This is a genomic window from Serratia sp. BIGb0234 (assembly GCF_024809915.1).
Classification (GTDB): domain Bacteria; phylum Pseudomonadota; class Gammaproteobacteria; order Enterobacterales; family Enterobacteriaceae; genus Serratia; species Serratia liquefaciens.
Genome location: NZ_JANUEI010000004.1, coordinates 230,686 through 288,118, shown reverse-complemented (window position 1 = coordinate 288,118; position 57,433 = coordinate 230,686). Strand labels below are relative to the sequence as shown.

The 57,433-nt window shown below is 56.0% G+C and carries 53 protein-coding genes; 25 read left to right on the top strand and 28 right to left on the bottom strand.

The window, feature by feature from the left end; all coding sequences use genetic code 11:
• Window positions 1–62: 62 nt before the first annotated feature.
• On the top strand, window positions 63–1,049 hold the full coding sequence (locus M2407_RS17525; RefSeq protein WP_259218739.1) for a zinc-binding dehydrogenase: 987 nt from the start codon (window positions 63–65) through the stop codon (window positions 1,047–1,049).
• A gap of 65 nt (window positions 1,050–1,114) precedes the next feature.
• Here the strand turns inward: M2407_RS17525 and M2407_RS17520 are convergent, their stop codons facing one another.
• Window positions 1,115–2,017, bottom strand: a complete 903-nt coding sequence (locus M2407_RS17520; RefSeq protein ID WP_048758948.1) for an endonuclease/exonuclease/phosphatase family protein — start codon at window positions 2,015–2,017, stop codon at window positions 1,115–1,117.
• A gap of 132 nt (window positions 2,018–2,149) precedes the next feature.
• Entirely contained in the window at window positions 2,150–3,070 is a 921-nt protein-coding gene (locus M2407_RS17515) for a LysR family transcriptional regulator (RefSeq protein ID WP_187962887.1), read from the bottom strand.
• 325 nt (window positions 3,071–3,395) lie between these two features.
• Between M2407_RS17515 and M2407_RS17510 the strand changes: the two genes are divergently transcribed.
• A complete protein-coding gene (locus M2407_RS17510) occupies window positions 3,396–4,283 on the top strand; it encodes a LysR family transcriptional regulator (protein ID WP_129940603.1) in 888 nt (295 codons plus the stop codon).
• 156 nt (window positions 4,284–4,439) lie between these two features.
• Here M2407_RS17510 and M2407_RS17505 read toward each other — a convergent pair whose 3' ends face one another.
• From M2407_RS17505 to M2407_RS17485, 5 genes are all read right to left on the bottom strand, one after another.
• Complete coding sequence (locus M2407_RS17505; RefSeq protein ID WP_259218736.1) at window positions 4,440–5,912, bottom strand: aspartate aminotransferase family protein; 1,473 nt, start codon at window positions 5,910–5,912, stop codon at window positions 4,440–4,442.
• A 5-nt stretch (window positions 5,913–5,917) separates the two neighbouring features.
• On the bottom strand, window positions 5,918–7,309 hold the full coding sequence (locus M2407_RS17500) for a diaminobutyrate--2-oxoglutarate transaminase (protein ID WP_020826882.1): 1,392 nt from the start codon (window positions 7,307–7,309) through the stop codon (window positions 5,918–5,920).
• 400 nt (window positions 7,310–7,709) lie between these two features.
• Entirely contained in the window at window positions 7,710–8,423 is a 714-nt protein-coding gene (locus M2407_RS17495) for an SDR family NAD(P)-dependent oxidoreductase (RefSeq protein ID WP_046373559.1), read from the bottom strand.
• 2 nt (window positions 8,424–8,425) lie between these two features.
• Window positions 8,426–10,072, bottom strand: coding sequence for a GMC family oxidoreductase (locus M2407_RS17490; RefSeq protein WP_259218734.1), 1,647 nt, complete (start codon window positions 10,070–10,072; stop codon window positions 8,426–8,428).
• Window positions 10,073–10,106: 34 nt separating this feature from the next.
• Entirely contained in the window at window positions 10,107–11,624 is a 1,518-nt protein-coding gene (locus M2407_RS17485; protein WP_187962892.1) for an aldehyde dehydrogenase family protein, read from the bottom strand.
• A 174-nt stretch (window positions 11,625–11,798) separates the two neighbouring features.
• On the opposite strand from M2407_RS17485, the gene M2407_RS17480 reads away from it, so the two are divergent.
• Complete coding sequence (locus M2407_RS17480; RefSeq protein ID WP_020826887.1) at window positions 11,799–12,725, top strand: LysR family transcriptional regulator; 927 nt, start codon at window positions 11,799–11,801, stop codon at window positions 12,723–12,725.
• 8 nt (window positions 12,726–12,733) lie between these two features.
• Here the strand turns inward: M2407_RS17480 and M2407_RS17475 are convergent, their stop codons facing one another.
• The 4 genes from M2407_RS17475 to M2407_RS17460 are packed head-to-tail and all read right to left on the bottom strand — an operon-like array spanning window position 12,734 to window position 16,929.
• The gene (locus M2407_RS17475; protein WP_020826888.1) at window positions 12,734–12,931 is read right to left on the bottom strand and encodes a hypothetical protein; all 198 of its coding nucleotides are present in this window, start codon (window positions 12,929–12,931) and stop codon (window positions 12,734–12,736) included.
• Window positions 12,921–14,633 (bottom strand): FAD-dependent monooxygenase, encoded by a 1,713-nt coding sequence (locus tag M2407_RS17470; RefSeq protein ID WP_259218733.1) that lies wholly within the window; start codon window positions 14,631–14,633, stop codon window positions 12,921–12,923. Before M2407_RS17470 ends, M2407_RS17475 begins: the two co-directional genes overlap by 11 nt.
• Window positions 14,634–14,657: 24 nt before the next feature.
• A complete protein-coding gene (locus M2407_RS17465; protein ID WP_020826890.1) occupies window positions 14,658–15,314 on the bottom strand; it encodes a polysaccharide deacetylase family protein in 657 nt (218 codons plus the stop codon).
• On the bottom strand, window positions 15,307–16,929 hold the full coding sequence (locus M2407_RS17460) for a GMC family oxidoreductase (protein ID WP_217331249.1): 1,623 nt from the start codon (window positions 16,927–16,929) through the stop codon (window positions 15,307–15,309). The genes M2407_RS17465 and M2407_RS17460 overlap by 8 nt, the downstream gene beginning before the upstream one ends.
• Window positions 16,930–17,098: 169 nt before the next feature.
• Here M2407_RS17460 and M2407_RS17455 point away from each other — a divergent pair, with 169 nt between their 5' ends.
• Genes M2407_RS17455 through M2407_RS17435 form a run of 5 tightly spaced genes read left to right on the top strand, consistent with a single transcriptional unit; the run spans window position 17,099 to window position 22,055 of the window.
• Entirely contained in the window at window positions 17,099–17,878 is a 780-nt protein-coding gene (locus tag M2407_RS17455) for an SDR family oxidoreductase (RefSeq protein WP_020826892.1), read from the top strand.
• Window positions 17,879–17,902: 24 nt separating this feature from the next.
• Window positions 17,903–18,643 carry a GntR family transcriptional regulator gene (locus M2407_RS17450; RefSeq protein WP_048758932.1) on the top strand — a complete coding sequence of 247 codons (741 nt, stop codon included), beginning with the start codon at window positions 17,903–17,905 and terminating at the stop codon, window positions 18,641–18,643.
• Window positions 18,640–19,494 (top strand): fumarylacetoacetate hydrolase family protein, encoded by an 855-nt coding sequence (locus tag M2407_RS17445; protein ID WP_259218727.1) that lies wholly within the window; start codon window positions 18,640–18,642, stop codon window positions 19,492–19,494. Before M2407_RS17450 ends, M2407_RS17445 begins: the two co-directional genes overlap by 4 nt.
• Window positions 19,495–19,527: 33 nt before the next feature.
• The gene (locus M2407_RS17440) at window positions 19,528–21,015 is read left to right on the top strand and encodes an aldehyde dehydrogenase family protein (RefSeq protein ID WP_259218726.1); all 1,488 of its coding nucleotides are present in this window, start codon (window positions 19,528–19,530) and stop codon (window positions 21,013–21,015) included.
• Window positions 21,016–21,056: 41 nt separating this feature from the next.
• Window positions 21,057–22,055, top strand: a complete 999-nt coding sequence (locus M2407_RS17435) for a VOC family protein (RefSeq protein WP_142815206.1) — start codon at window positions 21,057–21,059, stop codon at window positions 22,053–22,055.
• Between the two features lie 207 nt (window positions 22,056–22,262).
• Here M2407_RS17435 and M2407_RS17430 read toward each other — a convergent pair whose 3' ends face one another.
• From M2407_RS17430 to hycA, 13 genes are all read right to left on the bottom strand, one after another.
• Window positions 22,263–23,294: a HoxN/HupN/NixA family nickel/cobalt transporter gene (locus M2407_RS17430; protein WP_259218725.1), complete on the bottom strand. Its 1,032-nt coding sequence runs from the start codon at window positions 23,292–23,294 to the stop codon at window positions 22,263–22,265.
• The gene (gene hypF / locus M2407_RS17425) at window positions 23,288–25,600 is read right to left on the bottom strand and encodes a carbamoyltransferase HypF (RefSeq protein WP_259218724.1); all 2,313 of its coding nucleotides are present in this window, start codon (window positions 25,598–25,600) and stop codon (window positions 23,288–23,290) included. The genes M2407_RS17430 and hypF overlap by 7 nt, the downstream gene beginning before the upstream one ends.
• Before the next feature lie 203 nt (window positions 25,601–25,803).
• On the bottom strand, window positions 25,804–27,960 hold the full coding sequence (gene fdhF, locus M2407_RS17420; RefSeq protein ID WP_128864891.1) for a formate dehydrogenase subunit alpha: 2,157 nt from the start codon (window positions 27,958–27,960) through the stop codon (window positions 25,804–25,806).
• Window positions 27,961–27,971: 11 nt separating this feature from the next.
• Complete coding sequence (hydN, locus tag M2407_RS17415) at window positions 27,972–28,514, bottom strand: electron transport protein HydN (protein WP_174574226.1); 543 nt, start codon at window positions 28,512–28,514, stop codon at window positions 27,972–27,974.
• Between the two features lie 161 nt (window positions 28,515–28,675).
• The gene (gene hycI, locus M2407_RS17410; RefSeq protein ID WP_217331255.1) at window positions 28,676–29,146 is read right to left on the bottom strand and encodes a hydrogenase maturation peptidase HycI; all 471 of its coding nucleotides are present in this window, start codon (window positions 29,144–29,146) and stop codon (window positions 28,676–28,678) included.
• A complete protein-coding gene (locus M2407_RS17405; protein ID WP_129982846.1) occupies window positions 29,139–29,555 on the bottom strand; it encodes a formate hydrogenlyase maturation HycH family protein in 417 nt (138 codons plus the stop codon). Before M2407_RS17405 ends, hycI begins: the two co-directional genes overlap by 8 nt.
• A complete protein-coding gene (locus M2407_RS17400) occupies window positions 29,552–30,349 on the bottom strand; it encodes an NADH-quinone oxidoreductase subunit B family protein (protein WP_149573269.1) in 798 nt (265 codons plus the stop codon). Before M2407_RS17400 ends, M2407_RS17405 begins: the two co-directional genes overlap by 4 nt.
• A complete protein-coding gene (locus M2407_RS17395; RefSeq protein ID WP_020826905.1) occupies window positions 30,346–30,891 on the bottom strand; it encodes a formate hydrogenlyase complex iron-sulfur subunit in 546 nt (181 codons plus the stop codon). Before M2407_RS17395 ends, M2407_RS17400 begins: the two co-directional genes overlap by 4 nt.
• A gap of 12 nt (window positions 30,892–30,903) precedes the next feature.
• Window positions 30,904–32,607 carry an NADH-quinone oxidoreductase subunit C gene (locus M2407_RS17390; RefSeq protein ID WP_046373544.1) on the bottom strand — a complete coding sequence of 568 codons (1,704 nt, stop codon included), beginning with the start codon at window positions 32,605–32,607 and terminating at the stop codon, window positions 30,904–30,906.
• A gap of 22 nt (window positions 32,608–32,629) precedes the next feature.
• On the bottom strand, window positions 32,630–33,565 hold the full coding sequence (locus M2407_RS17385; protein WP_020826907.1) for a respiratory chain complex I subunit 1 family protein: 936 nt from the start codon (window positions 33,563–33,565) through the stop codon (window positions 32,630–32,632).
• Between the two features lie 10 nt (window positions 33,566–33,575).
• On the bottom strand, window positions 33,576–35,444 hold the full coding sequence (locus tag M2407_RS17380) for a proton-conducting transporter membrane subunit (protein ID WP_259218723.1): 1,869 nt from the start codon (window positions 35,442–35,444) through the stop codon (window positions 33,576–33,578).
• Window positions 35,444–36,058: a 4Fe-4S dicluster domain-containing protein gene (locus tag M2407_RS17375; RefSeq protein WP_259218722.1), complete on the bottom strand. Its 615-nt coding sequence runs from the start codon at window positions 36,056–36,058 to the stop codon at window positions 35,444–35,446. The genes M2407_RS17380 and M2407_RS17375 overlap by 1 nt, the downstream gene beginning before the upstream one ends.
• Window positions 36,059–36,145: 87 nt before the next feature.
• On the bottom strand, window positions 36,146–36,613 hold the full coding sequence (hycA, locus tag M2407_RS17370) for a formate hydrogenlyase regulator HycA (protein ID WP_020826910.1): 468 nt from the start codon (window positions 36,611–36,613) through the stop codon (window positions 36,146–36,148).
• Between the two features lie 260 nt (window positions 36,614–36,873).
• Between hycA and hypA the strand changes: the two genes are divergently transcribed.
• From hypA to hchA, 7 genes are all read left to right on the top strand, one after another.
• Complete coding sequence (gene hypA, locus M2407_RS17365) at window positions 36,874–37,218, top strand: hydrogenase maturation nickel metallochaperone HypA (RefSeq protein ID WP_046373540.1); 345 nt, start codon at window positions 36,874–36,876, stop codon at window positions 37,216–37,218.
• A gap of 17 nt (window positions 37,219–37,235) precedes the next feature.
• A complete protein-coding gene (gene hypB / locus M2407_RS17360; protein WP_115058810.1) occupies window positions 37,236–38,030 on the top strand; it encodes a hydrogenase nickel incorporation protein HypB in 795 nt (264 codons plus the stop codon).
• Complete coding sequence (gene hypC, locus M2407_RS17355) at window positions 38,021–38,317, top strand: HypC/HybG/HupF family hydrogenase formation chaperone (protein ID WP_020826913.1); 297 nt, start codon at window positions 38,021–38,023, stop codon at window positions 38,315–38,317. The genes hypB and hypC overlap by 10 nt, the downstream gene beginning before the upstream one ends.
• Complete coding sequence (gene hypD / locus M2407_RS17350) at window positions 38,301–39,428, top strand: hydrogenase formation protein HypD (RefSeq protein ID WP_128864883.1); 1,128 nt, start codon at window positions 38,301–38,303, stop codon at window positions 39,426–39,428. Before hypC ends, hypD begins: the two co-directional genes overlap by 17 nt.
• On the top strand, window positions 39,425–40,438 hold the full coding sequence (gene hypE, locus M2407_RS17345; protein WP_130015747.1) for a hydrogenase expression/formation protein HypE: 1,014 nt from the start codon (window positions 39,425–39,427) through the stop codon (window positions 40,436–40,438). The genes hypD and hypE overlap by 4 nt, the downstream gene beginning before the upstream one ends.
• A gap of 88 nt (window positions 40,439–40,526) precedes the next feature.
• Window positions 40,527–42,593, top strand: coding sequence for a formate hydrogenlyase transcriptional activator FlhA (gene flhA, locus M2407_RS17340; protein WP_020826916.1), 2,067 nt, complete (start codon window positions 40,527–40,529; stop codon window positions 42,591–42,593).
• Window positions 42,594–42,701: 108 nt separating this feature from the next.
• Entirely contained in the window at window positions 42,702–43,577 is an 876-nt protein-coding gene (hchA, locus tag M2407_RS17335; protein WP_046373535.1) for a glyoxalase III HchA, read from the top strand.
• A 165-nt stretch (window positions 43,578–43,742) separates the two neighbouring features.
• Here the strand turns inward: hchA and M2407_RS17330 are convergent, their stop codons facing one another.
• Window positions 43,743–43,964 (bottom strand): hypothetical protein, encoded by a 222-nt coding sequence (locus M2407_RS17330; protein ID WP_041414564.1) that lies wholly within the window; start codon window positions 43,962–43,964, stop codon window positions 43,743–43,745.
• Between the two features lie 18 nt (window positions 43,965–43,982).
• Window positions 43,983–44,954 (bottom strand): hypothetical protein, encoded by a 972-nt coding sequence (locus M2407_RS17325; RefSeq protein ID WP_020826919.1) that lies wholly within the window; start codon window positions 44,952–44,954, stop codon window positions 43,983–43,985.
• Between the two features lie 235 nt (window positions 44,955–45,189).
• Between M2407_RS17325 and M2407_RS17320 the strand changes: the two genes are divergently transcribed.
• From M2407_RS17320 to M2407_RS17295, 6 genes are all read left to right on the top strand, one after another.
• Entirely contained in the window at window positions 45,190–46,686 is a 1,497-nt protein-coding gene (locus tag M2407_RS17320; protein WP_116690457.1) for a helix-turn-helix transcriptional regulator, read from the top strand.
• A 130-nt stretch (window positions 46,687–46,816) separates the two neighbouring features.
• Window positions 46,817–47,068, top strand: a complete 252-nt coding sequence (locus M2407_RS17315) for a CsbD family protein (RefSeq protein WP_020826921.1) — start codon at window positions 46,817–46,819, stop codon at window positions 47,066–47,068.
• Window positions 47,069–47,417: 349 nt separating this feature from the next.
• Window positions 47,418–47,735, top strand: coding sequence for a hypothetical protein (locus tag M2407_RS17310; RefSeq protein ID WP_020826922.1), 318 nt, complete (start codon window positions 47,418–47,420; stop codon window positions 47,733–47,735).
• 121 nt (window positions 47,736–47,856) lie between these two features.
• Window positions 47,857–48,246 (top strand): nuclear transport factor 2 family protein, encoded by a 390-nt coding sequence (locus M2407_RS17305; protein ID WP_259218719.1) that lies wholly within the window; start codon window positions 47,857–47,859, stop codon window positions 48,244–48,246.
• Between the two features lie 244 nt (window positions 48,247–48,490).
• Window positions 48,491–49,321 (top strand): alpha/beta fold hydrolase, encoded by an 831-nt coding sequence (locus tag M2407_RS17300; protein WP_259218718.1) that lies wholly within the window; start codon window positions 48,491–48,493, stop codon window positions 49,319–49,321.
• 323 nt (window positions 49,322–49,644) lie between these two features.
• Window positions 49,645–50,154, top strand: a complete 510-nt coding sequence (locus tag M2407_RS17295; protein ID WP_128864880.1) for a hypothetical protein — start codon at window positions 49,645–49,647, stop codon at window positions 50,152–50,154.
• Between the two features lie 503 nt (window positions 50,155–50,657).
• Here M2407_RS17295 and M2407_RS17290 read toward each other — a convergent pair.
• A complete protein-coding gene (locus M2407_RS17290) occupies window positions 50,658–51,056 on the bottom strand; it encodes a MerR family transcriptional regulator (protein WP_259218717.1) in 399 nt (132 codons plus the stop codon).
• A gap of 68 nt (window positions 51,057–51,124) precedes the next feature.
• On the opposite strand from M2407_RS17290, the gene M2407_RS17285 reads away from it, so the two are divergent.
• Window positions 51,125–52,144, top strand: coding sequence for an NADH:flavin oxidoreductase/NADH oxidase family protein (locus tag M2407_RS17285; RefSeq protein WP_259218716.1), 1,020 nt, complete (start codon window positions 51,125–51,127; stop codon window positions 52,142–52,144).
• Between the two features lie 2 nt (window positions 52,145–52,146).
• Here the strand turns inward: M2407_RS17285 and dsdX are convergent, their stop codons facing one another.
• A complete protein-coding gene (gene dsdX / locus M2407_RS17280; RefSeq protein WP_259218715.1) occupies window positions 52,147–53,484 on the bottom strand; it encodes a D-serine transporter DsdX in 1,338 nt (445 codons plus the stop codon).
• Window positions 53,485–53,688: 204 nt separating this feature from the next.
• On the opposite strand from dsdX, the gene dsdC reads away from it, so the two are divergent.
• From dsdC to M2407_RS17265, 3 genes are all read left to right on the top strand, one after another.
• Window positions 53,689–54,630, top strand: coding sequence for a DNA-binding transcriptional regulator DsdC (gene dsdC / locus M2407_RS17275; RefSeq protein WP_259218714.1), 942 nt, complete (start codon window positions 53,689–53,691; stop codon window positions 54,628–54,630).
• Window positions 54,631–55,008: 378 nt separating this feature from the next.
• Window positions 55,009–56,610 (top strand): carboxylesterase/lipase family protein, encoded by a 1,602-nt coding sequence (locus M2407_RS17270; RefSeq protein ID WP_259218713.1) that lies wholly within the window; start codon window positions 55,009–55,011, stop codon window positions 56,608–56,610.
• 343 nt (window positions 56,611–56,953) lie between these two features.
• The gene (locus M2407_RS17265; RefSeq protein ID WP_071888913.1) at window positions 56,954–57,406 is read left to right on the top strand and encodes a DUF2946 domain-containing protein; all 453 of its coding nucleotides are present in this window, start codon (window positions 56,954–56,956) and stop codon (window positions 57,404–57,406) included.
• Window positions 57,407–57,433 lie beyond the last annotated feature (27 nt).

The window sequence follows — 57,433 nt, the reverse complement described above, 5'->3', positions numbered from 1 at the left end:
ACAGTTCAACCTATCGGCGAGATAGCTCGTTGATTAACTCACTGTTGAACTGGAGAACGGTTATGAAAGCTTATGTGATTGAACAAGTTGGCGGCCCGGACGTTTTGCAACTGCGCGATATTCCTTCTGTCGCGCCAAAGGCGGATGAAGTTCGCATTCGGGTACGGGCGTTTGGTCTTAACCGCGCCGAAATTTACCGCCGTGCCGGTAAAATGGGCCCGATCGCCGGACAGGTTGTGCCTGGGATTGAAGCCGTAGGCGAAGTGATTGAGGATGCTTCAGGCCTGTTTCGCGTAGGGCAGCATGTGGCCACCGCCATGGGGGGATTGCAGTTCACCCGCAACGGCAGCTACGCCGAGGAGGTCACGGTGTTACGCAGCAACGTCATCGATTTGGACGGCATCAGCCTTTCATGGGAAGAACTTGCCGCATTGCCGGAGAGCTATCTTACCGTATGGGGGGCTCTGGGCCGCTTAATTGACAACGTACCGGGGCAGACGGTGCTGGTGCGCGGCGCGACCTCTTCGGTGGGGCAGGCTGCCGTGGCCTATGCCAAGGCGCGTGGACAGCGGGTTATCGCCACCACCCGCTCGGCCAGTAACGCAGCCCGGCTGACCGCCATTGGCGCAGATGTGGTGGTGATTGATACCGGTGAAATTGCAGAACAAATACGGGGTGTAGCGCCGGAAGGCGTAGATGTGGCCCTTGAGGTGGTTGGCGCCGCCACGGTGCGCGATAGCCTCAATGCGCTCAAACCTTTTGGTACCGCAGTGGTAATAGGCCTGCTGGGCGGGGCACCGGTGTTGGATAATCTGCATCTGATGAACGATCTTCCCAATGCAACACGCTTGACCTTCTTTGGCAGTGGGTTGCTTGGCACCCCAGCGCTGCCTTTGGCCGACTCGCCGCTGAAGTGGATTGCTCAACAGGTAGCGGACCAGACCATGCCGTCGCTGCGGGTGAAAACCTTCGACTTTGACGATGTCGCCAACGCTCACCGCATGATCGAGAATGACCGTGCTCAGGGCAAACTGGTGGTTCGCATCTGAGGCCAGCAAGGACCATGATGGGTAAAAAACAGTGAGGAAGCCTGTGACTGGCTTCCTCATTGGCCTTACTGTTCTGAAAGCTCAAGCTCGGCAATAACCGGCAGGTGATCGCTTGCCGTTGACCAGGTAAATTCAGGCGAATTATGTGGGATATCCAGATTCTTCACGTTCCACTTTTGCCCCTTAAATGTGAAGATATGGTCTATATCAATAGCGGGATTGACCGCTGGCCAACTGCGAGTATCGGCTCCATCTTTCGCAACTTCATTGAAAAAATAGCGTATTTCTTTCAATGGCTGTTCATCTTGAGTCGAGTTGAAATCGCCAGCGAGGATCTTGATCGAGGAAGCCATATCTTTGAAATCAGATGCGGCATCGCCAATACTCAAATCCAAAAGGTAGCGTGCTTGTTCAGTGCGTATTGCCGGATCTTTTTGCCAGTCGAGATGGGTGACCATGATGATTGGCGCTGAATCAAATCCGGGAACCTCAACCTGCGCCAGTAATGTGACGCGCTGTTCGGCATCACCCGAGGGTAATTTCACCACCTGTGAATGTAGAATTTTATATTTGGAAAGCAGTCCTACCCCATACTCGCCGCCATCGAAATCAAGCGCTTTGCCAAAGGCATAATGCATTTTATTGGCATCAGCGATTTTTTTAAGCTGATCGAGTTTTTGACTGCGCTGGGTCTTATTGTCCACTTCCTGGATGGCGATGATATCCGCATCTATTCTTTTAATGGCCGAATTAAGTGCGGTGAAATCGGAGACGGCAGAGGAGGCTTCATTTTTACCGATGTTATAGGTGGCTATCTTCAAATGCGGTTTATCCTGCGTGAAAACCTTGTCTGGCACGCCGCCTTTTTGAACGGCAAGTATTTCATTACCAGCTAGTTTGTCGCTCGCCTGCGCGTTGGCGATAAGGCTGCCCAGCGCCATCATGGTGAATATAACTGTTTTTTTCATGTCACCTAATCTCCCGATAAAATAGATTCCTTATCAAAGAATACAGAAGAAAGGGGGCGGTTATCGTGATACCTGACTCAAACCTCCGACGCGATGAAAATTAAGGCTAGAATATCTGCCGGCACAGTGCTTTCAGGTATTTAGCGTGGCAAAGCGTTGTTGAACCACCTTCAGCACCCATTGCCGCAGCCAACGGTGGGCAGGATCGGCCTCCAAACGCGGGTGCCACATCTGCGAAACGGTGATGCTTTGGGTTTTTACCGGCAGTTCAAACATATAAAGCGCAGTGCCCAGCGGTTGATTGATCAGGAAAGAAGCAGGGACCAATGCCACCAGATCGGACGCCTGAGCCACCGCCAGCGCGGCGGGAAAACTCGGCACCACGGCGGCTATTTTTCGTTCCAACCCCAATTCAGCCAATCCCTGATCTACCGGGCCGGTGACCAGCCCACGGCGTGATGCGACCACATGGCCACAGTCAGCATAAGCCCGCGCGGTGATGTCGGCTTTCTGCTCCAACGGATGGCCCTTTCTGACCACCGCGACAAATCGGTCGCGGAACAGCGCCTGCAAGCGAATTTCCGGCCCCATATCCCCCAAAACGCCGATTTCCAAATCAACCCGTCCCTCACGCAAATGGCGGGAGTTTTTTTCCGGTTTGGGCGCAAAACAGAGTCTCACCAACGGGGCTGCCGTTGCCACGGCGGAGATCAGTGCGGCGCCGAATGCTTCGACAAAGCCCTCGTTGGCGCGCAGGGTAAATGTGCGTTCCAACGTTGATAAACTCAGTTCTGAAACCGAGGGGCGCAGTATCGAACGCGCCTCAAATACGGTGTTTTGCGTACGTTCACGAATCTCTTCGGCATAGGGAGTGAGCACCATATTGCGGCCGGCCCTTACCAGTAACGGATCTCCGGTGACTGCCCGCAAGCGGCCAAGCGTGCGGCTCATGGCCGAAGCGCTGAGGTTTAGGCGGCGTGCAGCTTCGGCCACGCTGCCGAGCGTAAGCAACGCATCGAGCGCAATCAGTAAATTGAGATCGGGTTCTGACATGTCGGGGATCCTGGTTTATTGATAGGAGAGGCGTCCGATGCAGGTGATTAGTACAAATGCTGCGTCTTCCGTAATCTATTTAGCATAGTTATATTTTTTACCGCACATGACAACGGAAACACAGAGGAATACTTTCATGCATGCAAACACCGCCAAAACAGCAACAGACCGTCCTGCTCATTGGCGCATACCGGGGATTGGGTGTTGCGATGACTCACACATCTTGCCGGTAATTGGCTGGATATTTCGGGCTAAAATGATTGCGTAGATCGCGCGTTGTCATTAGTTTTATCTGCCATTACTCAATGCGTTAAGGAAATACCTCATGCTGAAAGAAAACTTCAATGAGCTGCAAATTTTCCTGGTGGTTGCCAGAGAGAAAAGCTTTACCAAAGCGGCGGCTAAGCTGGGGGTTTCTCAGTCGGCATTGAGCCATGCGGTGAAGGCATTAGAACAACGTTTAAATACGCGTCTTCTGACCCGAACCACCCGCAGCGTCGCCCCAACGGAGGTTGGGGAGAAGTTAATCGCCTGTCTCGAGCCACGGCTTGCCGATCTTGAGCATGAACTTGAAATCCTGCTCCAACCAAATGGCACCGCTTCGGGCAACATCAGACTTTCCGCCGGGGAGCATGCAGCGCGGTGCCTGCTGTGGCCGAAGCTAAAACCTTTTCTCCGGGAATACCCTGAAATCAATATCGAACTGGTGGTGGATAATGGGTTCGTTGACATCGTGGAAGGGCGTTTCGATGCAGGTATTCGCCTTGGGGAAAGCGTAGATAAGGACATGATTGCTGTAAAAATCGGACCGGACATGCGAATGGTGGTTGTGGGGGCGCCGAGTTACTTTGCAGAGCACGGGATCCCGCAGACGCCCCACGAGTTGCAGCAACATCGTTGCATCAACATGCGGCTTCCTACCGCCGGCGGTCTATACCACTGGGAGTTTGAGAAAGACGGTAAGCCGTTGCGCGTGAAAGTGGAAGGGCAGCTGACATTTAATCTGTTGGCAGAGAGGATCGACGCTGCGTCGTCAGGGTTTGGTATCGCCTGCGTGCCCGAAGATATGATCCAAAACGAAGTCAAATCAGGGGAGCTTATCCAGATCCTGGATGAATGGTGTCCGACATTTCCCGGTTACTACCTCTATTATCCCAGCAGGAGGCAACATCCCCCGGCGTTTGCCTTGTTGATCGATGCGCTGCGCCATTAATGGGTTTTGGCCGGACACCGTTCGTGTTGAGATGGTGACAGATTGCTGAAGGTGCTTTTCCTGCGGACGATGGTAATGCTGCTTCTGCCAACAAAAAAGCCGATAACAAGCTAATGTTATCGGCTTTTGGCTGCCAGTTAGGGCAGAGCGCGCGGATTAGGCGGCAGGCAACTGCTGCGCGGTTTCTTCCACCAGCGCCAGCAGGACTTTGATATCGTCCAGGCTGACCGTCGGGTTCAACAACGTCATTTTCAGGCAGGTCACGCCGTTAAACTCGGTGACCCCGACGTTGGCGCGGCCAGATTCCAGCAACGCATCGCCGATCCGCTGGTTCAGCAGTGCCACGGCGGCATCGCCGGCGGCGGCTAACTGCTGCGGACGGTAGCGGAACAGCACGCTGGCCAGCTGCGGCTGCATGACCAGTTCCAGCGCCGGCCGATCGCCGATGTAGTGAGCCATCTGTTGCGCCAGCGTTACGCCATGATCGATGATCGCCGCATATTGCTCCTGCCCCAACGCTTCCAGGCCCATCCACAGTTTCAACGCATCAAAACGGCGGGTGGTCTGCAAGGATTTGGACACCAGGTTAGGCACGCCCTGAGCTTCATCGAACTCGGAGTTCAGGTAGGCCGCCTGATAACGCATCAGTTCATAGTGACGGGCTTCTTTCAGCAAGAAAGCACCGCAGCTGATGGTCTGGAAGAATTGTTTGTGGAAGTCCAGCGTGACGGAGTCCACCAATTCAATGCCATCCAGATAGTCGCGGTACTTCTCGGAAAGCAGCAAGGCGCCGCCCCAGGCCGCATCGACATGCACCCAGATCTGATGTTCCGCCGCCAACTGCGCAATGCCGCGCAGCGGGTCGATAGCCCCGGCATCCGTGGTACCTGCGGTGGCGACGATCGCCAGGATCTGCTCGCCATTGGCCTTGGCCTGCGCCAGTTTTTCGGCCAAATCGTTCAGATCCATACGTGCGAATTGATCGGTTTTCACCAGCGTCACGGATTGGTAACCCAGGCCGAGTAAAGCCATGTTCTTTTGCACCGAGAAGTGGGCATTTTCAGAACATAACACTTTAATCTTTCTCAGATTACCAACCAGACCATCCTGCTGCACAGAGTGGCCCTGTTTGGCGAAGAAGGCGTCACGCGCCAACATCAGCCCCATCAGGTTGCTCTGGGTACCGCCACTGGTGAACACCCCGGCGTCGCCAGGCTGGTAACCTACCTGGGTACGCAACCATTCAATCAGCTTCATCTCGATGAGGGTCGCTGACGGGCTTTGATCCCAAGAGTCCATGCTCTGGTTAGTGGCGTTGATCAACACTTCGGCAGCCTGGCTGATCACCAGGCTAGGGCAATGCAAATGTGCGACGCACTGCGGATGATGCACCGACAGGCTGTCTTTTAAAAAATACTCAATGGCGCGTTCGATAGCGACCTGGTTGCCCAGGCCCTGAGGGGTAAAATCAAGCTTGATGCGTTCACGCAGCTCGGCAACGGTTTTCCCCTGATACATCTCGGGTTGTTGCAGCCACTGCACCACGGCCTGACTGCTCTGTTCGATCGCTTGCTGGTACGCCTCTGTGCTTTGCGCAGAAGCGGCCAGAATCGGGTTTAACCGGGACATCGACTTCACTCCACATCCACCGGCTTGATGCCGGCAGCTAACAGGGCCTGTTCAAATTTATCCAGGAAGATAGCCAGTTCGTCGTTAGTGATCAGCAGGGAAGGCAGCAGACGCAGCACGCAGCCGTTACGGCCGCCGCGCTCCAGGATCAGACCGGCTTCGAAGCATTTCTTCTGCAGCAGGGCAGAGAGCTGGCCGTCAGCCGGGTAGCAGCCCATGTGATCCTGCGCTTCGTTCGGTTTCACAATTTCCAAACCGATCATCAGACCCAGACCACGCACGTGACCAATCACCGGATAACGTTTTTGCAGCTCGGCCAGCTTGGCTTTCAGCCATTCGCCTTGCGCGGCAACCTTTTCGGCCACCTGGTTATCTTTGAGGTGTTGCAGGGTGGTCAGGCCGGTAGCCATCGCCAGTTGGTTGCCGCGGAAAGTGCCGGTATGGTGGCCAGGCTCCCAGGCGTCGAACTGTTTCTTGATACCCAATACTGCCAGAGGCAAACCGCCGCCAACCGCTTTGGACATCACGATGATATCCGGCTCAATACCGGCGTGTTCAAAGGCGAACAGTTTGCCGGTACGGGCAAAACCAGCCTGAACTTCGTCGATGATCAGCAAAATGCCGTGTTCCTGCGTGACTTTGCGAATACGCTGCAGCCACTCGACCGGGGCCGGGTTAACGCCGCCTTCGCCCTGAACGGCTTCCAGAATGACCGCCGCAGGTTTGCGCACGCCGCTTTCGACGTCATTGATCAGGTTTTCGAAATAGTAAGTCAGCGCCTTGACCCCGGCTTCGCCACCGATGCCGAGCGGGCAGCGGTATTCGTGCGGGTAAGGCATAAACTGGACTTCCGGCATCATGCCGTTAATGGCTTCTTTCGGCGACAGGTTGCCCGTGACCGCCAGTGCGCCATGGGTCATGCCGTGGTAACCGCCGGAGAAGCTGATCACGCCGGTACGGCCGGTATGCTTTTTCGCCAGTTTCAGTGCGGCTTCTACCGCATCTGCGCCCGAAGGGCCACAGAACTGCAGGCAGTATTCCTGGCCTTGACCTGGTAATAAAGAGAGTAAATAGGCAGAAAACTCATCTTTCAACGGTGTTGTAAGATCGAGGGTATGTAACGGCAAGCCGCTGGTAATGACATTTTGGATGCTTTGGAGGACGTCAGGATGGTTATGACCCAGAGCCAGCGTACCCGCACCAGCCAGGCAATCAAGATATTGATTATTCTCAACATCAGTGATCCAAACGCCTTGGGCTTTCGCAATTGCCAACGGCAATTTACGGGGGTAACTCCTGACATTCGATTCAAATTCAGCTTGTCGCGCCAAATATGTTTCGTTATTTACATTTTCTAAATTCACACCGAAATTATCAATACGGACTTTATCCGTCATCATATCTCTCCTACAACTGGGGGTAACAATGACGCCCTAGTTGAATTATTGAATTGAACAATTAACTACCGTGAGAAAAACGGGCCCAATATATGGCTTTTTACCCCCCGGCTCAATAGTTATTTGGCCGGGGGAGATTTATGGTTTTTTTAATAAAAATCAATAAATTGCTTGTTTTGTGGCCAATAATGGCACGATTTAAGGGCGATTGCGGGCTTGACACGGCACAAAAAACCTCCTCAAGAAAAGTAAGGGTACCGGCCCAATACGTTTATTTTGAAGGTAATTTTCAAACAAAGGTCAGGAACATGCGGAAGGAATTTTGAAACAATGTCTTAATATAAATAAGGCATTGCTTAGACATTAACGGACTTTAGCGGAAAAGGGTGCCATTGGCGCATTACCAGGGAATTTCGCCATAACGATCAAAAAATCCTCCCGTTGGGCCATCGTTTGCGATGGAGGCCAGGGCCACGATCGCATCAGTACCCTCGGTTATCGTCTGGCAACCCAGAGGGTTGAGATCGGTTTGGGTAAAGCCCGGGTTAACGGCGTTAATCTTGATTCTCGGCAATGCCTTGGCGTATTGCGTTACCAGCATGTTGAGCGCCGCTTTTGAAGAGGGATAGGCCAGTTGCAATATTCTGGACTCGAAGGTGCCGCTTTTGCCGGTCATGGTATGAAACGAGCCCAGCGAGCTGGACACCATCACCACTCTGGGGTTGGCGGCGGCTTGCAGCAGGGGGAGAAAGGCCTGCATCATGCGAACTACGCCAAAAACCTGGGTTTGGTAGATTTCCGTCAGGGCTACGGCGCAGGTTTCCCTTGGGTGTCCCCAGGGACCAGAAACGCCGGCGTTATTGATCAGAACATCAAGGCGATCGTGTACCTTGCTGAAATCCGCCGCTGCCTGACGCACTGACTCCTCGGAAATCACATCGATGATCAGCAATTCTGCATGCAGGCCCTGCTGCGCCAGCTCTTGAATGGCCTGTTCGCCGCGCAGGGGATCCCGCGCGCCGAGGACTACGTGCCACCCGCACCCGGCAAGACGCCGGGCGGTTTCATGACCCAGGCCCCTGTTGGCACCCGTAATCAATACGGTGGTTGTCATGGTTATGCCTTACTCGACAAAATCATGTCTGCGGCTTTTTCACCGATCATAATGCTGGGAGCATTGGTGTTGCCGGTAGGAATGACCGGCATCACCGAGGCGTCGATCACGCGCAGACCAGACAGACTGTGCACGCGCAATTGCGGATCAACCACTGCCATGTTGTCGGTCCCTATGCGCGCCGTACCGACCTGATGGTGGTAGGAAGCCGTCATTCGGCGAATGTAATCGCGCATTTTATCGCGGTTATTCACACCCTCCATGCCCATCTCTTTGCCGCGCCACGGTGCCAATGCGGTTTGCTTCATCACTTCGCGCAACAGCAGGGCCTTGTCGGTCATGACCTCAAGATCTTCGTTTTCAGAATAGACTCGCGGATCCATCAGTGGGGCTTGCAGCGGGTCACGTGAGTTGAGCCAGAGACGTCCACGACTTTTCGGTGCGACCAGACCGGGAGTGACAGTGTAACCCTGGGTAACGCCCGGCATGAACGGCATGGTGAACAGCAGGGACTGGGTGTCCGGTGCGGAAAGCTCCGGGGCTGACTTATGGAAAATCTGCGCTTCGATGCCGGAGGCCAGACCGACGGCCACCGGCTGCGGCGAAGACCAAACCATAGGACACACCAGATGATCGTGCAGGTTTTCACCCACGCCTGGCAGGTTGACCAGGGTCTTAATGCCCATTTTCTCCAGCTGCTCGGCCGGGCCGATACCGGAGTGCAGCAGAATGGAAGGGCTCATCAGTGAACCGGCGCACAGCAGCACCTCATGACGGGCCTCGATGCGATAATCGGTGCCACGATGTACAAAGTGCACGCCGGTAATGTGATCGCCCTGGTTAAGCAGCTTCAATACCCGAGCTTCGGTGATCACCGACAGGTTATCCGCTCCGCGGATGGCATCGCCGTAACAGACCCAGGCGCTGGCCCGTTTGCCGTCTGGCGTCATGGTGTACTGCGGGAAACTGACGCCGGTGGAATCCTGGCCGTTGTTGTAATCCTGCACCAGCCGCAATCCGGCCTGTTGTCCGGCCTCGACAAAGGCGTGGGCCAATGGCGTCATGGCGGGACGAGATACCTGCAGCAGCCCTCCGGTAGCATGCAGGTTAGACAAGCCATCGATATTGCAGTTTTCCGCTTTGCGGAAATAAGGCAGCACGTCCTTCCAGCTCCAGCCGGTGGCCCCCATCGCCGCCCAGTTGTCGTAATCGGAGGGCAGGCCACGAACGTACATCATGCCGTTAATAGCGCTGGAACCGCCCAGGGTCTTGCCGCGTGGCCAGTAAATATCCTGTTTGCCGGCGTAAATCTGCGGTTGAGTCGAAAAACCCCAGTCAACGGCGGAATGCCACAGCGCCATGGCCTCCGGCGGATTATGAATGGCCGGCATATCGTCGCGTGGCCCGGCTTCCAACAGCAGGACCTTTAATCCTGCATCAACCAGCCGGCGGGTCACCACCGAGCCGGCCGAACCGGCGCCGATAATAATGTAGTCGTATTTTTTGTCTTCGCTTCCGATCCCGGTGCTGCGAGGGGCCGGCTGGCGGGCATAGCCGGAGAAAGGCAGTGCGGCTGCAGCGCTCATCGCCAGACTGGCGGCAATGAATCGACGGCGGCCGGCGTCGGTCTGTAGTTTATCTTGTTTCATGACGATCCCTTTTTATTGGTTTGGACGCGCGGGCTTAGTGAGCGTCGACGTCTTTCAGAGCAATCCAGGTGGCTTTCATTTCGCCGTATTGCCGCATCGCATGTAACGACAGGTCGCGGCCGATGCCTGACTGTTTGAAACCGCCGAAAGGCGAGAGAATATCGCGGGTCAGGAAGTGATTGACCCAGACGGTTCCTGCCTCCAGTTGGCGGGCAACGCGGTGAACTTTGGCGATATCCGGCGTCCAGAATCCGGCGGTTAAGCCGTATTCGCTGTCATTTGCCAACCGGATGGCGTCTGCTTCGTCTTCAAACGCGATGACCGAAGCGACCGGGCCGAAGATTTCGTTTTGCGACGCGGTCATGGTCGGGGTGGCGTTGTCGATAACCGTTGGCCAGAAGAAATGCCCACCCGGTACGATGCTGTCGTCCGCATGGCCACCACAGACGATGCTGGCGCCTTCATCACGCGCGGAGTCGACATAACGCAGGACATTGGCCTGATGCCTGGCATCAATCATTGGCCCCATCATGGTTGCGGGATCGAGTGGATGCCCTGGCTGCCAGCGGTTCACTTCTTCAATCAGCAGCGCGACAAACTGCTCCTTGATGGATGACTGCACCAGCAGGCGGGTCCCTGAGGCACAGACCGCCCCCTGATTGGCGCAAAAGCCCAAGGCGGCAAAACGTGCTGCGCGTGCCAAATCTGGCGTATCGGCAAAAATGATATGCGCGTTCTTACCGCCGCCTTCGAGGTAGGTGCGTTTCATGTTGGACTGGCCGGCATAAATCAGCAGCTGTTTGGCCACCTGGGTGGAGCCGGTAAAGGCCATCACCCGCACGGTGGGGTGCAGCGCCAGTGCCTGTCCGACCTGAGCCCCGCCGGTCACCACGTTGAATACGCCATCGGGGATACCGGCCTGTTGCGCCAGCTGCGCCAGGCGGATACCGGTTAACGGCGCTTTTTCAGAAGGTTTGAACACCACCGAGTTACCCATCGCCAGCGCCGGCGCAATCTTCCAGCAGGCAATCATCAGCGGGTTGTTCCACGGCGTCATCACCGCTACCACACCCAAGGCCTGGTAGGTGATCATGCCGTGGAAGCTGTCGCTGGTAGGGGCGATTTCGCCGGCAATCTTGTCGATCGCCTCGGCGTAATAACGCAGTGCGATCTGCACGTCCTGCATATCCATATCCAGCGACTCATGGATGGTTTTGCCGGTGTCCAGGCTTTCCAGCAGCGCCAGTTCCTCTTGATGCTGACCGACCAAATCGGCCAGGCGCAGCAGGGCGTTTTTGCGCTGTACCGGCGATTGGTCGCGCCAAATTCCGGATGCAAATGTTCGGGCCGCCGCCGCAACGGCTCGATCCACGGTGGCGGCGTCGCAGTCGGCAACCGCCGCTAGCAGCCGACCGTCGATCGGGCTGATATCGGCAAAAGTGGCACCGTCGGCAGAGTCCTGATACTGACCGTCGATATAGGCACGCCCTTCGATCTGCAGTGCGTTTGCCTGCTGCTGCCATTGTTTAAAGGTTTTCGTCTGGCTACTCATAGGGAGTCCTTGTTTCAGTCTGTGGGGATCCTCTTTCGAGGGATAAAGCTAAACTAGCTGTGGTCAGGCTGAACAACCAGAGGGCTTGCCGTATCACACTGGTGCCGAACAGGCACCAATGGATGACGTATATTGTGCTAATGACGAGCGTGCTGAAAGGACGTGAATGTGGACATGATGAATGCATTACGCATATTCAATGCGGTGGTAAAAGGCGGCAATTTTACGGCGGCTTCAGAGGCGCTTGACCTTTCCCGACCGCGCGTGAGCAAGAGTATTGCCGAGTTGGAACAGCATTTTGGCGTGCGCTTGCTGCACCGTACCACGCGGTCGATGACGCTGACGGAGGCCGGGCGGGAATGTTACGAATACAGCCAGCGCATTGCCGGCGAATGCCAGGCGTTGGAAGCCTATATGGGCAACCAGGGGCAGCCCGCAGGCACCTTGCGTATCAGTGCGCCACACCCCTATTGTCGGGCTGAACTGGCAACCATAGTGGCCGGTTATCAGCGTCGTTATCCGCGGGTGTCGGTGGAGTTCTGCCTCAGCGACCAGTTGATCAACCTGATCGATCAGGGGATTGATGTGGCGATCCGCGTGGCCAATCTGTCGGATTCGTCTCTGGTGGCGCGCAAGCTGTGTGAAATACCCCGAATACTTTGTGCGTCTCCCGATTATTTAAAGCACCACGGGACCCCGGACAACCCACAGGCACTGCGGGAGCACAATTGTCTGGTCTACTCACTGTTGCCCCGTGCGGAACAATGGGAATACCTGGATGAGGAGGGGCGTCTGATCGAGGTGCCGGTATGCGGATCGCTGCGAGCCAACAGTGGCGATGCCTTGTTGGCCAGCGCGCTGGAGGGCAGAGGCATTATTCTTGAGCCGGAGTTCGTGGTGAGAGAGGCGTTGGCCAGCGGCGCGTTGATCAGGTTAATGAGGGATTACACCTGGAGCCATCGATCGCTGTATGTGGTCTATGTTAACCGGCGTTATCTGCCGGTTAACATTCGCAGTTTTGTCGATTTTGTCGCGGAGTATTATCGGCAATCCAGATTACCGCCGGGGCAGAAACTCACGGACACCCCGCCGGCTGCCTGAACGCAGGGCTACTCTGCGTCGAACTTAAAGCGCGCGGCTTCGGCTATCAGTTCCCGCGCCAGCGTTTCATTCGCCAATGCGTCCAGCAACAGCAGGTTAAGGCGAGTCAAAAATAGCGCCAGAGGTTCGCCGGTAAACGGCTCGGCGGCCAGATAAAACTGGCTGTACAGCTCATCGAGCTGCTGTTCGGTCAATTTAGCCTGCATCTTTTGCTCCTTGGTTATCGTTCTGCCAGCCGCTGGCCCGCAAGATGGCCTGTTCGATGACGGCAGAGTCCACATCATCACTCTGCGTCCAGCGCCAGCAGACGTGCCCGTCCGGTCGGATCAGATAGAGTGCGCCGGCGGGCCCGCTGTAGGCCGCGTGCACCTGTCCATCAGGATCTTCCACCCATCCGGCAGCACCGGCCTGCGGTTGTCCAGGCCGCCCCAGAGTGACCACGCGCAGCAACGGATGGTCGCTGATTTCCACAGCGCTGGTAGCGTCCTGCGCCGGGAAGCGCAGCAGGGTGAAGAGTCGCGCATCCAGCAATCGGGTCAGGTGGGTTGGCTCACCATTCAGTAACAGGGGGAACTCCGGCAATACCGCGCCGAGTTTGGGCCCTACAGCCGCGGGGGCCGTCACCGTCGGGGTATTCAAAGGCGAATCCCCGTAACAAATGCTGTGGGTCTGACGGGGATTGATCAGCGCGGAAAACTGCGGGTGGCGAGCCGCCAGCGACAGCACCGCATTACGCAGCGTGCTGCCGGCCGGGGTCGCCGGGCACATAAACTCGGCGCTGCGGCTGGCTTGTCCGGCATTTTCACGCCAGGCCTTCTGACGTTCGCTGGAATAACTGGCCAATAGCGACGGCGGCGCCAACCCTTTCAGCACGTAGGCCAGCTTCCAGCCGAGGTTATAGGCATCGTCCAGCCCGCCGTTAAGCCCACGTACGCCGAAAATTGGCACTACGTGCGCCGCATCGCCGACGAACAGCACCCGGTCGTGATGATAGTTGTCCAGCGACAGGGCTTTGGCGTTGTACATGCTGATCCAAATCGGGCGCCATTTCCCTTTTTCACCGACCATATCGAGAAAACTCTCGACGACCGGCAGCACGTTTTCCGGCTTCAGTCCTTCTTCGTCGCTGACGCCGTCTTCCAGCAGGTAATCAATGCGCCAGATGTTGTCCGGTTGGCGATGCATCCACATTGGGCCAGGGCGCAGGGCGGTTTCGAACCACACGCGCCGTTCTGCCGGGGTCTCGCTTTCCAATTCAATATCTATGATGGCGAAGCGTCCATGATGCACATCCCCCTGCAGATGCAGGCCCATTTGTTCCCGCACCCGGCTGCGGCCACCGTCGCAGGCAATCACCCAGTCGGCTTCTGACTGGTAATCGACCCCAACAGCATTCAGTGACAATGTCACGCCTTCGTCATGATGCACCAGGCTCTGGAGCTCGGTACCCCAACGCAGTTCGATCAAATCCTCATGGCGCAGCACCTCGTCCAGCAAAAATTGCTCGATATAATACTGCTGCAGGTTGATCATCGCCGGAAACTGCTGGTTATCATCCACGAGCATGTCGAACTGCATCACCATCTCGCCCTGATAAAAGCTGCGTCCACGGGTCCAGGCGAGACCCTTGCCGACAAAGGTGTCTGCCAGCCCCAGTTTGTCGAGGATCTCCAGGCTGCGGCGGGAGATGCACGCCGCCCGGCTGCCGGTGCATACCTGGGTATCATTCTCCACTATCAACGAAGCGATGCCTTGTTTCGCCAATGCCAGCGCCAGCGATAAGCCCACCGGTCCACCGCCGACAATCACCACCCGATGCCGACGCTGTTCGCGGTTATCGTGCAGCGACGGTAGCTTGACCGCATATTGTTGATAGCGGAATTCACCAATCACGTTTTCTTGTTGCATAAAGATTCTCCTTGTCGTTGCCGGTTACTCCGCCACAGGGGCGATCAACTCAGAAAAGGGATGCCGGATCTGGCCCGCCTGCATCGGCATTACCCAATCGGGAAGTTGCTGCGTGATTTCCACGTCCATCAACACCGCTTTTTCAATAAAATGCGCCAGATGCTCCATCGCTTCGGGCCGGGCATCGTGCAACACCATCACCGTCCAGGGCTGATTGGCGATATCTTCCAGCGCACGCGCCACCCAGGCGTCGGTCGGCAGTTCCCAATCCCGCGGTACCGAGTTCCACAACACCAGACTGAATCCTTGCTGTTGCAGCACCTCAACCGCCTCTTGATTCAACACGTGCGGTCCGAGGATCCCTTTACCGGCATAGGGGCGAAACAGCGGCGGCGACTCGGCGTATTGACCCAGTCGGGCCTGGCCTTCGGTAATTTCGTGACGGGCAAAACCCGGAGCCCCCAGCCCCAGCGGCAGAGAGTGGGTCAGGGTATGAATGCCGACCCGGTGACCGGCGTCTTTCACCGATTTAACCAGAGCTTCACCGCCAGGCGCGGATATCTTCTCGCCGATAGGGAAGAAGTTGGCCAGAATGCGGAACTCCTGCAGCGTCTTCAGCACCAGCGGGGTTCCCTGGGGATGGGGACCGTTATCAAAGGTCAAAGTGAGTTTTTTATGCATGTTCCTGCTCCTGAGAAGTGGCCAGCATCAAATCAACTGCGCGCTCTGCCACCATGATAGTCGGTGCATTGGTATTGCCTGCCGGGATGCGCGGGAAAATCGACGCATCAGCGATACGCACTCCCGCCAGGCCACGCAGGCGAAGTTCCAGATCCACCACGGAAGTCGCGGGATCTGCCCCCATGCGGCAGGTACCGGTAGGGTGATACTCCGTTTTGCCATGCTCGCGCACGAACGACGCCAACTGTTCATCGCTGTTCAAATTCGGCGCGGGCAACAGAACCTGATCAATCAGTGACGCCAACGCCGGGGCCTGGAACAGCTGCAAGCCAAGACGTACCGCTCTGACCTGCGCAGCGACATCTTCCGCTGTCCCCATATAGTTGAGGCTGATGCGCGGTAATGAACGTGGATTACCGTCGCGCAACCGGACTTCACCCCTGGCCTGTGGCCGCAGGTGCGCCAGCTTGAGGGATAGGGCATGCTGGTTTTGCGCCTGTTTTCCCTTGTCGTCGACGTTATCCGACGCCGCCAGCCCCATCAGCTGCACATCTGGCCGATCGTCGTCGCCGGTGGCGAAAAAACCGCCGCACTCCAGCAGGTTGGAGGCGCAGATACCGCGTTTGAACAGCAGCCATTCCAGACCGTTCGCCAATGCCTTCAGGCCTTTGTCTTGCCCGAGCAGGCTAATCGGCTTTCGCAGGCTGGCAATCAGCGAAAAATGCAGATGATCCTGCAGGCGTTGGCCGACCAGAGGGCTGTCAACCTGGAGTTTGATGCCGACTTCGCGCAGATGCTCTGCTGGACCGATGCCGGACAGCATCAACAGTTTTGGGGTCCCGATGGCGCCGGCGCATAACACCACTTCCCGGCTGGCCAGCGCCTGTTGGCGTTTCCCCTCGGCGTCGGTAAATACCACGCCGGTAGCACGATCCTGCTCCAGCAACAGGCGCTCAACCAGCACGCCGGTCATCACCTGCAGATTCGCGTGTTGGCGCACCGGCGCCAGATAGGCCACCGAGGTGCTGTAACGGTGCCCCTGATAGGTGGTAGTTTGATAGAAGCCTATGCCTTGCTGGCTGGCGCCGTTAAAGTCATTGAGATAGGGATAACCCAGCTCCTGACCGGCTTTGACGATGGCGTAGCTGAGCGGATGGCGATAACCGGAGTCGCTGACTTTCAGGTGGCCGCTATCGCCGTGATAGTCGTCGTGCAGGCTTTGGTTGCATTCCGACCGGATAAAATAGGGCAGCACATCGCGATAGCCCCAGCCGGTACAGCCGTCCTGGGTTTCCCAATCGTCATAATCCCTGGCATTGCCACGCACGTAGAGCTGTCCATTCACCGAGCTGCCACCGCCCAGCACACGGCCCTGCGGTACGCTCATCGACCGATTGTCCATATGGGGTTCGGCATCGCTTTGATAGGGCCAGACCAGCTTGCCGACAATTTCCGGAAATCCGGCCGGCATGCGGATGAAGATCCCTTTGTCTTCTGGCCCGGCCTCCAGCAGCAAAATGCGCGCCGAGGTTCTTTCCGCCAACAAACCGGCAACCACGCAACCGGCAGAACCACCGCCGACCACAATGTAGTCGTACCTTTCATTCTCTTTCATGCTCTCTCCGTGCAGATGAGGGTGGAAAATTTGCGATGGAAGAAAAAATATATTTTTTAATATAAAGAATATTTTTTGTTGATGTCACTATTTTTTGTCGATAGCATGACATTTATGCAACATCGCACGGCTCAGTCATGAGCTGCCTCGCTAGAAGGAGAGAACGGTTATGGATGTGAGACTGGCTGATAAACGCGCCCTGGTATGCGCTTCCAGCAGTGGTTTGGGTTATGCCTGTGCCGCAGCCCTGCTTAGAGAAGGGGTCAGCGTCTGGATTAATGGCCGCGACGAAGAGCGCCTGCTGGCCGCGCAGCAGCGGCTTAAGGCTGAGACCGGCGGGCGCGTTTTTACTGTCGCCGGTGACATAACCACCCTACAAGGGCGCGAAGCCTTACTGGCTGCCTGCCCGGATGCCGATATTCTGGTCAATAATAACGCCGGGCCACCGCCGGGGAATTTCTTTGAGTTTGACGAGCAGACCTGGCTGTCGGCGCTGCAAGGGAATTTGCTGGCACCGCTGATGTTGATCCGCGCCTTGATACCGGGGATGCGCGAGCGGAAGTTTGGCCGCATCATCAATATCACCTCGGCGATGGTCAGTACGCCGCGTGCGCACATGACGCTTTCCGCTGCGTCGCGCGCCGGTCTGACGGCCGCCTGTAAAGGGTTGTCCCGCGAATGCATTGTCGATAACGTCACCATTAACAATTTGCTGCCGGAACGTTTTGATACGCCTCGCCAGCAGCAGATGGCGCAGGTGGCGATGAAACAGAGCGGCATTACCTTCGAACAGGCGCGCCAACGACAGATTGACTCGATCCCCGCCGGTCGCATGGGCCAGCCTGCCGAATTCGGCGCGGCCTGTGTTTACCTGTGCAGCGACCTGAGCGGATTTATTACCGGGCAAAACATGCACCTGGACGGCGGCGCCTATCCAGCGTTGTTATAACCGTACAGCGAGATAAAACAGCGAATGAACAGCAAACAAACAGAAAACCTGCAATTGCAGAACGGGACTTTCAAAAGCCTGAGCGGCGCCGCCGTGGCGCTGATCCGCCGTCGGATTATCAACGGTGAATACTCTCCGGGCAGCAAACTGGTGATCGGCAATATCGCCGGTGAATTGGACATCAGCCCAGGGCTGGTGCGTGAGGCGCTGTCGCGGTTGGTGACGGAAGGGCTGGTGACCGCCCACGAGCAACGCGGTTTTCGTGCCAGTGAGGTATCACTCAGCGAACTGAAAGACATTACCGCCAATCGACAACTGATCGAAACCCATGCTTTACGGTTAGCGATTGCCAACGGTGATGCCGAATGGGAAGCGGGGATTATCGCCGCCTTTCACCGACTGACGCGCTGCCCGCGCATGGATGACGAAGATCACTCGGCAAACTGGAGCCAGCTCCATTACAGCTTTCATCGCAGCCTGCTGATGGCCTGCAATTCACCGTGGATGCTGCGCTTTTCTGACTTGCTGTTCGATCAGTCGGAGCGCTATCGCCGCCTGCGGTTCGGTTATGAGCTGGAAGGGATGGATTCACCACGCGATGTCGACGGTGAGCATCAGGCCATCATGGATGCGGTGCTGGCGCGCGATGCCGACCGCGCCGTCGAGCTGCTTAGCCAGCATTATCAAAGCACCGTGCAGCGAATTATCAACCAGGCCGACAGCACCATATTCAACGGCGCGGCTGCGTCCCCGGAGGCCAAATGAAGATCGTCAGTTTTATTAGCCAGGGGCGTGCAGGTTATGGCCTGCTGCGCGGAGACGACGAGATTGTCGACTGCAGCCAGTCATTGCCCTATCCGGACGTGCGCAGCGCGTTAGCCGCCGGCAGTTTTAACGTGTTCCTGCCGTTTGTGAATGCGCCTGCCACCCTGAAAGCCAGCGAGGTCAGTTGGTTGCCGCCGGTGCCCAACCCGGACAAAATTATTTGCGTGGGGCTGAATTACCGCCCGCACCTGCTGGAAACCGGCCGGGAGGAACCCGATCGGCCAACGCTGTTTTTGCGGCTGCCTTCTTCACAGGTCGGGCATCAGCAGCCGCTGCTGGCACCGCCGGAGTCGTCTCAATTTGACTATGAAGGCGAGCTGGCCGTGGTGATTGGTAAAGGGGGGCGCCGCATTGCCCAGCGCGATGCCATGCAGCATATCGCCGGTTACGCCTGCTACAACGACGGCAGCGTGCGCGACTGGCAGCGGCACAGCTCGCAATTCACTCCCGGTAAAAACTTCCGCCACACCGCGGCCTTTGGTCCCTGGCTGGTCAGTGCCGACGACATTCCCGACCCGCGTGCGCTAACGCTGGAAACCCGTCTGAACGGGCAGGTGATGCAACAGGCCTCTGTCGATGACCTGATTTTCTCGATCCCGGCGCTGATCGAGTATTGCTCGGCATTTACCGATCTGCTGCCCGGCGATGTGCTGGTGACCGGTACGCCCGGTGGCGTTGGCGCATTCCGACAGCCACCGGTCTGGATGAAAGCGGGGGATCGGGTGGAGGTTGAGATTGCCGGTATCGGCACCCTGAGTAACCCAGTGATTGACGACGCCTTAGGGCGTTAAAGGACTCTTTTCCGACAAACGAGGTGGATTACGATGGCTGATATCAAAGTGCTTCCACAGGTTTCCGCCTTTCTGGCGCAGGAACATGGGCAGTTTATCGATGGACAACTGATCCCGGCGGCGGGCGGGCAACGCTTGCCGGTAGTCAATCCGGCCAATGGCCAGACGATCGCCAACGTGGCTGGTGCCACCGCCAACGAAGTGGAGCAGGCGATGCAATCGGCTGACCGGGCGCTGAAGGGCGAATGGGGAAAAAGCCTGCCGGCCCAGCGTCAGCAGATACTGTTACGCTTTGCCGATCTGCTGGAGGCCCACAGAGAGGAGATTGCCCAGTTGGAAACCCTGACCAACGGTAAGCTGATCGGTTCCTCCAGGCTGTTCGAGGTTGACCATACCTGCGTTTTCATCCGGTATTACGCCGGTTGGGCCACCAAACTGCATGGTGAAACCCTTGCGCCGTCAATCCCTTCGTTTAACGGCGAGCGATATACCGCGATGACTTACCGCGAGCCGGTGGGCGTGGTGGCGGCCATTATTCCCTGGAATTTCCCGGTGATGATCGCCATTTGGAAAATTGCAGCCGCCTTGTGCACCGGGTGTTGCATCGTGGTCAAACCCAGTGAGTTTGCACCTTTGACCCTGCTGCGTCTGGCGCAGTTGGCCCATCAGGCCGGGGTGCCTGCGGGCGTATTCAACGTGGTCAATGGCGAACGCCAGGTGGGGCAGTGGCTGATCGAGCATCCACGGGTCAATAAGGTCAGTTTCACCGGTTCGGTTCCGGCCGGTATCGCGATCGGCCAGGCGGCGATAAAAGCCGATTTGACCCGCATCACCCTGGAGTTGGGAGGAAAAAACCCGGCGGCGTTTCTTGCCGACGTCGATACCCAGCGGGCGGTGGACGGCATTATGCTCGCCGGGCTGGTGCATCAGGGGCAGGTTTGTTCCTCTGCCGAGCGGTTTTATATTCATGCGTCGCGCTTCGACGAGATTGTCGAGCAGGTTATCGCCCGGGTCGAGGCGCTGAAAATAGGTTCGCCGATGGACGAAGCCACGCAATACGGTCCGTTGGCTAACCAGGCGCATTTTAACCGCATCAAGGCGATGTTTGATCAGGCGCACAGCCATGACCAGGTACTGAGTGGGGGTACGGTGCTGGACGGAGAGGGGTTCTATGTGACCCCGACGGTGATCCGTGCCACCGGTCAGGACGATCCGCTGATGCGTGAAGAAGCCTTCGCCGGGGTGCTGAGCTTTATGCCGTTTGAGGATGAAGAGCAACTCTTGCATTTGATGAATGATTCGTCCTATGGCCTGTCCGCCAGTATCTGGACCAATGACTTCAGCAAGGCGATGGATTTGATGCGGCGGATTGAGGCCGGGATGGTATGGGTAAATTCGCACACCATTATGGATCCGGCGGTGCCGTTCGGCGGGATGAAAGCCTCCGGTATTGGCCGCGAGTTCGGCAGCGCGTTTATCGAGTCCTATACCGAACTTAAATCCGTCATCATGTGCTACTGAATCCCACGGAAACGGGGCCACGGCCCCGGTAAGGAATCACAATGACCACATTGCCCCTCACCGAATACGATCCGCCATTTTCCATTACCCGCGCCAGCCATCTGGTGCTGACCTCGCGTGATCTGGCCGCCAGTGAGCTGTTTTACACCCAGGTGATCGGCATGGTGCTGACCCATCGGGAAGAGGACCGGCTCTATTTGCGCGGGCTGGAAGAGGCTTGCCACCACAGTCTGGTTATCAAGCTCAGCAAGGCGGAGCCCCAGTGCGAACGCGTTGGCCTGCGTGTTTTTCGTGAAAAAGATCTGGAGTTGGCCAAGCTGTTTTTGGACCAGCAAGGGTTGGAAAATTGTTGGGCCGAAGTGCCGTTTCAGGGGCGTACTCTGCATTTCACCGATCCGACTGGTACGCTGATCGAACTGTGCGCCTCAATGCCCGTGGTGCCGCGCTTGCACCATCAGGTGCATCTGTACCGTGGCGGCAGCGCCCAGCGGCTGGATCACTTCCAGTTGCACACTCCCCACGTACAGCGGGCAGCCGAATTTTACATGACGAAGCTGGGATTCCGTGCGACAGACATCTATTTCAATGAGGGTGGAATGGGGGCCGCATTCTTACAACGCAAAGGCAATACGCAGGATCTGGTGTACTTGCATGGCCCCGGCCCGCGTCTGCATCACTTCGGTTATACCATCCCCGATTCGCAAGAGATCCTGCGCGCCTGCGACACTGCCGGCAATCTGGGCTTTGGCAGCAGCATTGAACGCGGGCCGGGCAGGCACGGCATGGGCCATGTCCTCTATGTTTATCTGCGGGATCCGGACGGGCATCGTATCGAGCTGCACAACACCCCTTATCAGATAATCGACATTGAGCTGGAAACCAATATTCTTGCACCCGATCAGCGCCAGCAGTTACTGCCCTGGGGGCTGCCGCCGCAGCGCAAATGGGTTACCGAAGCCAGTGCCTTTGCCAACACGCCGGTAGAACCGACCACCGAGGGCTATCCGCTGGTGCTGGAAGAGTACTTATCCCGCCAATAGGGCTTGATGCCCGAACCATGCCAGGGCAACCCTTGGATAACCTTGTGCCCGGAAACTCTCCGGGCAATAACATCGGCCTTTACTTCCGTTTTTTTTCAACCAATATTCTCGGTCGACGCACGCTCCACGCTGCCTCGATGCCCCAGGGGGGAGCAACCTGCTCTTAATGCGGCGGCAGCCAGGGATGACCGGGCTGCCGTAAGCGGACTAGACGCTTAACGAGTCATAATTTTTGCGGCGGTAATTGAGCGCGGACAGGATCCACAGCACCACAAACAGCACGATAGCGGCGTAACCGACGCTGCCCAGGTTGTCATTGAGCACCTCAACACCCCGCCACAGCCCGCCCCGTAGCCCCAGCTTATCGGCCAGCAGCCCCAGGCCTTCCAGCCCGCCGATCACCACAGCGATAACCACGCTGGTGGCGGTGATGGTCATGTTGTAATACAGCTTGCGGATCGGTTTATTGAACGCCCAACCGTAAGCGCCGACCATCACAAAATTATCCAGTGAGTCAATCAACGCCATGCCGCTGGCAAACAGCAGCGGGAACACCATGATTGACCAGACCGACATGCCGGATGTAGCACCGGTCGCGGAGATCCCGAGCAGGCCCACTTCGGTAGCCGTATCAAAGCCCAAGCCAAATAAAAAGCCGACTAAATACATATGCCAGCTTTTATTTACCATATTAAAAGCAAAGCGGTATAGCCGCGTCATTACGCCGCCGCTGCCGCTCACCAGCAGGGCTACGTCCTGTTCGACCAGGGTTTCTCCGCGCTTCACCCGACGGAAAATGCGGTAAACGTCGCGGAAGATCAGCCAGTTCAACAACGCCATCACCAGTAAGAACAGCGAGGAGATCAGCGTGCCCAAAGTGGCGCCATACTGATGCAACCAGCCGATGCGATCGCCAAATGCCAATGAGGTGGCGGCAATCGTGATGCAGGCCAGTACCACAATGCTGGAATGCCCCAGGGAGAAGAAGGCCCCGACGGAAACCGGGCGTTGGCCTTGTTGCATCAATTTGCGGGTGACGTTATCGATGGCGGCGATGTGGTCGGCATCCACCGCATGGCGGAGTCCGTAACCGTAAGCCAGCAGCGCGGCGGCAATCAGTGTCGGGTGATGATGAAAGGCAGCAAAGGCCGCACCCCATGCCAGCAGGTTTAGCGCCACTAACGTCAACAACAGCCAAAAGGCGCGGGTATGGGTATGGAAAAACTCGCGGTTTAACATGTTACATCCTGTTGTGTTTTAAAGGGGAGGCGCGCCACGGGGATATGCTGCGCGCAGGCGACCAATGCCTGACCGAATGCCAACCCTCCATCGCCCGCCGGCAGCCGTTGTGGCAGCAGCACGTGCAGCGGGGCCAGATGATGCTGCAGCCGTTGGCGTAACAGGCGGTTGTGCAGTACGCCACCGCTTAACGCCACGTGCCGGAGGTTATGCTCTGCGGCAAAATGTTTGGCCAGGCCGGCAAATCCTTGCGCCAGGGCATCATGAAACGCCCAGGCCCGTTGAGCGGCCGGCGCTTGCCAGGCCAGCCACTGCCGCCACAACACGCCCAAATCGAGCTGTACTGCGCAACGTGGCAACGTCACCGGGTGAGAGCAAGGGCCACTTTGGTGGGCCAGCGCCTCAAAAATACTGGCGGCTTCGCCTTCCCAACTTTGCCGTTCGGGCGCACATCCCAGCGCGGCGGCGGCCGCGTCAAACAGACGGCCACAGGAGGAGGCCAGCGGCGCGTTGATGCCGGCGTTAATGGCTTGGAGCAGGGGGCGCCAGGCGCGCGTCAATAGCCGTTCGGCCTGTGGGCTGTTTTGCCAGTCAGGCACGAAGCGTGCAAAATGCGCCAACTGATTGCGCCAGGGTTGTTGCGCGGCCAGATCGCCGCCGGGCAGTGCCACCGCAGGCAATCCCCCCAGATGACGACAGCGGCGGTAATCGACCCACAGGCATTCGCCGCCCCACAGCGCGCCGTCCTGTCCGTACCCCAGCCCATCCAGCGCCAGGCCGATAACCGCTCCGCCTTCCAGTGGCCAATGGTGTTCGGCCAGGCAGGCGGCCAAATGCGCATGATGGTGCAGCACCGGGGTCACCGGCAGCCTCTGTCGGGCGGCCCATTGGTGGCTGACGTAACCCGGATGAGCGTCGCTGGCTAAGCGCTGTGGCTGGCAATGGTACAACGCCATAAAATGCGCCATGGCCTGCTGCCACTGTTGCTGAATATCTTCCTGTTGCAGGTCGCCAAAATGTGAACTGAGTACGGCTTTATTTCCCTGCAGCAGGCAAAAGGTATTTTTGCGATCCCCTCCCACGGCCAATAGCGGAGGTTGTGAAGGAAATCCCGGAGGCAATGGCAGGGCATCCGGAACAAATCCGCGCGCCCGACGTAACATTTCATGGCCTTCAGGCAGCAGACGCACCAGCGAATCATCGGCGCGCTGCAAGATTTCGCGATCGTGCAGCAACCACAGGTCGGCAATGCCGGCCAAATCAGCCAAAGCCTGGCTATTGGTTAATGCCGGAGCTCGGCCGGTGGCATTGCCGGAGGTCATCACCAGGGGCCGTTGTATCTCCTGCATCAGTAAATGGTGAAGGGGATTGGCGGGTAACATCAGGCCCACTTCGTTCAACTGCGGGGCGATAGCCCCAGACAGCGGCGAATGGGGCGAGTGGGGCACGAGCACGATAGGCGCGGCAGCGGACGCCAGCAAATCCTGTGTGTGCGACAGATCAATGCCACGGGTGCAGCGCGTCAGCCAGTCGATATTCGGCAGCATCACCGCCAGAGGTTTGCCGGGACGCCGTTTGCGAAGCCGCAGGCGTTCTACGGCCTCCGTCTGGGTAGCATCGCAAGCCAGGTGAAAACCGCCCAGCCCTTTGATGGCCACAATCTGCCCGGCAGCTAATGCGGCTACCGCCTGCTGCAGAGCTTCTTCCCCCTGATGCTGCGGTTGTCCCTCAACGGTGAAACTGAACAACCGAGGGCCGCAGTCGCTACAGGCGACCGGTTGGGCATGAAAGCGCCGATCGTGCGCCGAACGGTACTCTAGGGCGCAGGGCGAACAGAGCGGGAACGGTGCCATGCTGGTTGCCGGGCGATCGTAAGGCATGGCACGAATAATGGTGAAGCGTGGGCCGCAGTGCGTGCAGTTAATAAAAGGGTAGCGGTAACGCCGATCCTGCGGATCGTTCATTTCCTGCAGGCATTTTGGGCAGGTCGCGGCATCGGGAACAATCTGGGTCGTCATAGCACCGCGTTGGCTGGCGCGGATGCGAAAATCATCGGGCTTTTTCAGCCAGGTAAAAGGCCGTTGGTGAATGTTGTCGATCTGCGCCAACGGTGGCGCCTGCTGGCACAACAGATGCAGCAACAGCCCAAGGTCGACGGGATTTACCAGCCGAATCTCCACCCCGGCGCTGTCATTCCAGACTTCGCCACGTAGATTGAGCTGGTTGGCCAGTTGCCAGACAAAAGGCCGAAAGCCGACGCCCTGTACTTTGCCGCTGATACGCAGCAGCAGCCCCGGATAGGACATGGTTTATTACCCTCTTTGGGTTTTTATAAATTATCAGGAGGCACAACCCTGCGTAGCCTCCTGTCAATTTATTCCCTGGTATTCCCTAAATAATTGGAGTTGCATCAAGGCGGCAAGAGCGGGGATCCCCAGGAGCTTACTTAAGTAAGTGACTGGGGTGAGCGCTTGCAGCCAACACAGATGCAGCTTCAAGTATGACGGGATTACATCACGTCTTCTGCGGCGCGGCGCAGGCGAGCTTTCATATCGCTGTAGCTTTGCTGCGCATAGTTCTCCGCCCAGTGCTGGTCGGTAATCGCCGCCAGTTTTACCGCACAGTATTTGGTTTCCGGCGTTTTGGAGATCGGATCCAGGTTTTCCTGCGTCAGTTCGTTACAGGCGCCAATCCACCACTGGTAGGTCATATACACCGCACCCAGGTTAATACGCTCGTTATAGTTGGCTCGGCTGATCACTTTGCCGCGGCGAGAGGCAACCCACACCAGTTGCTGGTCGGCAATGCCCAACGCGGCGGCATCCTGAGGGTTGATTTGCACGAAGCCGGGCTCATCCGCCAGCGTTTGCAAGGCGGCACAGTTGCCGGTCATCGAACGGCAGGAGTAATGCCCAACCTCACGCACGGTACAGAGCACCAGTGGGTAATCTGCATCCGGGATCTCGGCCGGCGCACGCCAGGTGGTGGCGAACAGTTGCCCTTTACCGGACGGCGTTGTGAACTGGTTACCCTGATACAGGTACGGCGTCCCCTGGCTTTCCAGCGAAGTGCAAGGCCATTGCACGTGACCGAGCTCGCCCATTTTTTCGTAAGTGGCGCCGTAAAACAGCGGGCAGAGTTCGCGCATTTCGTCCCAGATCTGCTGGTTATCCTCATAGTGCATCGGATAGCCCATTTCGCTGGCCAACAGGCTGATGATTTCCCAGTCGCGCTTGACGTTGTACTGCGGCTCAATGGCTTTTTCGAAACGCTGGAACCCGCGATCGGCGCAGGAAAAGACGCCGCCATGTTCGCCCCAGGAGGTGGCAGGCAAGATCACATCCGCCTGTTCGGCGGTTTTGGTCATAAAGATGTCTTGCACCACCACAAATTCCAGCGCTTCGAACGCGCTGCGCACCAGGCTCAGATCGGCCTCGGTCTGCAAGGGATCTTCCCCCATGATGTAGTAGGCTTTCACTTTGCCTTCATGCACCAGGTGCGGGATTTCGGTGATGCGATAGCCGACGTTGGGATCCATTTTTGTAGCGTCGATTCCCCAGGCTGCGGCGAACTTGGCGCGCACGGCCGCATCGGTAACCGCTTGATAGCCAGGGAATTCATTGGGCAGCACGCCCATATCGCAGGCACCCTGTACGTTGTTCTGCCCGCGTACCGGGCCGACACCCACGTTGGCGCGGCCCAAATTGCCGGTGAGCAGCGCCAAACTGGCGAGGCCTTTGACCACGTCAACCGCCTGGCCGAATTGGGTCACGCCCATGCCCCACATGATGGTGGCCGAAGGGGCGCTGGCATAGGTGCGCATGGCCTGGCGGATTTGCTGTGCGGTCACGCCGGTCAGGTGTTCCACTGCTTCTGGCGCATAATCCGCCAGTTGCTGCCGGTAGGCCTCGAATCCCTCGGTGTATTTGGCCACGTAATCGCGGTCATAAAGATTCTCTTCAATCAGCACGTAGGCGAACGCATTCACCAGCGCCATGTTGCAGCCGTTCTTGATCTGCAGATGCTGGTCGGCAATACGTGCAGTTTCTATCCGGCGCGGGTCGCACACGACGATCTGCGCGCCTTTCTCTTTAGCCTTCAGCACCCGGCGCGCCACGATGGGGTGCGAGTCGGCACAGTTGTAACCGATGATCAGCAGACACTTGGAGTTTTCGATATCGCCAATCGAGTTACTCATGGCACCGTTACCGAGCGTGGCCTGCAAACCCGCGACCGAAGGCCCGTGGCAGACGCGAGCACAGCAGTCGACGTTATTGGTGCCGATCACCGCGCGAGCGAACTTCTGCATCACATAGTTGGTTTCATTGCCGGTCCCGCGAGAGGAACCGGTGTGCATGATGGCGCTGGCACCGTGCTGCTCCTTAATCTGCTGCAGCCGCTGTGCGGTATAGCTGATCGCTTCATCCCAACTGACGGCCTCAAACTTGCCGCCTTTCTGCCGCCTGATCAGCGGCTGGCTCAGGCGCGGGGTCAACAGTTTGGTGTCGTTCAGGAAGTCCCAGCCGTAATAGCCTTTCAGACACAGTTCACCCTGATTGGTCACGCCGTCAGCCGCCTCGGCGCGAATGATTTTGCCGTTATCGACCACCAGTTTCATTTTGCAGCCTGCACCGCAGTAAGGGCAGACGGTTGTGATTTTTTTCATCGGTTCAGTTCCTAAAACAGTGACGACATTGTGTCGAGCGCGGCGCGGCGGCGCTTCTCGGCGTTCATTTCCTGCAGCATGTTGCGATCGACGCAGTGCAACGCATTGGTTGGGCAGGTTTCCATGCAGGCCGGGCCGCTGTCGCGACCGATACACAGGTCACATTTATGGGCTTCGGCTTTCTCGGTGGTGGCGCTCATCATGGCGCCATTCTGGCGGACCACCGGACGGGTGATCACTTCCATGGCGCCGTAGGGACAGGCCACGACGCAGGTTTTGCAGCCGATGCAGCGTTCCTGCATCACCAGGACCATGCCGTTGGTGCGGCTGATGGCACCGTTAGGACAGACGTTGGCGCAGGGGGCGTCCTCGCACTGGCGGCAAAGCACGGCGGTGCTGACGTTGACGCCTTTAATCACATGCAGGCGCGGGGCAAAGCTGGTGGCGTTCAACGCCGAAATATCCTGGCTTTCGCTGTGCGCCATCACGCAGGCAATTTCACAGGTACGGCAGCCGATGCATTTTTTGGGATCGGCGATGATAAACCGGTTCATCAATAACTCCTGGGTTACCCTTCATCCGGGTATGGCAAAAGAGAGGTCGTGGCTCTGGTTAGGCATAAAACATGCCAATATTGAAAATTCTTAAAAAGCAGAGGGTTATCTTTTTATGACCCCGGGGTCGACAGCAGGTCGACAGAAATGACGATGCCGCGTCAGACATTCGTCACCTCCAGCTGCGGATAACCGCCATTGTCTGCCCAGTGAAACAAGCGTTGATGGAGCACCGTCACCGCCTGTTTCACCGCCGCGCTGATCGGGTAATAAAACGCCACCACTTCGGGCTGAATGCCGATAAAGGTAATTTCCGCAATGTCTTCGCGCAGTTGGTCGATCAGAAAGTTAAGCGGCAGGTTATGCGTCGTCATGATGAACATGGCGGCAATGTCTTTTTCGTCGATCACCCGTGTTTCACCCGGCGCGAGCCCCATGTCGGTGGCGTCGACGATCACCAGGCGATCTGGGCGTAGCTCGCGGAGATGTCCGATGTCATTTTCCGGTGCCGCGCCGCCGTCAATCACCTGCCAACCTGCGGGGGGATGACCGGCACAGAGTTCAGCCAGCAGCGGCCCGGCACCGTCATCTCCCATCATGCAGTTGCCCACACACAATAAAACGTCAGTCATCATGCCTCCGGACCATCAGGTAAATGGCGGGTTCGTTTTCAATCGATTGAAGCAGGGCGATCAGCTGTTGGCTCCAGCTTTGCTGTTCAGTGTTCATACGCGGCGCCGCGTGGCTCAACGCCGTGGCCAGCAGGTGGGTATGGCTGTTGTCGATACAGATTTCGCCAAACCGATCGATCCCTTCCAGTTTGCGCCGTGCGGTGCTGCCCGCAGGCAACTGCGCTATCCAGGCGCGAAACCCCGCCAGCGGGCAGCTGAGTTTGGCTTCCAGGCAGTCGATCACCCCCAGATGATGGCCGATCGCCAGGCTGTAATAGATCACCTCCTGGGCCTTCGGCGGGGCCTTTTTCTCCTGCACAAACTTGCGGCTAAGGGAATAAAACACCACCTGTCCTTGGGAATCGGTCATAGCCGCAGCTCCCCACGCAGCACCCGTTGATAAATGCCCTGCAAATTGCCGACAATTTCATTCAGGCGCAGGTCATCTTGCTGGTGCAGATAAGCGGCGATGCGCTGTTCGACCGGTTCGGGTGTCTCTGCTGCCAGCAGTTGCATGAACTGGTCGGCGATTTGGCGACCGTAGCGGTAACCGGCCATACGCCGGGCTTCGCGATCCAGCAGCACTCGCAGCGGCTGGGGCAGTTGCGGGTGCAACAGGCGCGTAGCTTCACCGTGGGTTTCATCATGCTGGTGGCCTTTGATTTTCTGATCCAGCAGGCCCAGCGCCATGGCGAAACCGTAAATGGTCGCCGCCGGCGTCGGCGGGCAGCCGGGAATATAGACATCGACCGGAACGATGCGATCGGTACCGCCCCACACGCAATAAAGATCGTGGAAGATACCGCCGCTGTTGCCACAGGCACCGTAAGAGATGCTGATTTTAGGATCGGGTGAGGCCTGCCAGGCGCGGATCGCCGGAATGCGCATGGCGCGGGTCACTGCACCGGTGAACAACAAAATATCGGCATGTCTGGGGGAAGGAACCACTTTGATGCCGAAACGTTCCGCGTCGAACAGCGGTGAAATGGCAGCGAAAATCTCAATTTCGCAACCATTACAGCCGCCGCAGTCCACCCGATAGACATAGGCCGAGCGGCGAATATCCTGCAGCAGGGTGGTTTTCAGCTTGGCGATGCTGTCATCGAGGGTGATTGGCACCGGCAGGCCATTTTCATCACGTGGTCCAATCAATGGCGAATTCATGAGATGACCTCCCGGGTCAAATGGCGGCCGATATCAATACGATCGGCCTGGGTCAGGTTCTGCTGCTGTTTGCAGGCCGGGCAGGTTTCAAACTGCGCACGGCGGGTTGCCGCCTCCGAGCTGCTCAACCCGAGCAACGCCATCGCATAATCAATTTCCTTTTGCGCCGCATAGGGTTTGCCGCACTGTCGGCAATGGCAAATGGCGAAGTCGGCTTGTTCGTACAGATCCTCTTTACGCCACACTGCCAGTTCGAACTGCTGCGAAAGCCGAATGGCGGCGGTTGGGCACACTTCCTCGCAGCGGGCGCAAAAGATGCAGCGGCCAAGAAACAGCTGCCAGCGCAAGGTGCCGCTGTTGAGATCGGGGGTCATGCTCAACGCGTTGGACGGACAGGCGTTGGCACAGGCACCACAGGCTATGCACTGCTGTGGGCTGTATTCGGGCTTGCCGCGAAAGTTCGGATCAATGGCCAACGGCTGGGCCGGATAGGCGACAGTGGCCGGGCCGGTCTTCAGCACTTTTTTAATCAGTTTCAGCATGATGGGCTCCGGTTAGAACGGCTTGTTTTTCCGCTCGATGCCGTAACGTTCGATCTCTTTGTACGGCACGATGATGGACTGGCGCTTGCGTACGTCGACGATGGTCATGCGATCGGTGCAGGAGTAGCAGGGATCGAGACTGCCGATAATCAGCGGGGCGTCGGATACCGTATTGCCGCGCAGCATGTAACGCAGGGTGGGCCAATTGGCATAGGTGGCAGCACGGCAGCGCCAACGGAACAGTTTCTGGTTGTCGCCGGTCATGCTCCAGTGGATATCATCGCCGCGCGGCGCTTCGGCAAAGCCCAGGGCGAAGCGGTGCGGTATATAGGTGAAGCCGTCCACCGCCAGCGGTCCGCCCGGCAAGCTTTGCAAACCGAACTCGATGATGCCGAGCGAGTTGAACACTTCGTGAATACGCACCTTGAGGCGGGAATAGACGTCGCAGCCGCTTTCCACGCATAACTCCACCGGCAGTTTGGCGTAGCCGGCAAACGGATGGTCGATGCGGGTATCGCGACGGTGGCCGCTGCCGCGGATCATCGGCCCCACGTTGCTGTAATCGCGGGCCACCTGGGGATCGAGACGCCCAACCCCGACGCTGCGTTGTTCGGTGTTGGGCGTACTGAGCAAGATATCGACCAGATCCACCAGTTCGCTGCGCATTTGCGCGGCCAGCTTCAGGGTTTGCAGCATGTCCTCTTTCAAAATATCTCGGCGGATACCGCCAATCAGGTTCAAACCATAGGTTTTGCGCGCGCCGGTCAGTATTTCTGCCATCTTCATCGACTGCTCGCGTACGCGGAAGAACTGCATAAAACCGGAATCGAAGCCGACGAAATGGCAGGCCAGACCAAGATTCAACAGGTGGCTGTGCAGGCGCTCCACCTCAAGCAGGATCGAGCGGATCATCTGGGCGCGTTCCGGCACCTGAATGCCCATCGCATTTTCGACCGAGCTGGTGTAGGCCACGCTGTGGGTAAAGCCGCAAATGCCGCACACCCGGTCCGACAGAAAGGTGACTTCGTTATAGCCCATACGGGTTTCGGCCAGTTTTTCCATCCCGCGGTGCACGTAGAACAAGCGGTAGTCGGCGTCGATGATGTCTTCTCCATCGACAAACAGGCGAAAGTGCCCGGGTTCGTCCGAGGTGATGTGCAACGGGCCAATCGGCACCACATTGGCTTTGGCTCCGGCCAGGCTCTCGAACGGATAGGTTTCCACATCGGTGGTGGGTGCGGGGCGTTGACGATAGTCCATCGCGTCTTTGCGTAGCGGGTAAAGATCGTCCGGCCAGTCGTCAGGCAGCACCAGTCGCCGCTCATCCGGCAATCCCACCGGGCGCAGACCGTACATGTCACGCACTTCGCGTTCGCCCCAAACGGCGGCGGGCACGCGCGGCGTGACGGAAGGGAACTCCAGCGTTTGGGCATCCACTTCGGCGCGCACCGTGATCCAGCATTTGGTGCCTTGCTCCATCGACAGAACGTAATACAGCGCGTAATGGCCGCACAGCGTGCGCTCGTCGTTGCCAAACAGCACCGACAACCAACCGCCTTGCTGGTAATACAGCCATTCCACCACGTCCGGCAGCGAATTGAGCTTAACGGTGACCGTCAGCTGATCGGCGGTTTGCCATTCGGCTGCCAGCATGGCCGCAGGGAATTGTTGCTGCAACGCCGCCAGATAGTGCTGGCCTTGATGTTCGTTAGTCATTATTGATTGCCTTTGTCATTATTCAGCCGACGACCAGCCAGGAAACCAGCGCCAGAAAAGCCAGTCCAAAACCGGCCCAGGTGGTACGGGCCGTTTTCAGGAAGCGCAAACGTGCCACGCTATTTTCGATAATCGCGATCAGCGTCAGCGCGCACAGCAGCTTGAGCAGCGCCAGGACCAGCGCCGCCGACAGGTGAAGGACGGTGAATTGTGCCGCTTGCCCCCAGGGCAGAAACACGCCGAGGAATAGCTGCAGCACCACCAATTGTTTGAGGCTGATGCCCCATTTCAAAATGCCGAGCTCGGCACCGGAATATTCCGTCAGTGGCCCTTCCTGCAGCTCTTGCTCGGCCTCCGCCAGGTCAAAAGGCAGTTTGCCCATCTCGATATAGGTGGCGAACGCACAGGCAAGGGCGGCCAACAGCAGCGGCAACCAAGCGGGGTGTGGCAACGTCAGCAGGCTCTGCACCATGGCGCTCAACTGAGTCGAACCGGCCACCAGGGCGGTCACCCACAGCCCCAACAGCAGGATGGGTTCGACCAGAATGCCCAATACCGCTTCGCGGCTGGCGCCGATGGCAGTAAAGGGACTGCCGGTATCCAGACCGGCAATGGCGAAAACAAAGCGCACCACGGCGAACAGATAGATCAGGGTGATCACATCACCGATGGCAGGCAGCGGTGAGGCGACAGTCAACATGGGCAACGCACAGGCGATGGCCAGCAGGGTGCCGGTCAGCAAGTACGGCATAGCATGAAAGGCCAGACCGGAAGCCGCCGGTGCCACGTTCTGACGCTTCAACAATTTGGCGATATCGCGATATTCCTGCAGCACTCCGGGGCCGCGACGGTTATGCATCCGCGCGCGCAGCACACGGCTGATACCGGCAAACAATGGGGCGACGGCCAGTAACAGCAAGGCCTGCGCCAGACCGAGTAACACATTGGGATAGGTCATTGTCATCTCCTCAGGCAAAAGCCACCACCAACAGCACCGCAAGCTCCACTGCGGCCAGGCCGCGGCAGAAGACAACGAAGGCGTTACAATGTAACGGGTTGATCAAGGATCCCGGCAGCCAGCGGCGCACTTGATAGAGCGGGGCGAACATCACCCGAAGCGGTTGGGCAAAACCGGTGGCGGTGATAACCATCGCCTCCTCATGACCATATCCGCAGGTCCAAGCGCTACCCTGTACCCGGCGAGGTTGACGACGGGTCTGATAACGTGCAGCAATCAATAGCGGCAGCAGCGGCATTGCCAGCAACAAAATGGCGATCAACGGGGTAGAAACCAAAGTGTCGGACACGGAGAGGGATTGTTCGGCCGTCATGCCGATCAGCCGGGCAAACAGCGGGATGATCCAGGGCGCACCCAGGCCGCAAACCAGACACAGCAACGCGGGCAGCGCATGGCTCAGCGTCAGGCACAGGTTAGCCTGCACGGCCTGGGCCGCAGCAGCGCAGCGCGGGGCTCCCAAACAGGCGACGCCAAACACCTTGCTGACGCACATCACTGCCAGCGCACCGGTCAGGGCCAGCGCCACCGCCAGCAACGGCCCGAACAGATGGCCAATAAAGCCAGGGGCCGCACTGAAATGGAACAGTCCCTGATAGATCAGCCATTCACTGGCGAAACCGTTCAATGGCGGAAGTGCGGCCATGGCCACCAGGCCGATCAGCAGAGAAATGGCGGTCCAGGGCATCAGCCGTGCCAGCCCGCCCATTTTCTCCATGTCCTTCAGCCCGGTTTGTTGTTCGATGGTACCCGCCGCCAACAGCAATGCGCTTTTGAACAGGCTGTGATTCAACAAATGGAACAGGCCGCCGATCAGGGCGAACGCCGTCAGTAATGGTTGTTGCAGCGCCATACCGACCATGGCACCGCCAATGCCCAGCAGGATGATGCCGATATTCTCCAGCGTGTGGTAAGCCAGCAAGCGCCGCAGATCGTGCTCCATCAGCGCATACAACCCGCCCAAAAATGCGGTGCCGGCGGCCAGCAGCAGGACCAGCAATCCCCACCACAGCGGGGGCGTACCCAGCAGATCCAGTCCTATCTTCAGGATCCCCAGCAGGCCGACCTTCATCAGTGCGCCGGAAAACAACGTGGCGGCCGAGGCCGGCGCGCTGCTGTGGGACTGAGGCACCCAGGCATGCAGCGGCATCACCCCGGCAAAAATGCCAAACCCGGCCAACGCCAGCAGGAAGACGCCGTTACGCAGTGCATCCGGTAATGGCGTAGCGCGGATCACGCTGAATTGCAGGCTGTGGCTGTGGGTATAAATCAGTGCGAAAGCGATAACCAACAGCAGGGTGCCCAGGCGCATCAGCAAAAACTGGCTGTGCCCGGCCCGCAGACCTTTCGCGTTCGGGGCGTGGACAATCAAGAAATAGCCGCACAGCGCCGCCAGTTCTAACAGCAACAGCAAGGCCAGTGCATTATCGGCGATCGCGGCGGCGCCGAGCGCTGCCAGCATCAGATTGATCAGCCCGCCCAACCGGCCACCTGCACTGGCGTTCAGCTTCGCGACGCTTCCGATGTGATACAGCGCGGCGCAGATCCCACACAAAGCCATCACCAGCAATAACAACGCATTAATGCCGCTGATTTCCACCGCATAACGCAACCAGGGCAAACGGGCGCTGTGCAGCGGTGCGAACAGCAGTTGTCCGGCGGCCAACAAGGTGGCGATGGCACACAGCAAGGTGCCACCACCCAGCAAGGCATTGACACGCGGCCAGGGGGCCAGCAGCCAGCTCAGCAACGCGAACAGGAGATACCCGACGAATGCCAGAGTCAGCAACGACAATGGGTCGGGCGCAATGGGGTAAAACATCAATTCGGCTCCTTGCGGGATTCTGGGGCGGTAGCGAACGGCAGCTCGGCGCTGAGCGCCTGCATGGCGTTGCGCCTTTTCTGTTCGCTGGCGTTACGCACGTCGTGGTTGCTGACCAAGCGAATGGCCTGGGTAGGACAGGTGCGGATACAGGCCGGGCCTAAGGGGGTGAAAGCGCAAAGGTCGCACTTGACCGCCACGGCGCGGACACCGGGCACGCAATCCAGGAAGGCGCCAATCGGCCGCGGCGCTTTGGCGGCAGGCAGGGCCAGCGGTGTGTTGCAGTCTGAGGGGATCGCTAACGGGGTGCTGCCGCCGAAGCCTATGGCGCCGAACGGGCAAGCAATACCGCAGAGTTTGCAACTGACGCACAGGCTTTCGTTCAGGACGATGGCATCATCCTGATGGCGAATGGCGTTTACCGGACAGACCTGCGCGCAGGGCGCATCCTCACATTGATGGCACATCACCGGTGCCGAATCGCGGGCGTTACGAATCACCTGCAAGCGGGGTAATGCCTGCAAACCCCGTTGCCGATGTTCCGCAGAACAACTGGCCATGCAGGTATTGCAGCCAATACACAATTTGGGATCCGCAATAATAAAGCGGTTCATGCACACTCCTTGCTTCGTCATTTATGACGAAATCGTCAGTAAAAAATGACGTTTCGACAGTTTTCTGTCAGTGAGTAACGCCGACAGTCAGACGGACAGGGTTATTTTTTTCAGTGCGTCATGAATGGCGTGGCCGTCATGCAGCGAATCAAACAGGCATTGGTAAATAACGGCGATCTTATCCAGATAATGTTCAAATACCGCCGGCATATCGCGATTGTTTATTACACCGTCAATATTGCCGTCTTCATCCAGCGAGGCATGGGCGAAGGGGGCGAAATTCTCCGCTTCATGCGGCGATGCCAAATTAATGCGATAGCAGATATCACGGCTGTAAAACCCCTCACTTAATTGAATGCTCACCGTGAAGTGGTTGAACAGCACAAAACGCAGATCGTCGTCCTGACCGTAAGTAAACTGATGATTAATCTTCTTTTTAGTGGTGGTAACCGCTTTGATTAAGGTGCTGTGGTAGGTTTGCCACTGCGCCATCAGGCGGTTGCTTTTGTTGGCGATATAATCGGCCTGGCTGGTTACTTCACTGATAGTACTCATTGTCGTCACTCAAAATTGATGGTCATTGTCGAATCGCTTCGGGTGAACGACTTAAAGCATAAAGCGTGCCAGTCTCTGGTGATTTTCATTATTTCCTTTTAATTCAATCATCAGGGTTGGAATTAATCTTTAAATTGGATTGGGGCTGCCAGCTAATTACTGTCGACGTCATGACACTCGACAAATATGCCGAATGGGTTTTGGCACCATATTTGCAACGCAGGGTGACGAAACGTTTTATCACCCTGAGTGGAGGCCGGATGCACGAAATAACCTTGTGCCAACATGCGATGGAAATAATGCAGCAACAGGCTCGTCAACATCGTGCGAAACGTATTACCGCGGTGTGGTTCGAAATTGGCGCCTTTTCCTGCGTGGAGGCGGAATCGCTGCGGTTCTGTTTTGACATGGTATGTCGCGACACCCTGGCCGAAGGCTGTGAGCTGCATCTGACTGAACAACGCGCCTTGTCCTGGTGTTATGACTGCCAGGCTGACGTCGAGCTGTTGATCCCGCAGGTTTTGGTCTGCCCGCACTGCGCCGGAAGAAACCTGCGGGTGCAGGCCGATGATGGATTGCAAATAAAACGTCTGGAAATTGAATAACTGAAAGGAGAAAGAACATGTGCAGCACTTGCGGTTGTGCCCATGGGGAAATGACGATTGAAGGGCAAGCAAAGGTACCGTTTCGCCCGCAGCGGCCTCTGCAGGGGGACCTGCATTATGGACTGGGATTGGCGGGCACCCATGCGCCGGGCATCAGCCAGCGGCGAATGCTGGAAATAGAAACCCGGGTGTTGGATAAAAACGATCGTCTGGCCGAACGCAATCGCCAGTATTTTGCCGAGCAACACATCCTGGCGTTGAATCTGGTTTCCAGCCCCGGTTCTGGCAAAACCACCTTGCTGACCGAAACCCTGCTGCGGCTGCGCGGGATGCGTGAGTGCGCGGTGGTGGAAGGAGACCAGCAAACCACCAACGATGCCGAACGTATCCGCGCCACCGGCGTGCCGGCGATCCAGGTCAATACCGGCAAAGGCTGTCATCTGGATGCGCAAATGGTTCACGAAGCCGCCCAGCGTCTGGAGCTCAAGCCCAGCAGCCTGCTGTTTATCGAAAATGTCGGCAACCTGGTTTGCCCAGCCAGCTTCGATCTGGGGGAGCGGCACAAGGTGGCGGTGCTGTCGGTCACCGAAGGGGAAGACAAGCCCCTCAAGTACCCGCATATGTTCGCCGCCGCACGTCTGATGCTGCTGAACAAGGTCGATCTGCTGCCGTACTTGAAGTTTGATCTGGCCGCCTGTATCGCCAATGCCCGTCAGGTTAATCCCGACATCGAGATAATTACCCTTTCTGCGACTCAGGGGGAAGGGATGGATCAGTGGTTGGCCTGGCTGGAGCGGCAGCTATGTGCATAGGGATCCCCGGGCAGATCGTGGCGTTGGATCAACACCAGCCTCAGCACGCCTGGGCCGACGTCTGCGGCGTGCAGCGCGAAGTGAATATCGCATTGGTTTGCCGGGAGGGTGAACCCAAAGAAGCGATGCTGGGGTGTTGGGTATTGATTCACGTGGGCTTTGCGATGAGCCGCCTCGATCAACAAGAGGCCGAGGATATGCTGGCAGCACTGCAGGCGATGGGGGAAGTGGAACAGGACGTGGCGCTGTTTTTGGCGGGGGAGGATAACCATGGATTACGTAGATGAATTTCGCGATCCGCAGCGGGTAAAGAAACTGCTGCAACATATCTGGCACCGCGCCGCACAGTTGCCGTTTACCGCCGAACGACCGCTGCAAATCATGGAGGTGTGTGGTGGCCATACCCATGCGATATTCCGCTTTGGCCTCGACAAGCTGCTGCCGGCGCAAATCGAATTCATTCATGGCCCCGGCTGCCCGGTTTGCGTTTTACCTATGGGGCGCATCGACGCCTGCTGCGAAATCGCCGAGCACCCCGAAGTGATTTTTTGCACCTTCGGCGATGCGCTACGGGTGCCAGGACAGCAGGGGTCTTTACTGCAGGCGCGCGAGCGCGGGGCCGACGTGCGCGTGGTCTACTCACCGCTGGATGCCCTGATGCTGGCGCGGCAAAATCCGCAACGGCAGGTGGTGTTCTTCGCGCTGGGGTTTGAAACCACCATGCCGGTCACGGCGATTACCCTGCAACAGGCCCGGCAGGAAGGCCTGGGCAACTTCAGCGTATTTTGTCAGCACATCAGCCTGATCCCCACCTTACGCAGCCTGCTGCAACAGCCGGATGTACGCATTGACGGTTTTCTGGCACCCGGCCACGTCAGCATGGTGATAGGCACCGAGCCCTATCATTTTATCAGCAGGCAATACCACAAACCCCTGGTGGTAACCGGCTTTGAGCCACTGGATATTTTGCAAGGGGTGCTGATGCTGGTCGAGCAGTTTCTTGGCCGACAAAGCCAAACCGAAAACCAATACCGGCGGGTGGTACCGGAACAGGGCAACCGGCTGGCACAGCAGGCGATGAGCGAAGTTTTTGTCCTGGGAGGCGGCAGCGAATGGCGCGGGCTGGGCACCATTGCCAACTCAGGCATTGCCCTCACGCCAGGCTACCAGGCTTTTGATGCCGAACGTCGTTTCCGTCCGCAGCGGCGGCAAGTGGCTGACGATCCGCGATCCCGCTGCGGAGACGTGCTCACCGGGCGATGCAAACCGCGCGACTGTCCGCTGTTTGGTCGCGGTTGTACGCCGCAAAACGCGTTTGGCGCGCTGATGGTCTCGTCCGAAGGGGCTTGCGCCGCCTGGTACCAATATCGCCGTGAAACAGAGGAGACGCCGGCATGAATAACGTGATTACTATGGCTCATGGCAGCGGTGGTGCTGCCATGCAGCAATTGCTGGACGATCTTTTCCTGCCGGCCTTTGCCAACCCGCAGTTGGATCAGCGTGAAGATCAGGCACGGTTGGATTTGGCCGAGTTAACGCAGCAGGGTGATCGGCTGGCGTTTACCACCGACAGTTACGTGATTGACCCGATTTTCTTTCCGGGCGGTGACATAGGCAAGTTGGCCATCTGCGGTACGGCCAACGATCTGGCGGTGAGCGGCGCGTTGCCGCGCTATCTTTCCTGCGGCTTTATTCTCGAAGAAGGCTTGCCGCTGCCCGAGTTACAACGCGTGGTCGCCTCGATGGCCGCCACCGCGCAGCAGGCCGGTATTCGCATTGCCACCGGGGATACCAAGGTAGTGCAGCGTGGCGCAGCCGACAAAGTGTTTATCAATACCGCCGGTATCGGGGTGATCCCGTCCGACCTGAACTGGGCGGCGCAAAATATCCGCGTCGGCGATGCCGTGATTGTCAGCGGCACCCTCGGGGATCACGGGGCAACTATTCTCAACCTGCGCGAAAAGTTGGGTATGTCTCTGGACGTGATCAGCGACTGTGCGGTGTTAACGCCGTTAATTGAGCCATTGCGTGCCATTGACGGTGTGCGGGCGATGCGTGATGCGACCCGTGGCGGGGTGAATGCCATTTTGCATGAGTTCTCCCGTGCGGCCGGCGTGGGCATCGAGGTGCAAGAAAGCCTGTTGCCGATCGCCCCGGCAGTGCGTGGTATTTGTGAATTGCTGGGGCTGGACGCCATTAATTTTGCCAACGAGGGAAAACTGGTGGTCGTGGCCGCACCGCAAGCCGCACAGAACGTGCTCTGTGCCTTGCGTGCTCACCCATTGGGCGCGGACGCGGCGCTGATTGGCACAGTGACGGAGGGGCGACAGGTAAGGCTGCAGGGCGCTTATGGCATCAGCCGCCTGTTGGATTTGCCGCATGCCGAGCCTTTGCCGCGGATTTGTTGATCCCGTCGGGGGAGAACGTCGCGGCCCAGCGTTACACTTTGCGATGTGACTCACAAATCTTCATCGCGACTCAGGCAAGTGATAAACAATGTCGAATGCACAATTAGAAAAACAAGAACTACTGGAAATTACCCGCACGCTGCTGAGCCAGCGCAGTTTCACCGATCTGTTGCTGCAACTGCGTCAGATACTGCAACGCCTGCAATTGGCGGATCAGGTCACGCTGGTGCTGTTTGACCCCGACAGCGAACGGGTCAGCTTTTATGGCCTGGATGCGCATCGACAGCCGGTGAGCTATCAGGATGAGACCCTGCTGGCAAATGGCCCGGTAAGTCGGCTGCGACAAAGCCCGCTGCCACAGCGCTGGCAGAGCGATGATCTGCACGCGCGCTATCCGCAAATCGGGGCTCTGGCGCTGTATTTACCCTTTAATCAGTATTGCCTGATGCCGCTGCATGCAGGCGGTACCCTGATTGGCGGTTGTGAAGTGTTACGTTGTCACCCGGCGCCGTTCGCCGACGCCAGCCTGGTACAGTTGCAGACACTGATGGAGTTGGTGGCATTGGCGGCAGAGCAGCTCCAGCTGCGGGAGGAGGCGGAACTCCGTCAACGGCAATTGCGCCATGAACGAGATGATTATCGTATTTTGGTCGACGTGACCAACGCGGTGCTGTCGAAACTCGATTTGGATGATTTGATCGGTGAGATCTCAAAGGAAATTCACCGTTTCTTCAAAATCGACGCGATCAGCATTGTGCTTTGCGTCGATAAAACCGAACAGGTCACCATTTATTCCACCCACTATTTGCAAGAGGACGTGGTTGAGCGTCAGCAGTACAGCGTAGCGCTGGCGGGCACCTTGTCGGAACAGGTGATGCAAAGCGGTGAAATGCTGCTGTTGAATCTGAAGCATTCCGACCGGCTGGCAGCCTATGAGCGCCAGCTGTTCGATCTCTGGCATGAGCAAATTCAAACGCTGTGCGTACTGCCGTTAGTTTTCGGCAACAAAACCCTGGGCGTACTCAAGCTGGCGCAATGTCAGCCGGACAACTTCAACGCTGCCAACCTGCGGGTGTTGCAGCAGATCGCCGAGCGTATCGCGATTGCGGTGGATAACGCGCTGGCCTATCAGGAAATTAACCGGCTCAAAGAGAGCCTGGTGCATGAGAACCTGTATCTGACCGAGCAGATTAACGGCAATAACCCGGACTTCGGCGAGATTGTCGGCCGCAGCGTGGTAATGTCCGCCGTGCTCAAACAGGTGGAAATGGTAGCGAAAAGCGACTGTTCGGTGCTGATCCTCGGCGAAACCGGCACCGGTAAAGAGCTGATAGCCCGTGCCATCCACAACCTCAGCGAACGACGCGATCAGCGCATGGTGAAAATGAACTGCGCAGTCATGCCGGCCGGGTTGCTGGAAAGCGATCTGTTTGGTCATGAAAAAGGGGCATTTACCGGGGCGACCAATCAACGAATGGGGCGTTTTGAACTGGCGGACAAGGGAACGCTGTTTCTGGATGAGGTAGGCGAAATTCCCGTAGAGCTGCAACCGAAACTGCTACGGGTACTGCAGGAGAGGGAGTTCGAGCGCGTTGGCGGTAACAAGGTGATTTCGGTGGACGTGCGCCTGATTGCCGCGACCAACCGGGATCTGCAACAGATGGTGGCCGACCGCGAGTTTCGCAGCGATCTCTTCTATCGGCTTAACGTCTTCCCGATCGTTATTCCGCCATTGCGTGAGAGGCCGGAAGACATCCCGCAGTTAGTGAAGTTTCTGACCTACAAAATTGCGCGCCGTATGAAACGTACCATCGACAGTATCCCGGCGGAAACCTTGCGCCTGCTGAGCCAAATGCCCTGGCCGGGAAACGTGCGCGAGCTTGAGAACGTCATCGAACGTGCGGTACTGCTGACGCGTGGTACGGTGCTGAACCTGCAACTGCCTGAGTTGCAATACCCGGTCCCTTCGATGGCGCTCCCGGTTCCCAAAGCGGAGCCCAGTCAGCCAGGGGAAGATGAGCGCCAGCAGATTATCAGGGTGCTGAAGGAAACCAACGGCGTGGTTGCCGGCCCACGCGGGGCCGCTCAGCGCCTGGGACTGAAACGCACCACGCTGCTTTCACGCATGAAGAAATGGGGGATTTTGGTTAAGTGAAGCGCCGCGTGGGTTAGGGGCAGCTAATGAGGAATATCCCTCATTGCGGCTTTAGGCTGAGTTACCTAAGCTAAAGCTGCAATGCAAATCGCACATAAGGAGATCATCATGACTAACTTACCATCCGAAGATCGTAATCCTGCCCCTGATGCCGCTGAAGAAAATGCGTTCTTTCCGTCACCTTACTCTTTGAGTAAATACACGTCGGCAAAGACGGATTTTGACGGCGCCCACTATCCTGCGCCTTATAAAGGCGGCAAGTGGAAGGTGTTGATGATTGCGTCTCAGGAACGCTATCTGATGATGCAAAACGGAAAATTTTTCTCTACCGGGAACCACCCGGTGGAGATGTTATTGCCCATGCACCACATGGATCTTGCCGGATTCGAAATCGACGTTGCAACGCCATCCGGCGACCCGGTAAAGCTTGAGATGTGGGCATTCCCTGGTGAGGATGCGGCGGTCAAGGCCACCTATGAGAAATATCGCCGTCAGCTCAAGCAACCGAAAAAGCTGACTGAGGTAGTGAAGGACTTGGATGCGGGTAATTATATCGGTGTCTTTATCCCGGGCGGTCATGGGGTACTTAACGACATTCCCTTCAGCGAAGACGTGAAAAAAGCGCTGTTCTGGGCGCATGACAACGACCGTTACGTGATTTCACTGTGCCACGGGCCTGCCGGATTGTTGGCGGCGGGTTTGGGTGAGGACAAGGAAAACTTCTTGTATCGCGGTTACGAGATCTGTGTGTTCCCCGACTCGCTAGATACCGGCGCCAATATCGATATCGGTTATATTCCGGGCCCAATGCCCTGGCTGGTCGGTGAACGCCTTCGCGAACTGGGCGTCAAGATCCTCAACAGCGACATCACCGGGAAAGTCCACAAAGACCGTCGTTTGTTGACCGGCGACAGCCCGTTGGCCTCCAACAATCTGGGTAAGTTGGCCGCAGAGACGTTGCTTGCCGACGTTGCGGCTCGATGAACGGCGTCAGTGACGCGACATAGGTTTAAGAACGGCGTTCTGTTTTGCCCTGGCATCTGCAAGGGTGAAATAAATCTGACGACGAAAAAACGATATTATTCAGAGGGGGAGTGATTAAGGCTCAACCCACGCCAGCAGGCGCGGGTTGAGCGGATTCAACAAGATTTATGACGTTGCGTCACCGATATCCATCGGCTTTTGTTTACGAAGCAGGTGCAGCAGCAATGATACGCGGCGCTCTGTCCGTTCCGGCGTGTCCGGTGGCAAGTTATAGCGCAGAGTGTAACGCTCGTTTTTTTCATTGAAGAAATCGATGACCAGTACGGGGACCGAAGCACCCACCACTTTTCGATAGTTCAATGAGATACCTGACAACCTTCTATTCATTGAAACATCCATTATTCATCACCCTACAGCCAGGGGACGACGGGTTGACATGGCGATGCGGCCGATGCCAAAACTGAGCGCCGCGCCCAACAGCAGGATCAGCAATGAACCCCATGCCGCGCGTGATACCTGTTTCGCCGCCACTTCTGCGGCTTCGCGGGCTTTTTGCTCGGCCTGCGCCTTCAGCTGGTCGACCTTTTGTACCGCCTGCTGATAAGCCTGGGCATAGTTGTCTACGATCTGGGTCGCTTCTGCACGGCTCTTGCCTGTACGGGCTGCGACGATATTCACCAGCGCATCCTTATCTGCCGCATTCAGGGTAGGCTCACCGGATTGCTTGACGCGTTCAAACCATTGCTTGAGCTCTGCAGCCGCCTGGGTTGGGTCAGTGGCTGCATCAGTAGCGGTTTGCTTACCATCCGCAGCGACGCTATCGCTCTTTTGTTCCAACTTGGACGGGTCCAGCTCAGCCTTGCCGCTTTGCTTGAGGGTGGTGGTTAACTGGTTTTCCAAACTGCTCCAGTCCAGGCTGATGCCATTCTTGTCTAACTGCTGTTTGACGTTTTCGCCAATGCCCGGCGCTGCGGCGGCAATACCGTTGCCGGCCAAAGAGAGCCCCTTGCCGACGGCGCTACCGGCCAGACCGACCACGCCGCTCGCCACAGAAATCACCAGCCAGGTCGTCAGTAATGTGGTCACTGCCCAGCTCAACAGACCGTGCAAACCGCCGCGGTTTGGCGAAGTTCTGCCTGCGACAAATGCACCAGCCGCCAGCGAGACCAGGGTAGTGACAAACAACCAGATCCCGGTGCCCGTGCCAAAGCCACTCAGAGGGTTGCCCTCATGCAACGGATCCACGGCCGAAGCGCCGATGGCCGTGCCCAGCACGCTCAGTATCAGATAGGTCACCAACGCCATGGCACTCCCGGCCAATACCGAACCCCATGAAACGTGAAACGCAAAGCGATTGGATTCATAGACAGTGGTCATTGTTATTCCTTATATTGACTAAACAAGTGGTTGTACGCACAGCACAGGGCCGCGCCGACAGAATCAGTCTGCCGCTTGGCACCACTGACCGTCCCGGTTCATTTGCACCGACAAAGCTAGTGCATTCACACCCCGCGAATGCACCTGTTACGCACTATGCTGTTGGGAACAGCGCCACTATTAGGCACTTCGATCGCCGTCAGGCGGCCAAGCCACTTCGTCTTTTGGAGAAAACATGAGTCAGTCCATCCTTGCCAACGAAACTAACCGTAGCCAGCTACAGCAGATCATCTCAGGGTTGTCGGAAGGGGTGATCCTGGCCGAGGTCGACCAGACCATTCTGTGGGCTAACGAGGCAGCGCTGAGCATGCATGGGTTGAGCAAGTTGAGTGAGCTGGGTGCCAATGGCGGTGAATATGCTGAGCGCTTTGCCTTGCGTTATCGCAACAATCACCCTTTGACGCCGGAACAGTATCCGATTAACCGGGCTGCCAACGGCGAGACCTTCAGCGACGTACTGGTCGAAGTTCGGCCCGCCAGCGAATCGGAGTACCTGTGGGTTCACCGTTTACGTAGCCTGGTGATCACCGACAGTAAAGGGCAAGCCGAATTGCTGGTTTTGATCCTGAGTGATGCCACCGAGTGGGCCAGTGCCGAGCAACGTTTTGAAAAGACGTTCAACGCCAACCCGGCACCGGCAGTGATCTGCAGCCTGAGCGACCTGCGCTACATAAAGGTCAACCAGGGGTTCCTCGATATGACGGGCTATACACGCGATCAGGTGATGGGCACTTCGGTGTATGCGCTGGACGTGCTGGAACAGGCGGAACGCAAGGAACAAGCGGTGCAATTGCTGAGCGAAGGGGCGACCATTCCACAGATGCAGGCCGAGCTGAAGCTGCCGGCCGGCGGAACCAAGCTGGTGATCGTCGCCGGCCAGCCGCTGGACATCAATGAAGAAGATTGCATGCTGTTTACCTTTACCGACCTCGAACCTCGTCGCAAGGCGGAGTCGGCGCTGCGCGAGAGTGAAGAGCGGTTTGCCAAGTCCTTTCGTTTAAGTCCGGTGCCCACGCTGGTGTGCACGGCGGACAAGCAACGGGTCCTGGACATCAATGAGGCCTTTATAAAAACCACCGGATACGCCGCCGAGGAGTTAATCGGCAAGACGGTCGAAGAGATCAATGTTATCGATGGGCAAGGGGAATGCCGGCGGTTATTTGCCACGTTGGAAAAAAGCGGTAACGTCGAGAATCAAGACCTTAAAATACGCAAAAAGAGCAATGAAACCATCGACTGCGTGGCTTCAGCGGATGCCGTGAGCATTCAGGATGCCCGTTGTTATCTCCTGGTACTGATGGACATTACCGAACGCAAACGCTCTGAGCTTGATCTGGTGGCTGCCATTGAGGAAGTCATGCAAGACGCTTCTTGGTTTAGCCAGACATTGCTCGAAAAACTGGCCAATGTGAAAAGTATCAATAAGCCTAACCTGGCGGGGTTTTCCTTCACCGATCTTACCGCCCGCGAGCGCGACGTATTGGGGTTGATTTGCGAGGGGCTGCCGGACAAAAAGATCGCCGCACGCCTTAATCTTGCCCCGAATACGGTGCGTAATCATGTGGCGACGGTCTATTCCAAACTCGACGTCCATAGCCGCGCCGAAGCCATCGTCTGGGCCAGAGAGCGGGGGCTGTTTGCCGGTGAACGGTCATCTAAAAATGGAAAGTAGGGTGCAAATGCACTGACCAATCCCCTGCAAATTGACCTTATGAGCGGTTCATCAACGGCTTACTATCGTGAGACAAGGCAGGCATTTGCACTATGCAAACGTCGAAACAAACCTCACTCAGGAGTGCAGAATGAACAGCGATAAAATCAACGGCGTGATGGATAAAGTGGTAGGCAAGGCGCAGGAAGTGGCCGGTGATGTTACCGGCGATGAGCGTTTGCAGGCTGAGGGATCTACCCGCTACGTTGCCGGCGCACTACAAGAAAAATATGGCGATGCTGTTAGCTGCGTCAGCGATCTGGTCAAGAAGAAACCGCTCACTACGGTAGCGATTTTTGCCGGCGTGAGCCTGTTGGCAGGCCTGCTGCTACGTCGCCGCTGAGGCTGTGGATTGACTGATTACCGCAAATAAACCCCAGCCTGACTCGCCCGCATCCTGCGGGCGAATGCTTTCCCCGCGCCGCTGCACATTGTATTTTGTGACAAAAAAGCCTCTTTTACTCCCTTTCGTTTTTTGCGTCTGAGCCATAGGTTCTATATATTTATTAACAGGCTCTGAATAAAGATGCGAATATCAGCCCGCATTGTGCATCAGTGGCCAGTATAATCAGTTTGCAAAGATGTTGACGGAACATGTGCTTTCGGGAGCAGAGTAAAGGTCAGTGAGGAACCTATTGCCTCTTGATGTTGCAACCGAGCAGACAACGACTCACAGGTTACGAGGAACTATCATGCATAAAAGAACACTGGCGTCATTGCACTACGATAAAATGCCTTACGATGGGGTGTATTACCATATTTTGAAACGCGAGGCACATGGGCACACGGCGCTGTTGAAACTTGATGCTGGCAGTCACCAGTCAGCCCGCCTGCATCCGGGCTGGGTCAAACTGATGGTCCTGTCCGGTGAGCTTAAGATCGGCGACCAAACCCTGCAGTCCCATGAAATGTTTATGATCCCGGCCAATACCGCCTATACCGTGGATGCTCTCACAGAGGTTTACTGTCTCGCGATTTCCGAACTGGATGGCGTGGAGTTGGCGCGCTAATTCTTGTTCTGCCAGCCTGCCGAACACTGAGCGCAGGCGATAATCCCACTCTATTTTTCAGACCTGTCTATCACGGGCCAACCTTGTTGGCCTGTCAGGCAGTGCCAATAAGGAGGGCGCTTTGAGCCATTCCACAGCGTTGTTAACCAAAATCCAGTCTCTGGAAACGATGTTGCATCAGCCACTGCTGCGAAACGATTCGGTTACGGTGGAAAAACTGCTGCATGATGATTTTGAAGAGATCGGCCGTTCGGGACAGCGCTACAACAAAGGGCATACCATTGCGGCATTGCAGGAAGAAACTGGCCAGGCGCCTATTTATGCCGAAAATTTCAAGCTGTCCACTATTGCCGAAGGAGTGGTGTTACTAACCTACAGAAGTTTTCAACGCGGTGCCGACGGCAACGTGACCCGCAGTACTTTGCGCTCTTCGATCTGGCTGCGATCGTCGAGCGAGAACGATGACCATTGGCAGATGCGGTTCCATCAGGGAACGCCAACGGCAGAGTGAATCCATGTAGGAGGGCGTGAGAGCCCCGTTGCCTTTGCCAAATCTCCAATCTTCATACCGTTCGAAAACCTCTATTGACCTTAAAGTTAACTTTAAACCTATACTTTCTAAACGGTCAACGTAGGACCGAAGGCAAATTCGCGTTCGGGTGCAAGGTTCCTTGGCATTTTCCAGAACCGGCCTTTCCTGCGCGTGGCCGAGAAAAGCATCACCCTTTGACTAATTGCTGAATGGGAGAATTGATATGGGTTACGTAACCACTAGCGATGGCGTTGACATTTTCTACAAGGACTGGGGACCAAAAGATGGAAAAGTCATCTTTTTCCATCATGGCTGGCCGCTGTCTAGCGATGATTGGGATGCCCAGATGCTGTTCTTCGTAAACCAAGGATTCCGCGTTGTTGCGCACGATCGGCGTGGCCATGGTCGTTCCAGTCAAGTATCGGAAGGGCATGATATGGATCACTATGCGGACGACGTTGCTGCGGTAGTGAAACATTTGAGCGTGCAAGGTGCCATGCATGTGGGTCACTCAACGGGCGGGGGCGAGGTGGTGCGTTACATCACGCGTCATGGTGAGGATAAGGTATCGAAAGCCGTACTGATCAGTGCTGTGCCGCCGTTGATGGTGAAAACCGACAGTAATCCGCAGGGGACACCCAAATCGGTATTTGATGATTTCCAGGCGCAACTGGCCGCCAATCGGGCGCAGTTCTATTACGATGTTCCCGCGGGACCTTTCTACGGCTACAACCGGCCCGGCGCCAAGCCGTTGGATGCGGTCATCTGGAACTGGTGGCGGCAAGGCATGATGGGCGGCGCCAAGGCTCATTATGACGGCGTCGTCGCGTTCTCACAGACTGATTTCACCGACGATCTCAAACGTATTTCCATCCCGGTTTTGGTGATCCACGGCGATGACGATCAAGTGGTTCCATACCAAGATTCAGGCGCGCTCTCGGCCAAGTTGGTCAAAAACGGCAAGCTTATTACCTACAAAGGTGCGCCGCACGGCATACCTACGACCCATGCTGATCGGGTCAACAGCGATCTACTGGCCTTTGTAAATAGCTGATGCGGGAAACACGGTTCTCGTGAAAAAAACAGGCTCCTGCTGGAGGGGCCTGTCGCCCGATATCCCTTTGGCAGCGCCTACGAGTGACAGGGGAAAAAGGTTGGATTGTAGTGACAATGTCACAATTATTGCGTTATGTTAAATAGGGGTTGAGTTCAAATGATTTGTGCTTTAATGCTGCCCAACTCAGGGTGAATATGCAGATATATTGGTCGATCTAATGCCAGTTAAACAGTGCATTTTGGCGAAATCTGCAAGGGAAATGCTGCCAAGCTTTCTCAGATTTCGCGTAGCGCGATCAAAATAAAACAGGGAAAAGGATGATGTTTAAGAAAGGCAGACCGAAAATGCTTTTTCGCAGGGAGAACACTACTGCAAGGGGAGCAATCCGCCATGGTGGTGAGTACCGCTGGCAGCGCCATAAGAAACACGCGATTGATGAGAACTTACCGATGCGAGAAGGCATGCACGGCAGAATGCAACAAGGTATTGATTACACGCCGTTGTTCAAATTTTTGCTGCGTAACGTTGGGCAACCGTGGATTGATGTGCATCGTGAAGCAATAAGTCGACTGGATAAGGAAGAGCCGATTTTTTATTTGGTTGCATTACAGCGTAAAAATTGGAGCAGCTACGTACGTTATGGCGAATCGAGTTACTACAGCGGGCTTTGCATCGATGAGCAAGGATTGCTGCAGAAGGTTAATCCTGAATTCACTGCAGAAGACGTCCCGGTTCGATGCCGTTGTTGTACGTATACCTTTAATGGTGAACGAGTACCTGTAACTGAAAAGAACTGGCTAAAACCTTACGAAAAGGAAAACTGGGAATGATGATGAAAGAACAGGTTCTACAGAAAGAAAACCCTTGGGGGCGGGTAGTCAGGTTAAGGCTCAGCTATCTCAATATGCAATTTAACATAATATACATTATGCGCACCCAAGTAACTCTACGTAGAATCTGAGCTTTTGGGCTTTACCATGGCCTTTTATTCATATCCCGTTTTCCCGATGCTTTACGCTTAATGCCATGCTGATTCAAACACTCAATGTTTCATCCGGAATCTCTCCGCTATGAAAACCAAATTCACACTGAGTTCTTCTCACCGGTTTTGCACTGTGCACTAAAAAGCATTCTCCCTTGTGCCGATGTTTTCCAGAATAGATAACCTTCTTCACGCACAGGATTATGGCAGTTCTCATCTTGCTGATCGTACATCGCAAATTGTGGCCTAATGACATCCATGGCCGGTGCACTAATATGAAACAGGATCAGCGTTTGAACTCATACTGCGTAAACAGCAATTCTGGGATAGAAACATCAACTCGCACCTCACTCATCGTGACATTGTCACCTTAACCAAACCGCTTTTATCTGGGCATATGCCCTGTAATCCCGATTCATTCAGCTTGCGCTTGGTGTCCTGCAGCGTTTCCCGCTGATTACTCAGCGTCGCCATCATGCGATCAATCTCCTCAAGCCGCGCATCAAGCTTCTGCATAAGGCTGTCCTGGTACGCCATTCCTTCCAGCGACAGCACGCCGCGGATCGTATCCAGTGCAAAACCCAGGTTTTGTCCGATCTGGATAAGATGCAAACGCTCCAGCGAGGTCTCGCTATAAACACGATACCCGTTGGCGCTGCGCGATGCCTTAGGCAGTAATCCCTGTTGCTCATAGTAACGTATGGCCGATGCGGCCAGACCCGAACGCTCTGCCAATTCCCCTATTTTCATTTCGCTTGACCTTAAAGTTAACTTTAATCTTAGTATACACGGGTTCTCTTGTTGATTAAGGATCCGCCATGATGTTCACCCCGCTTACCCTGCCTAACGGCAGCGTCCTTCCCAACCGCCTGGCAAAAGCCGCGATGGAAGAAAACATGGCCGACGTCGGCCAAGTGCCTGGCCCGGCATTGTATCGTTTATACCAGAGTTGGGCGCAAGGTGGTGTTGGCCTGATTATTACCGGTAACGTCATGATCGACAGTCGTGCAATGACGGGGCCCGGTGGCGTGGCTCTTGAGGCCAATACCCCACTTGCCCCCTTTACCGCTTGGGCCAAATCCGCACGCCAGAACGGTGCGCAGGTTTGGATGCAGATTAACCATCCTGGCCGCCAGGTCATGGCAAGTATGGGGGGCGAAGCCTGGGCACCGTCGGCCGTTCCCGTGGAAATGGGTAAGCACAGCAAGTTATTCGCACAACCGACGGCCATGAGCCAGGCGCAGATCGATGAGGTGATCGAACGTTTTGCTACCACCGCTTATGCTGCCGAACAGGCTGGATTTACTGGCGTACAAATCCACGCAGCACACGGCTATCTGCTCTCGCAATTTTTGTCTCCCTTGACCAATAGACGTAACGATCAATGGGGTGGCAGCCTCGCTAATCGTGCTCGCTTGCTGTTAGAGGTCGTGCGAGCAGTGCGTGAACGTGTCTCGCCAAGCTTTTGCGTTTCGATCAAGCTAAACTCGGCTGATTTTCAGCGCGGTGGCTTCTCTGAAGAAGATGCGCAACAAGTGATTTTGTTGCTGAATGAATTGCCAGTCGACCTGATTGAACTGTCAGGAGGCAGCTACGAAAGCCCAGCGATGCAGGGTAACGCCGCGGATGGACGCACATTGGCGCGCGAAGCCTATTTTTTGGAGTTTGCCCGCGATCTTGCCGCCGTCGCCCACATGCCGGTGATGACAACGGGAGGTATCGCCCGTAAGTCCGTGGCGCAGCAGGTGTTGGATAGCGGCGTCGCCGTGGCGGGTATAGCAACAGCCATAAGCCATGGAAAGTACTCGCTCACGATTGCCGCAAAAGGATTGGCTTAGATTTAGATAATGTATGAAAGTAAAAAAGTCATCCCTAAAGCCAGCACCGAAGCGATAAAGGTTGCCGTGGTGTAGTACTTGAACGTTTCATTGAGCGTTGCGCCGCAATACTGTTTCACCAGCCAGAACAATGAATCGGTCACTATGGTGCAACCGATAGCGCCAGAGCCTATGGCAATGGTCACGATCTCCGGGCTGACGTCAGGATAGAGCGCTAACATTGGTGCGACAATGGCCGTTGCTCCCATCATGGCAACGGTGGCGGAGCCCACTGCCGCATGAAGAATAAGCGCGACTAACCATGCCAACAAGATCGGATGCATATGCAGGTTGGAAAGCATTAACGCCAGGGTGTCCGCTAAGCCGCTGGTCTTCAATATGCTGTTGAAGGCCCCGCCCGCGCCGATGATCAACAAGATATTGGCTATAGAAGCAAAACCCGTTTCCGTGTGGCCCAACAGCGTACTCATCCCCATATGACGGCGGATGCCCAGAACGTAATAGGCCACAAACACGGCAATGAACATGGCGATAATCGGGTTGCCGATAAACTCCATCAGGCCAAACAGACGCCCTTCTTTAGCCAGGTTCAGCTCCGCTACCGTCTTCACCAACATCAGCACAATCGGCAATAGCACCGTAAACAACGTTGCCCGCAGCGAAGGCAGCTCATGTTCTTCTCGTACGGTCAGATTGGAAAATTCTGGCGGTACCGGCTTAAACGGCAAGCGTTTCCCCAGCATTTTCAAGAACAACGGCCCGCCGACCAGAGACGCCGTTAAACCGACGAGAAGTCCGTAAACAATCACCGTTCCTACGTCTGCACCCAGCTTATTGGTCACAAACAGCGCCGCAGGATGTGGAGGAACGACGCAATGCACAGCCATCAATGCAGTACAAAGCGGTATGGCCAGTTTAAGCAGCGAGGTGCCGGTTTTTCTGGCGATGGAAAAAGCCAATGGAATCAATAACACCACGCCCACTTCGACAAACAGTGTGATGCCGCAAACCAAGCCTACCAATACCATAATGACATCGACGGAAAGCCAGCGGCAACGCTGCAGCGCGATACCAATGCGTTCTGCAGCACCGGAAACCTCCATCATCTTGCCAAGAGTGGTGCCCAGCCCAATCACCGCAGCCAGGAATCCTAGCGTGCTGCCAATGCCATTTTCTATGGCATTGACCATATCAATCGGGCCCATCCCCATCATGCCACCGACAAAAAAGCTCGCTAACAACAACGCTAAAAAAGGATGAAACTTGAACTTTACGATGGTCAAAATGATGAGTGCAATACTGGCGATCAGCGTGCCGGCAACCCAAATGTGTGAATCCATGGCCCATATCCCCTGTCATTGAATTGTCTTTATTGGACAGGAAAACGACGATCGGTGACAAACGATATAAATCTCACCTCACATGAGCAAAACAGAATCAAACGAGTGACTTGCGCCAAGAAATGGTGCAATTTAGCGACATGCATCAACTTTACTCACCAAACTGATGCGTAAAATACAGTTTTTTTACTTTCAGGGGGAAATATGTCGGGGAACCATCTGCTAACGGGTCAGCACCGATCGCTTAATGGCTGGCAGCTATCACGGCTGTTTACATTTGAAGTGGCGGCTCGACACGAGTCTTTCGCCATGGCGGCGGATGAACTGTCGGTGAGCCCCAGTGCGGTAAGCCATACCATTAATCAACTGGAAGCAAATCTCGGCTTAAAGTTGTTTATTCGTTCTCATCGGAAAGTTGAACTCACCGCTGAAGGTGAACGGGTTTTTTGGGCGTTAAAAACATCATTGGGTACCCTGAACCAGGAAATATTGGATATCAAGAACCAGGCGCTGTCAGGCTCCCTGACGGTTTACTCCCGGCCGTCGATCGCCCAGTGTTGGATCGTGCCGGCCCTGGCCGATTTTTCTCGCCGTTATCCCGCCATCAACCTGACTATTCTGACTGGCAATGAAAACGTCAATTTCCAGCGGGCAGGCATTGATCTGGCCGTTTATTTTGATGCGACTCCCTCATCACAGCTTCATTACCAATACCTGATGGATGAGGCAATTATTCCCGTATGCAGCCCGGAATATGCAGCCCAATTTGAGCTGGTCAATTTTCCCGGCAACCTCTCACACTGCACCCTGCTCCACGATCGTCAGGCCTGGAGCTATGATTCTGGTACGGATGAATGGCACAGCTGGGCTCAACATTTCGATGTCAATCTGGATACCTCGCCGGGAATAGGATTCGATCGTTCCGATCTGGCCGTCACTGCGGCAGTGAACCACGTTGGCGTTGCCATGGGCCGTAAGCGACTTATCCGCAAGCAACTCAGTACCGGCGAGCTGGTTGCGCCATTGCCCAAAATGGAGCTGAAATGCGATCAGCACTATTATGTATCAACGCTTTCCGACCGCCAGTGGCCAAAAATTGATGCCTTCATCGTTTGGTTAAAAGAGTTGGTAGACAAATCTGAATAGGTTTCACCACACCCAAGAAATCAGTATCCCGATTGCCGATAATTACCGTTATCGCATCGGGACTGCCTGGTAACAAGCGGCGTTATAATTATATTATCATCAAGTTAATACTATAATATTGCCAAACCAAATACCGTTTCCTGGTTGGATCAGCATACCTCTCAGAAAATTCGAATTAATTAATATAAATAGCACGTTTCCAAAGTTGATAACTGTTATGTGTGCTGCCGGATTCTGCATCGCTAATGACGCTCATAATAAAGCACTATAATCCAACAAGTAATAACTTAGGTCACTATAATTAATGTCATTATGGTTATATATGATAACAGCCTATCTTTACATCCATTTAATTTAACATCAGAAATAAGGGAAATAATGGAACTACAGATACGTAACAAAAGGCGAATTCTAACCCTGGCCGCTTTAGCAGGATTGAGTATCACCACAATGTCTGCTAATGCTTTTGCGCAGGAGTTTTCACCTGTAGTTCAAATGAGCAAGGGGACTATCGAAGGCGTCAAAAATGACGGGTACCTTCAATTCAAAGGCATTCCTTATGCGAAGGCTCCTGTAGGCAGTTTGCGTTGGATGCCGCCGGTTGAAGAAGAAAAATGGTCGGGCACGTTAAAAGCGAACCATTTTGCCAATACATGTGCCACCAAGCTCACTTTGGGTGGGTTTGGGCCAGTAAGCGCTGCTGAAGATTGCCTCTATCTTAATGTTTATACCCCAGCGGTTTTACCAGAAAACAACAGTAAACTGCCGGTCATGGTGTGGATACCCGGTGGTGGATTAGGTTCTGGTTCGGGTAATGAATACGATGCCAGTAAACTTGTCAGTAAGAATGTTATTGTCGTCACCATGAATTACCGCCTGGGTATGTTTGGGTATTTCTCACATCCGGCATTGAACCACGAGGAGCATAAGGCAATTAATTACGGCACCTTAGATCAGCAAGCTGCCCTAAAGTGGGTAAATAAGAACATCCAATCATTTGGTGGCGATAATCATAATGTCACGTTATTTGGTGAGTCTGCCGGCGGACATAGCGTATTGGCACAAATGGCTTCGCCCGGTGCCAAGGGGTTATTTAACCGCGCTATTGTTTCCAGTGGTTCATTTTCCCTAAAGCAGCCAACAGTGGCTGAAGCAACTAAAATCGGTGAACTGGTTGCCAAGAATGTCGGCTGTTCGGAAGGTACGGAAGAAAAAATGGCAGAATGTTTACGGGCAGTACCCACCGAAACCATTCTGGATAAGGGCGTTAACTATATGACCACCGCACAGGTTGTGACCGATGGTGAGGTGATGCCTGAATCATTGGAGGCCGCTTTTAGCTCCGGCCGCTACAACGTTGTTCCGATTATTAATGGCTTTAACACCAATGAGGGCACCTTCTTTGCTGCCATGATGGAGCTGGATTCAGGTAAACCAATAGACAACATCGGTTTTTACGAGGGTCTGAAAGCTTTCTTTGGCGAGAGTGACGCAAACACGCTAATAAAGCGAGCTGCAATCCCTGCCAAGCAGGTCAATCTTGGCCAAGACTACGCAGATTTCTTTGGCCGAGCCAAATTTATCTGTCGCACGCCGATGATGAATAACCTTTTGGCTAAAAACACGCCGGTCTACAGCTATGAGTTTGCGGATAAAACAGCTCCTCAGTTTGCCAAACCTGTGTCGTTCCCGTACGCAGCCGCACACACCAGTGATTTACAGTATATCTTCCGTGATTTCCATGGCACTACCGGCGAGTTGCATAAACTCAATCCTGCACAAGAGAAACTTTCAATCTTGATGGTGGATTACTGGACCAACTTTGCCAAAACCGGCAATCCAAATGCTAAAGGCCTGCCTGTATGGGGTGCCTACCACCCACAAACCGAATCGACCCTTTTTCTACATACCCAAAATACCAAAATGATCGAGGGAATTTCAAAAACCTTCAATTGTGATGAGTTCGCAGGGGTACTCTGAGTCATCTTTAAGGGCCAGTGATAGAATCATTAAGACCGCACCATGAATCCTCGGTGTGGTCTTTTTTTTAAGGCGATTGTCACTGACCACATTCCCCTATCCCTCACCACTGAGCAACAATAGTTTGAGTGTCTATCTCCGTAGCAGGATATATCATCACGCTTAGTGCCTGTATTATTTTTCGACAGGCGTGCGATATATCCAAACAGTTAAAATGGTTGATAACGTGAACCAAACGGCAATTTCTTTTATCAATAACCCAACCATGTAGAAAATGTTTTAACATTTGCAGCATAAAACAGTACAATTCCGTCCGTTAATTTTGCACTGTTTTAGGATATATGTGTCGTTAATTCGGACTGCCACATCGCGAAGCCATCTCCCGGCCTGTCTGGGGATTTTTGCGATCCTGATGTTGTTCATCGCCCCGGTGATCTCTCGATCGCTGGAGCATGCGCGCGTGGGGCAATCTGAAACGGTCGCAATGACAGACTGCGGCATGGATATGTCTGCACATGGCCATCATCCGCCGCCGGAGCCTGGCGCACAAAGCATGACGATGACCATGCAGACCGGCAGCCATAATATGGCGATGATGATGGATGACAGCGCCTGCGGTTACTGTGTATTGCTGATCCATGTCCCCTTGTTAGACTTGGCCAGTTCACCGCTATTCTGGTCTGGTTCGCTGTTGTCGCGCGCCCCTCCGCTGCATTATATCTTCCCGCTATTCGCCCATGTGATCCACTCCGAGTCCCAACCTCGCGCTCCACCAGCATCGCTTCCGCTGATTTAAAAATAAATAGACTGCAGCCAAATTATT

Bases quoted from the DNA above. Each gene is read 5' to 3' on its own strand.
- M2407_RS17295 (WP_128864880.1), top strand. From the start codon at position 49,645: ATGTTTAAGAAAGGCAGACCGAAAATGCTTTTTCGCAGGGAGAACACT.
- M2407_RS17525 (WP_259218739.1), top strand. From the start codon at position 63: ATGAAAGCTTATGTGATTGAACAAGTTGGCGGCCCGGACGTTTTGCAA.
- M2407_RS17375 (WP_259218722.1), bottom strand. From the start codon at position 36,058: ATGAACCGCTTTATTATTGCGGATCCCAAATTGTGTATTGGCTGCAAT.
- M2407_RS17440 (WP_259218726.1), top strand. From the start codon at position 19,528: ATGGCTGATATCAAAGTGCTTCCACAGGTTTCCGCCTTTCTGGCGCAG.
- M2407_RS17480 (WP_020826887.1), top strand. From the start codon at position 11,799: ATGATGAATGCATTACGCATATTCAATGCGGTGGTAAAAGGCGGCAAT.
- M2407_RS17460 (WP_217331249.1), bottom strand. From the start codon at position 16,929: ATGAAAGAGAATGAAAGGTACGACTACATTGTGGTCGGCGGTGGTTCT.
- M2407_RS17380 (WP_259218723.1), bottom strand. From the start codon at position 35,444: ATGTTTTACCCCATTGCGCCCGACCCATTGTCGTTGCTGACTCTGGCA.
- M2407_RS17435 (WP_142815206.1), top strand. From the start codon at position 21,057: ATGACCACATTGCCCCTCACCGAATACGATCCGCCATTTTCCATTACC.
- M2407_RS17270 (WP_259218713.1), top strand. From the start codon at position 55,009: ATGGAACTACAGATACGTAACAAAAGGCGAATTCTAACCCTGGCCGCT.
- M2407_RS17400 (WP_149573269.1), bottom strand. From the start codon at position 30,349: ATGAATTCGCCATTGATTGGACCACGTGATGAAAATGGCCTGCCGGTG.
- M2407_RS17395 (WP_020826905.1), bottom strand. From the start codon at position 30,891: ATGCTGAAACTGATTAAAAAAGTGCTGAAGACCGGCCCGGCCACTGTC.
- M2407_RS17475 (WP_020826888.1), bottom strand. From the start codon at position 12,931: ATGCAGGCTAAATTGACCGAACAGCAGCTCGATGAGCTGTACAGCCAG.
- M2407_RS17290 (WP_259218717.1), bottom strand. From the start codon at position 51,056: ATGAAAATAGGGGAATTGGCAGAGCGTTCGGGTCTGGCCGCATCGGCC.
- dsdX (WP_259218715.1), bottom strand. From the start codon at position 53,484: ATGGATTCACACATTTGGGTTGCCGGCACGCTGATCGCCAGTATTGCA.
- M2407_RS17450 (WP_048758932.1), top strand. From the start codon at position 17,903: ATGAACAGCAAACAAACAGAAAACCTGCAATTGCAGAACGGGACTTTC.
- M2407_RS17430 (WP_259218725.1), bottom strand. From the start codon at position 23,294: ATGTTAAACCGCGAGTTTTTCCATACCCATACCCGCGCCTTTTGGCTG.
- M2407_RS17390 (WP_046373544.1), bottom strand. From the start codon at position 32,607: ATGACTAACGAACATCAAGGCCAGCACTATCTGGCGGCGTTGCAGCAA.
- hypB (WP_115058810.1), top strand. From the start codon at position 37,236: ATGTGCAGCACTTGCGGTTGTGCCCATGGGGAAATGACGATTGAAGGG.
- hchA (WP_046373535.1), top strand. From the start codon at position 42,702: ATGACTAACTTACCATCCGAAGATCGTAATCCTGCCCCTGATGCCGCT.
- hypF (WP_259218724.1), bottom strand. From the start codon at position 25,600: ATGTCCTATCCGGGGCTGCTGCTGCGTATCAGCGGCAAAGTACAGGGC.
- M2407_RS17285 (WP_259218716.1), top strand. From the start codon at position 51,125: ATGATGTTCACCCCGCTTACCCTGCCTAACGGCAGCGTCCTTCCCAAC.
- M2407_RS17490 (WP_259218734.1), bottom strand. From the start codon at position 10,072: ATGAAACAAGATAAACTACAGACCGACGCCGGCCGCCGTCGATTCATT.
- M2407_RS17330 (WP_041414564.1), bottom strand. From the start codon at position 43,964: ATGAATAGAAGGTTGTCAGGTATCTCATTGAACTATCGAAAAGTGGTG.
- M2407_RS17320 (WP_116690457.1), top strand. From the start codon at position 45,190: ATGAGTCAGTCCATCCTTGCCAACGAAACTAACCGTAGCCAGCTACAG.
- hypE (WP_130015747.1), top strand. From the start codon at position 39,425: ATGAATAACGTGATTACTATGGCTCATGGCAGCGGTGGTGCTGCCATG.
- M2407_RS17470 (WP_259218733.1), bottom strand. From the start codon at position 14,633: ATGCAACAAGAAAACGTGATTGGTGAATTCCGCTATCAACAATATGCG.
- hypA (WP_046373540.1), top strand. From the start codon at position 36,874: ATGCACGAAATAACCTTGTGCCAACATGCGATGGAAATAATGCAGCAA.
- M2407_RS17300 (WP_259218718.1), top strand. From the start codon at position 48,491: ATGGGTTACGTAACCACTAGCGATGGCGTTGACATTTTCTACAAGGAC.
- hydN (WP_174574226.1), bottom strand. From the start codon at position 28,514: ATGAACCGGTTTATCATCGCCGATCCCAAAAAATGCATCGGCTGCCGT.
- M2407_RS17495 (WP_046373559.1), bottom strand. From the start codon at position 8,423: ATGACAACCACCGTATTGATTACGGGTGCCAACAGGGGCCTGGGTCAT.
- M2407_RS17520 (WP_048758948.1), bottom strand. From the start codon at position 2,017: ATGAAAAAAACAGTTATATTCACCATGATGGCGCTGGGCAGCCTTATC.
- fdhF (WP_128864891.1), bottom strand. From the start codon at position 27,960: ATGAAAAAAATCACAACCGTCTGCCCTTACTGCGGTGCAGGCTGCAAA.
- M2407_RS17315 (WP_020826921.1), top strand. From the start codon at position 46,817: ATGAACAGCGATAAAATCAACGGCGTGATGGATAAAGTGGTAGGCAAG.
- M2407_RS17455 (WP_020826892.1), top strand. From the start codon at position 17,099: ATGGATGTGAGACTGGCTGATAAACGCGCCCTGGTATGCGCTTCCAGC.
- hypC (WP_020826913.1), top strand. From the start codon at position 38,021: ATGTGCATAGGGATCCCCGGGCAGATCGTGGCGTTGGATCAACACCAG.
- hypD (WP_128864883.1), top strand. From the start codon at position 38,301: ATGGATTACGTAGATGAATTTCGCGATCCGCAGCGGGTAAAGAAACTG.
- M2407_RS17405 (WP_129982846.1), bottom strand. From the start codon at position 29,555: ATGACCGATTCCCAAGGACAGGTGGTGTTTTATTCCCTTAGCCGCAAG.
- M2407_RS17445 (WP_259218727.1), top strand. From the start codon at position 18,640: ATGAAGATCGTCAGTTTTATTAGCCAGGGGCGTGCAGGTTATGGCCTG.
- flhA (WP_020826916.1), top strand. From the start codon at position 40,527: ATGTCGAATGCACAATTAGAAAAACAAGAACTACTGGAAATTACCCGC.
- M2407_RS17505 (WP_259218736.1), bottom strand. From the start codon at position 5,912: ATGTCCCGGTTAAACCCGATTCTGGCCGCTTCTGCGCAAAGCACAGAG.
- M2407_RS17385 (WP_020826907.1), bottom strand. From the start codon at position 33,565: ATGACCTATCCCAATGTGTTACTCGGTCTGGCGCAGGCCTTGCTGTTA.
- M2407_RS17325 (WP_020826919.1), bottom strand. From the start codon at position 44,954: ATGACCACTGTCTATGAATCCAATCGCTTTGCGTTTCACGTTTCATGG.
- M2407_RS17465 (WP_020826890.1), bottom strand. From the start codon at position 15,314: ATGCATAAAAAACTCACTTTGACCTTTGATAACGGTCCCCATCCCCAG.
- hycA (WP_020826910.1), bottom strand. From the start codon at position 36,613: ATGAGTACTATCAGTGAAGTAACCAGCCAGGCCGATTATATCGCCAAC.
- M2407_RS17485 (WP_187962892.1), bottom strand. From the start codon at position 11,624: ATGAGTAGCCAGACGAAAACCTTTAAACAATGGCAGCAGCAGGCAAAC.
- dsdC (WP_259218714.1), top strand. From the start codon at position 53,689: ATGTCGGGGAACCATCTGCTAACGGGTCAGCACCGATCGCTTAATGGC.
- M2407_RS17500 (WP_020826882.1), bottom strand. From the start codon at position 7,309: ATGACGGATAAAGTCCGTATTGATAATTTCGGTGTGAATTTAGAAAAT.
- hycI (WP_217331255.1), bottom strand. From the start codon at position 29,146: ATGACTGACGTTTTATTGTGTGTGGGCAACTGCATGATGGGAGATGAC.
- M2407_RS17510 (WP_129940603.1), top strand. From the start codon at position 3,396: ATGCTGAAAGAAAACTTCAATGAGCTGCAAATTTTCCTGGTGGTTGCC.
- M2407_RS17515 (WP_187962887.1), bottom strand. From the start codon at position 3,070: ATGTCAGAACCCGATCTCAATTTACTGATTGCGCTCGATGCGTTGCTT.
- M2407_RS17310 (WP_020826922.1), top strand. From the start codon at position 47,418: ATGCATAAAAGAACACTGGCGTCATTGCACTACGATAAAATGCCTTAC.